At 59.7% G+C, this 57,239-nt stretch carries 51 protein-coding genes (2 of these 51 running past the window's edge); 22 read left to right on the plus strand and 29 right to left on the minus strand.

Features of this window, described 5'->3' with window-relative positions; translation table 11 throughout:
- The 3 genes from ACOYXH_RS08155 to ACOYXH_RS08165 form a co-directional block, all read right to left on the minus strand.
- Positions 1–338 carry the 5' portion of a nuclear transport factor 2 family protein gene (locus ACOYXH_RS08155; RefSeq protein ID WP_095047485.1) on the minus strand. 94 nt of this gene lie to the left of the window's left edge, so the window shows 338 of its 432 coding nt (coding positions 1–338); its start codon is at positions 336–338; its stop codon lies beyond the left edge, outside the window.
- A gap of 363 nt (positions 339–701) precedes the next feature.
- Positions 702–1,280, minus strand: a complete 579-nt coding sequence (locus ACOYXH_RS08160; RefSeq protein ID WP_320414219.1) for a DUF4123 domain-containing protein — start codon at positions 1,278–1,280, stop codon at positions 702–704.
- Positions 1,277–3,394: a type VI secretion system Vgr family protein gene (locus ACOYXH_RS08165; protein ID WP_460410493.1), complete on the minus strand. Its 2,118-nt coding sequence runs from the start codon at positions 3,392–3,394 to the stop codon at positions 1,277–1,279. Before ACOYXH_RS08165 ends, ACOYXH_RS08160 begins: the two co-directional genes overlap by 4 nt.
- A gap of 142 nt (positions 3,395–3,536) precedes the next feature.
- Between ACOYXH_RS08165 and ACOYXH_RS08170 the strand changes: the two genes are divergently transcribed.
- Both ACOYXH_RS08170 and ACOYXH_RS08175 read left to right on the plus strand, forming a co-directional pair.
- On the plus strand, positions 3,537–4,748 hold the full coding sequence (locus tag ACOYXH_RS08170) for a helix-turn-helix domain-containing protein (RefSeq protein WP_095047483.1): 1,212 nt from the start codon (positions 3,537–3,539) through the stop codon (positions 4,746–4,748).
- A 31-nt stretch (positions 4,749–4,779) separates the two neighbouring features.
- Positions 4,780–5,412, plus strand: a complete 633-nt coding sequence (locus ACOYXH_RS08175; protein ID WP_460410494.1) for a Vgb family protein — start codon at positions 4,780–4,782, stop codon at positions 5,410–5,412.
- 122 nt (positions 5,413–5,534) lie between these two features.
- Here the strand turns inward: ACOYXH_RS08175 and ACOYXH_RS08180 are convergent, their stop codons facing one another.
- From ACOYXH_RS08180 to ACOYXH_RS08220, 9 genes are all read right to left on the minus strand, one after another.
- Complete coding sequence (locus tag ACOYXH_RS08180) at positions 5,535–5,726, minus strand: hypothetical protein (RefSeq protein ID WP_095047481.1); 192 nt, start codon at positions 5,724–5,726, stop codon at positions 5,535–5,537.
- A gap of 202 nt (positions 5,727–5,928) precedes the next feature.
- Positions 5,929–7,317: an amidohydrolase family protein gene (locus tag ACOYXH_RS08185; protein WP_095047480.1), complete on the minus strand. Its 1,389-nt coding sequence runs from the start codon at positions 7,315–7,317 to the stop codon at positions 5,929–5,931.
- A 13-nt stretch (positions 7,318–7,330) separates the two neighbouring features.
- A complete protein-coding gene (locus tag ACOYXH_RS08190; protein WP_320414222.1) occupies positions 7,331–8,698 on the minus strand; it encodes a nucleobase:cation symporter-2 family protein in 1,368 nt (455 codons plus the stop codon).
- Between the two features lie 256 nt (positions 8,699–8,954).
- On the minus strand, positions 8,955–9,998 hold the full coding sequence (locus ACOYXH_RS08195; RefSeq protein WP_095047478.1) for a CobW family GTP-binding protein: 1,044 nt from the start codon (positions 9,996–9,998) through the stop codon (positions 8,955–8,957).
- Between the two features lie 88 nt (positions 9,999–10,086).
- The gene (locus ACOYXH_RS08200) at positions 10,087–10,716 is read right to left on the minus strand and encodes a UbiX family flavin prenyltransferase (protein WP_095047477.1); all 630 of its coding nucleotides are present in this window, start codon (positions 10,714–10,716) and stop codon (positions 10,087–10,089) included.
- A complete protein-coding gene (locus ACOYXH_RS08205) occupies positions 10,713–12,098 on the minus strand; it encodes a UbiD family decarboxylase (RefSeq protein ID WP_460410495.1) in 1,386 nt (461 codons plus the stop codon). The genes ACOYXH_RS08200 and ACOYXH_RS08205 overlap by 4 nt, the downstream gene beginning before the upstream one ends.
- Positions 12,099–12,344: 246 nt before the next feature.
- Complete coding sequence (locus tag ACOYXH_RS08210; protein ID WP_003224037.1) at positions 12,345–13,250, minus strand: amidohydrolase family protein; 906 nt, start codon at positions 13,248–13,250, stop codon at positions 12,345–12,347.
- Between the two features lie 4 nt (positions 13,251–13,254).
- Entirely contained in the window at positions 13,255–14,184 is a 930-nt protein-coding gene (locus tag ACOYXH_RS08215; protein ID WP_095047475.1) for an amidohydrolase family protein, read from the minus strand.
- 421 nt (positions 14,185–14,605) lie between these two features.
- Positions 14,606–15,511 carry a LysR substrate-binding domain-containing protein gene (locus ACOYXH_RS08220; protein WP_095126646.1) on the minus strand — a complete coding sequence of 302 codons (906 nt, stop codon included), beginning with the start codon at positions 15,509–15,511 and terminating at the stop codon, positions 14,606–14,608.
- A 118-nt stretch (positions 15,512–15,629) separates the two neighbouring features.
- Between ACOYXH_RS08220 and ACOYXH_RS08225 the strand changes: the two genes are divergently transcribed.
- The 6 genes from ACOYXH_RS08225 to ACOYXH_RS08250 all read left to right on the plus strand — a co-directional run bounded on the left by ACOYXH_RS08225 (position 15,630) and on the right by ACOYXH_RS08250 (position 23,841).
- Positions 15,630–16,094: a (2Fe-2S)-binding protein gene (locus tag ACOYXH_RS08225; protein WP_258709616.1), complete on the plus strand. Its 465-nt coding sequence runs from the start codon at positions 15,630–15,632 to the stop codon at positions 16,092–16,094.
- Positions 16,094–18,307, plus strand: coding sequence for a xanthine dehydrogenase family protein molybdopterin-binding subunit (locus ACOYXH_RS08230; protein WP_095126647.1), 2,214 nt, complete (start codon positions 16,094–16,096; stop codon positions 18,305–18,307). The genes ACOYXH_RS08225 and ACOYXH_RS08230 overlap by 1 nt, the downstream gene beginning before the upstream one ends.
- 6 nt (positions 18,308–18,313) lie before the next feature.
- On the plus strand, positions 18,314–19,204 hold the full coding sequence (locus tag ACOYXH_RS08235; RefSeq protein WP_095047471.1) for a LysR substrate-binding domain-containing protein: 891 nt from the start codon (positions 18,314–18,316) through the stop codon (positions 19,202–19,204).
- Between the two features lie 197 nt (positions 19,205–19,401).
- The gene (locus ACOYXH_RS08240; RefSeq protein WP_095047470.1) at positions 19,402–20,898 is read left to right on the plus strand and encodes a helix-turn-helix transcriptional regulator; all 1,497 of its coding nucleotides are present in this window, start codon (positions 19,402–19,404) and stop codon (positions 20,896–20,898) included.
- A gap of 136 nt (positions 20,899–21,034) precedes the next feature.
- The gene (locus ACOYXH_RS08245) at positions 21,035–21,292 is read left to right on the plus strand and encodes a DUF1652 domain-containing protein (RefSeq protein ID WP_093438847.1); all 258 of its coding nucleotides are present in this window, start codon (positions 21,035–21,037) and stop codon (positions 21,290–21,292) included.
- A gap of 1,898 nt (positions 21,293–23,190) precedes the next feature.
- Positions 23,191–23,841: a trimeric intracellular cation channel family protein gene (locus tag ACOYXH_RS08250; RefSeq protein ID WP_460410496.1), complete on the plus strand. Its 651-nt coding sequence runs from the start codon at positions 23,191–23,193 to the stop codon at positions 23,839–23,841.
- 130 nt (positions 23,842–23,971) lie between these two features.
- On the opposite strand, the gene ACOYXH_RS08255 is transcribed toward ACOYXH_RS08250, so the two are convergent.
- From ACOYXH_RS08255 to ACOYXH_RS08280, 6 genes are all read right to left on the minus strand, one after another.
- Positions 23,972–24,739 carry an SDR family oxidoreductase gene (locus tag ACOYXH_RS08255; protein WP_034152479.1) on the minus strand — a complete coding sequence of 256 codons (768 nt, stop codon included), beginning with the start codon at positions 24,737–24,739 and terminating at the stop codon, positions 23,972–23,974.
- Positions 24,740–24,761: 22 nt separating this feature from the next.
- Complete coding sequence (locus ACOYXH_RS08260) at positions 24,762–25,829, minus strand: phosphotransferase family protein (RefSeq protein ID WP_095047468.1); 1,068 nt, start codon at positions 25,827–25,829, stop codon at positions 24,762–24,764.
- A gap of 220 nt (positions 25,830–26,049) precedes the next feature.
- Positions 26,050–27,018, minus strand: a complete 969-nt coding sequence (locus tag ACOYXH_RS08265; RefSeq protein WP_095047467.1) for a 2-hydroxyacid dehydrogenase — start codon at positions 27,016–27,018, stop codon at positions 26,050–26,052.
- Positions 27,019–27,189: 171 nt separating this feature from the next.
- The gene (locus ACOYXH_RS08270; protein WP_095047466.1) at positions 27,190–27,618 is read right to left on the minus strand and encodes a hypothetical protein; all 429 of its coding nucleotides are present in this window, start codon (positions 27,616–27,618) and stop codon (positions 27,190–27,192) included.
- 15 nt (positions 27,619–27,633) lie between these two features.
- Positions 27,634–28,113, minus strand: coding sequence for a DUF4822 domain-containing protein (locus ACOYXH_RS08275; protein WP_095047465.1), 480 nt, complete (start codon positions 28,111–28,113; stop codon positions 27,634–27,636).
- Positions 28,114–28,580: 467 nt separating this feature from the next.
- A complete protein-coding gene (locus tag ACOYXH_RS08280) occupies positions 28,581–28,964 on the minus strand; it encodes a tautomerase family protein (protein WP_460410497.1) in 384 nt (127 codons plus the stop codon).
- 241 nt (positions 28,965–29,205) lie between these two features.
- Here ACOYXH_RS08280 and ACOYXH_RS08285 point away from each other — a divergent pair, with 241 nt between their 5' ends.
- From ACOYXH_RS08285 to ACOYXH_RS08295, 3 genes are all read left to right on the plus strand, one after another.
- Entirely contained in the window at positions 29,206–29,400 is a 195-nt protein-coding gene (locus ACOYXH_RS08285; RefSeq protein ID WP_095047463.1) for a hypothetical protein, read from the plus strand.
- Between the two features lie 529 nt (positions 29,401–29,929).
- The gene (locus tag ACOYXH_RS08290; RefSeq protein ID WP_220558581.1) at positions 29,930–31,210 is read left to right on the plus strand and encodes an HAAAP family serine/threonine permease; all 1,281 of its coding nucleotides are present in this window, start codon (positions 29,930–29,932) and stop codon (positions 31,208–31,210) included.
- Between the two features lie 80 nt (positions 31,211–31,290).
- On the plus strand, positions 31,291–32,937 hold the full coding sequence (locus ACOYXH_RS08295) for a SulP family inorganic anion transporter (protein WP_460410498.1): 1,647 nt from the start codon (positions 31,291–31,293) through the stop codon (positions 32,935–32,937).
- Positions 32,938–33,142: 205 nt separating this feature from the next.
- Here ACOYXH_RS08295 and acnB read toward each other — a convergent pair whose 3' ends face one another.
- Positions 33,143–35,752 (minus strand): bifunctional aconitate hydratase 2/2-methylisocitrate dehydratase, encoded by a 2,610-nt coding sequence (gene acnB / locus ACOYXH_RS08300; protein WP_095047459.1) that lies wholly within the window; start codon positions 35,750–35,752, stop codon positions 33,143–33,145.
- Between the two features lie 468 nt (positions 35,753–36,220).
- Here acnB and ACOYXH_RS08305 point away from each other — a divergent pair, with 468 nt between their 5' ends.
- Complete coding sequence (locus ACOYXH_RS08305; protein ID WP_064117650.1) at positions 36,221–36,691, plus strand: DUF1289 domain-containing protein; 471 nt, start codon at positions 36,221–36,223, stop codon at positions 36,689–36,691.
- Between the two features lie 87 nt (positions 36,692–36,778).
- Here ACOYXH_RS08305 and ACOYXH_RS08310 read toward each other — a convergent pair whose 3' ends face one another.
- Positions 36,779–37,642, minus strand: coding sequence for a universal stress protein (locus tag ACOYXH_RS08310; protein ID WP_095047458.1), 864 nt, complete (start codon positions 37,640–37,642; stop codon positions 36,779–36,781).
- Positions 37,643–37,801: 159 nt separating this feature from the next.
- Here ACOYXH_RS08310 and ACOYXH_RS08315 point away from each other — a divergent pair, with 159 nt between their 5' ends.
- The 3 genes from ACOYXH_RS08315 to ACOYXH_RS08325 all read left to right on the plus strand — a co-directional run bounded on the left by ACOYXH_RS08315 (position 37,802) and on the right by ACOYXH_RS08325 (position 40,617).
- On the plus strand, positions 37,802–38,410 hold the full coding sequence (locus ACOYXH_RS08315; protein ID WP_095047457.1) for a MiaE family protein: 609 nt from the start codon (positions 37,802–37,804) through the stop codon (positions 38,408–38,410).
- 212 nt (positions 38,411–38,622) lie between these two features.
- Complete coding sequence (locus ACOYXH_RS08320; RefSeq protein WP_095125763.1) at positions 38,623–39,330, plus strand: winged helix-turn-helix domain-containing protein; 708 nt, start codon at positions 38,623–38,625, stop codon at positions 39,328–39,330.
- A complete protein-coding gene (locus tag ACOYXH_RS08325; RefSeq protein WP_095047455.1) occupies positions 39,331–40,617 on the plus strand; it encodes an ATP-binding protein in 1,287 nt (428 codons plus the stop codon).
- Between the two features lie 162 nt (positions 40,618–40,779).
- On the opposite strand, the gene ACOYXH_RS08330 is transcribed toward ACOYXH_RS08325, so the two are convergent.
- Positions 40,780–41,268 (minus strand): GFA family protein, encoded by a 489-nt coding sequence (locus ACOYXH_RS08330; RefSeq protein ID WP_460410499.1) that lies wholly within the window; start codon positions 41,266–41,268, stop codon positions 40,780–40,782.
- A gap of 138 nt (positions 41,269–41,406) precedes the next feature.
- Between ACOYXH_RS08330 and glsB the strand changes: the two genes are divergently transcribed.
- The gene (gene glsB / locus ACOYXH_RS08335) at positions 41,407–42,315 is read left to right on the plus strand and encodes a glutaminase B (RefSeq protein WP_007911001.1); all 909 of its coding nucleotides are present in this window, start codon (positions 41,407–41,409) and stop codon (positions 42,313–42,315) included.
- A gap of 199 nt (positions 42,316–42,514) precedes the next feature.
- The gene (locus tag ACOYXH_RS08340) at positions 42,515–44,017 is read left to right on the plus strand and encodes an aldehyde dehydrogenase family protein (RefSeq protein WP_258709621.1); all 1,503 of its coding nucleotides are present in this window, start codon (positions 42,515–42,517) and stop codon (positions 44,015–44,017) included.
- 122 nt (positions 44,018–44,139) lie between these two features.
- Here the strand turns inward: ACOYXH_RS08340 and ACOYXH_RS08345 are convergent, their stop codons facing one another.
- From ACOYXH_RS08345 to cynS, 3 genes are all read right to left on the minus strand, one after another.
- On the minus strand, positions 44,140–44,799 hold the full coding sequence (locus ACOYXH_RS08345) for a carbonic anhydrase (protein WP_077573391.1): 660 nt from the start codon (positions 44,797–44,799) through the stop codon (positions 44,140–44,142).
- A gap of 12 nt (positions 44,800–44,811) precedes the next feature.
- Positions 44,812–45,048: a DUF2790 domain-containing protein gene (locus ACOYXH_RS08350; RefSeq protein ID WP_258709622.1), complete on the minus strand. Its 237-nt coding sequence runs from the start codon at positions 45,046–45,048 to the stop codon at positions 44,812–44,814.
- An 80-nt stretch (positions 45,049–45,128) separates the two neighbouring features.
- A complete protein-coding gene (cynS, locus tag ACOYXH_RS08355; protein ID WP_093437115.1) occupies positions 45,129–45,596 on the minus strand; it encodes a cyanase in 468 nt (155 codons plus the stop codon).
- A gap of 120 nt (positions 45,597–45,716) precedes the next feature.
- Between cynS and cynR the strand changes: the two genes are divergently transcribed.
- Entirely contained in the window at positions 45,717–46,604 is an 888-nt protein-coding gene (gene cynR / locus ACOYXH_RS08360) for a transcriptional regulator CynR (RefSeq protein ID WP_460410500.1), read from the plus strand.
- 257 nt (positions 46,605–46,861) lie between these two features.
- Here the strand turns inward: cynR and ACOYXH_RS08365 are convergent, their stop codons facing one another.
- From ACOYXH_RS08365 to ACOYXH_RS08375, 3 genes are all read right to left on the minus strand, one after another.
- Positions 46,862–47,191, minus strand: a complete 330-nt coding sequence (locus ACOYXH_RS08365; RefSeq protein WP_093437124.1) for a hypothetical protein — start codon at positions 47,189–47,191, stop codon at positions 46,862–46,864.
- A gap of 510 nt (positions 47,192–47,701) precedes the next feature.
- The gene (locus ACOYXH_RS08370) at positions 47,702–48,205 is read right to left on the minus strand and encodes a GNAT family N-acetyltransferase (protein ID WP_460410501.1); all 504 of its coding nucleotides are present in this window, start codon (positions 48,203–48,205) and stop codon (positions 47,702–47,704) included.
- Between the two features lie 48 nt (positions 48,206–48,253).
- Complete coding sequence (locus ACOYXH_RS08375; RefSeq protein WP_460410502.1) at positions 48,254–50,197, minus strand: DNA topoisomerase III; 1,944 nt, start codon at positions 50,195–50,197, stop codon at positions 48,254–48,256.
- Between the two features lie 277 nt (positions 50,198–50,474).
- On the opposite strand from ACOYXH_RS08375, the gene ACOYXH_RS08380 reads away from it, so the two are divergent.
- On the plus strand, positions 50,475–51,881 hold the full coding sequence (locus tag ACOYXH_RS08380) for a serralysin family metalloprotease (protein WP_460410503.1): 1,407 nt from the start codon (positions 50,475–50,477) through the stop codon (positions 51,879–51,881).
- A gap of 294 nt (positions 51,882–52,175) precedes the next feature.
- The gene (locus ACOYXH_RS08385; protein WP_093437143.1) at positions 52,176–52,544 is read left to right on the plus strand and encodes a DUF427 domain-containing protein; all 369 of its coding nucleotides are present in this window, start codon (positions 52,176–52,178) and stop codon (positions 52,542–52,544) included.
- 55 nt (positions 52,545–52,599) lie between these two features.
- Here the strand turns inward: ACOYXH_RS08385 and ACOYXH_RS08390 are convergent, their stop codons facing one another.
- Both ACOYXH_RS08390 and ACOYXH_RS08395 read right to left on the minus strand, forming a co-directional pair.
- Positions 52,600–54,222 carry an MFS transporter gene (locus ACOYXH_RS08390; RefSeq protein ID WP_095047447.1) on the minus strand — a complete coding sequence of 541 codons (1,623 nt, stop codon included), beginning with the start codon at positions 54,220–54,222 and terminating at the stop codon, positions 52,600–52,602.
- 130 nt (positions 54,223–54,352) lie between these two features.
- Positions 54,353–56,005: a GMC family oxidoreductase gene (locus ACOYXH_RS08395; RefSeq protein ID WP_460410504.1), complete on the minus strand. Its 1,653-nt coding sequence runs from the start codon at positions 56,003–56,005 to the stop codon at positions 54,353–54,355.
- A gap of 133 nt (positions 56,006–56,138) precedes the next feature.
- On the opposite strand from ACOYXH_RS08395, the gene ACOYXH_RS08400 reads away from it, so the two are divergent.
- Both ACOYXH_RS08400 and ACOYXH_RS08405 read left to right on the plus strand, forming a co-directional pair.
- Positions 56,139–57,044 (plus strand): LysR family transcriptional regulator, encoded by a 906-nt coding sequence (locus ACOYXH_RS08400; RefSeq protein ID WP_095047445.1) that lies wholly within the window; start codon positions 56,139–56,141, stop codon positions 57,042–57,044.
- A gap of 74 nt (positions 57,045–57,118) precedes the next feature.
- Positions 57,119–57,239, plus strand: the 5' portion of a protein-coding gene (locus tag ACOYXH_RS08405) for a GNAT family N-acetyltransferase (RefSeq protein ID WP_095047444.1). It continues 332 nt past the right edge of the window; the window shows 121 of its 453 coding nt (coding positions 1–121); the start codon lies at positions 57,119–57,121; its stop codon lies beyond the right edge, outside the window.

The raw sequence follows: 57,239 nt of genomic DNA on the forward strand, positions 1-57,239 counted from the left end.
TCAAACTCGACAATCTTCCCTCTTTCATCAAAGCGAATCATGTCGATACCTTTCAGCTCCTTCGAACCCACCTTGGCGCTGAACTCCAGAATCACATTCAGGCCATCGGCAGTCGCCAGTTCACGGTGATAGCGGAAATCCTCAAACACCTCGAATACGGTGTTGAGAATCATCGACACCACCGGTGCGCCCGGATAAGGCGTGTGGGCCATCGGCGAGCGGAACACGGCTTGCGGATCAAGCAGACCGGGCAGGGCGCTGAGGTTGCCGGTGCGGATCATTTCGTGCCACTGCTTCAGGGATTCGGCGACGCTGGGTTGCAGGTTCAGGTCAGTCATGTTCACTCCGGGATTTTTGTTGTTGTACTCGCGACGGCAATGACTCTAGATCAATCGCTCGGAAAGTGAACCCTTGTGCGGCGATCTGAATGTCGGCCAATGGCTCAAGCGGATCAGATGCGCATCTGATCCGTATTTTTTCGCTGGATCTGCCTCTGTTACCGGTTCAGTCATCCGCTCAAAATAGCCCCACAGTTCGGTCACTCGCGACAAGCCTTCATCCCGAAGCATCCGGTGCACCGCAAGCTGAGCATTGAGGAGAGCAACATGAACAAGATGGCGATTTTCCTGGGTGGTTTTCTGGCTCTCACTATTTTAATCGGCTTGCTGGCAACGATTTCTCCAGTTTGAAGAGCCGCAGACTCAGCCCAGCGCTTGTGCCGAGGGCCAGCCACTGACCCGCGCCGCCGGGCCGCCCGCAGGATCTGCCGGGTAAACAATCAATGACTGGCCAGTGCTGGTTTCGGCGATCAGCTTGCTCGCCGGGCCGAATATTGCAGCGCGCTCCGGGGGCGTGCAGGTCGGCAGGTAAACGCGCAGGACTCTGGGGTCGTAGAAGCGGAACACCAGCAGGTTGCCATCCGGGTCACTTACACGCAGCAACGTGCGAAAGTGGCCGCGTAATTCGTCCAGGGAAACCTGCGCAGGGGCGATGACGAAAATGCCCCAACTCTGTCCCCAACTGTCTTCCAATAATCGCCAGGTGTAGGCCTGCTGCGGATCCAGGTGCAGCAGATAAGGTGCGGCCGCCGACAGGTTAGGGGCGAGTTCGCCTGCGTACAGGCAGGAGAATTCAGCGCCGCTGGTCCGCACCAGCGGTTCGATGCGTGGGTCGCGGGCGCCGTCGAGCAAGGCGTAGACCTTGGCGGCGCCCGGGCGCGAACCCAGGGGCCAGAGTTCGGCGGTCAACCATTCGTTGAGGCTGGGACGAAACTGGCTCATTGGTTGCAGATCTGGCAGAAGGCCTTGCCGGTTTCTGAGGCGGTCACCAATGTTTGCGCCTGCATGTTTTGCTGTACGAGCCGGAAGTCTGCAGTGGTCGCCGATGTTGGTGCTGCAAGCGGTGGCGCTGTTGGTGGTGCATTGATGGGGGCTGCACTGAGGGTTTTGCCGGCCGTGTCGGCATCTGCGGGTGTCAATGCGATCGGCAGTTTGATTGCGATGCCGGTTCCTGATCCCGGAGATCCGCCGGAGTTGGTTTTCACTTGCGCACCGCTGATGGTCACGCCACCGACATCGACTTTGACAAAACTGCCGCCAGCCTTGGCGGTAAGTTCCATGCCTCCCTCGACTACCACTTTGTCACCGGCGTAATAGTGGATTTCGGACCCGGCTTCAACAAACATTGCAGTGCCGACCTTCAAGTGCCGGGTGGCACCGACGGTCAAATGGTCATCGGCCCGCGCTTCGGTCTTGCGATCGAGACTGGTGATCCGGTGTTCTTCAACTTTGAACTCGCTGAGGGCGTTGGTTTCAACGGTGTCGTGCCGTTCATTGCCGACGCGAATCTTCTGATCGTGCTCAATGTTCTCGTCCAAATCGCGTTGGGCGTGGATGTAGATCTGCTCTACACCTTTCTTGTCTTCAATCCGGAACTCGTTGTAGCCCTTGCCGCCCGGTGAACTCAGGGTTTTGAAGGTGCTGCGGGTTTTGTTCGCCGGCAGGTCGTAGGGGACGACGTTTTCCTTGTGGTACAGGCAACCGGTGACCAGCGGCTGGTCGGGATCGCCTTCAAGGAAGGTAACGAGGACTTCCATGCCGATGCGTGGGATGGCGATGCCGCCGTAGGCTGCGCCGGCCCAGCCGCTGGCGACGCGCATCCAGCAGGTGGTTTTGTCGTTGGACTGACCGTCGCGATCCCAGTGGAATTGCACTTTGATGCGGCCGTATTGGTCGCAGTGGATTTCTTCGCCTGCGGGGCCGGTGACGACGGCGGTCTGGCTGCCGAGGACTTTCGGTTTCGGGTGTTCAAGGGCAGGGCGGTAGTGCGCGTCCCACGGGGTGGCGAGGAAGCTGTTGCGGTAGCCCTGGTGGAAATCGCTTTTGTTGTCGGTGACGTCGCTGGTGACGTTTTCGCCGAGCACTTGCGGTTGTTTGCCTTCGTGGAAAACTTCCAGCAGCAGCCACAGTTCATTCCACTCGGCGCGCGGGTGTTCAGCGAGGGTGAGGAAATGGCCGCTGGTGAGGGTCGGTTCGTCACCTTTGCCTTCGGCGAGTTTGTAGTCGCTGCGATGGCGTTCGAGGGCGCGGGTGGAAAGGAACTTGCCGCGCTCGCGGGTGGTGAAGCGGCCGGGGTAGTCGTAGTCCTCGAGGTCCGGGGCGAACTCGGTTTTGACCGCGCCTTCGGGGAGGATCTTCGGTTTTTCGAAGTCGTAATCGCGGCGGCTGACGCGGGTGGTGCGGGTTTCCAGGCGCAGGTTGAAGCGTTTGATCACCGGTTTGTCGGCGGCCATGCCGGAGTCTTGCTGGTAGCTCACCGGTTTCAGCTTGCGGAACACGGTCTGGTCGTCGCCGAACACCAGTTTGTGGCCGCTGCTGCTGTGCTGGAAGTGAAAGTGGATACCTTCTTCCTCGCACAGGCGCTGGATGAAATGCAGGTCGGATTCGTCGTACTGCACGCAGTAGTCGCGTTGCGGGTACTCGGCGCCGAGCTGGAAGCTGTAGGCGTCGGCAAGTATGCCGCGATCTTCCAGCACCTGAGCGATGATCTTCGGTACGGTCAGTTGCTGGAAGATCTGCTGATCATGGTTGTGCCGCAGGTAGGCCAGTTGTGGTACCAGGCTGAGGCTGTAACGGGTCAGGGTCTTGCCGGAATCGCCTTGCTCGATGCGATAGACCAGGCCGTGGATCTTGCCTGCACCGGTGGGGCCGAAGGTCAGGACGCCGGGCTTGTGCAGCAGCTCTTCGAGTTTGAGGTCGGGGCGCGCGCTGATCATTTCGAGGTCGAAACGGAAGGGCTGGTTGATGGCTTCACGACCAACAAAGCTCAGCACCTGCAGGTCGCTGGAACTGCCTTCAAGGGAAAAGGTAATGTGGGTAGCGTTTGCGTCCAGCATGCCTGACTCCTTCCGTGGAAAAGCTTGGCTGATGGTGCAGCAATACCAAAGTGCTATCAAGGGATTTTAAACACGCTTGAACCCCTGCATTAAACTCGATCTCAAAGCACTGTACCGAGGTGTCTGCCGGGATGAATTCACCATGGACTCGTTGATTACTGCCGCTGGTCGGGCGCTGAGCGCTGGTGATCCGCTGGGTGCGTTGAACTACGTTGCTTTGCGTGAAGACCCGCCTGCGCTGGCGTTACGTGGCATTGCCATGGCCCAGCTCGGTGATCTGCCCCGCGCCAAAGCGTTGTTGCAGCGCGCGGTGAAAGCCTTTGGCAGCAACGAACCGCTGTCGCGGGCGCGTTGCGTGGTGGCCGAGGCGGAAGTGGCGCTGGCGACGCGGAACCTGGGCTGGCCGGTGAAGGCGCTGGAGACCGCCCGGCAATTACTGCTCAGCCACGGTGACCGGTTGAACGCAGCGCACGCGCGATACTTGCAGATTCGCCGCCTGCTGCTGATTGGTGAACTGGATGCGGCCGAAGCGCTGCTTGCCGAAGTGGACCGCGCACCATTGCCGCCGGCGCTGCATGCCGCCCATGAACTGACGGCCGCCGGGATTGCCCTGCGCCGGGTACAGGCGCACAAGGCCAGCGCCGCACTTGCCCGGGCGCAGCTAGCGGCACAACAAGCGGGCATCGCGAGCCTGATGGCAGAGGTCGATCATGCCATACGAGTCCTCAATGCGCCGGCCGCGCGGTTGACCAGCGCGGGGCACGCGCAAGCGGTGAATCTGGCGCAGGTTGAAGCGTTGTTCGCGTCGTCAAGCCTGGTGATCGATGCCACGCGCTACAGCGTGCGCGGAGCCGGGATGACCGTGGCACTGGCAACCCGGCCGGTGCTGTTCAACCTTGCCCGATTGCTTGCGCAAGCCTGGCCGGGCGATGTGTCTCGGGAGCAACTGATTGCGACGGCATTCCGCCTGCAGCTCAGTGATGAAAGCCACCGCGCGCGGTTGCGTGTCGAAATCGGTCGGCTGCGATCAGCGTTGCAACCGTTGGCGAATATCACCGCCACTTCGCGCGGCTTTGCACTGGTAGCGGCCGATGTGGCGTTGCTCACGCTGCCGATTGAAGACAGACAGGCACAGTTGTTGGCCTTGCTGGCTGACGGTGAGGCCTGGTCGAGTTCAGCCTTGGCGCTGGCGTTGGGGCGCAGCCAGCGACAGGTGCAGCGGGCACTGGAGGCCCTGGCAGTGGAGGACAAGGTGCAGGCTTTTGGCGTGGGCCGGGCGCGGCGCTGGATGACGCCACCGCTAACGGGTTTCGCGACGATCTTGTTACTCCCGGTGTCGTTGGGCAATGGTTAGGCTGGACCCACACATCCATGAGGAAGCCGACATGAAACAGGCAAACGCAGAAATCCTTCGCGAGTACGGTCCTTTTGACGACATCAAAGGCGTTCACGGCGTGACCTTCGATGGCCAGCAGGTCTGGTTCGCCAGCGACGGCCAGCTCAATGCACTCGACCCGGTCAGCGGCGAAACCGTGCGCACGATCAAGGTTGGCGCTGATGGTGGCACCGCGTTCGATGGCCAACATCTGTATCAGATCGCCGATCGCCACATCCACAAGATCGATCCAGCCACCGGCCGCGTGCTCCATACCATCCCGGCACCGGGCAATGGCGGTGATTCAGGCATGGCCTGGGCGGACGGCTCGTTATGGGTGGGGCAGTATCGCGAGCGCAAGATTCATCAGATCAATCCGCAGACCGGCAAGATCCTGCGCACGCTGGAGTCGAACCGTTTTGTCACCGGGGTGACCTGGTTGGATGGTGGGTTGTGGCATGGCACTTGGGAAGGGGATGAGAGTGAACTGCGGCATATCGATGCGCAGAACGGTGAAGTCATCGCGGCGTTGAAGATGCCCGAGGGCTCGGGTGTTTCGGGGCTGGAAGCCGACGGGGCCGATCGATTCTATTGCGGTGGTGGCGACAGTGGCCGGGTGAGGGCGGTGCGTCGGCCCAAATGATGGAGGCGTCTACACGGGCCTCTTCGCGAGCAGGCTCGCTCCCACAGTGATTGCGGGTGAACACAAGCTCTGTGAGTTACCCAAAACCCTGTAGGAGCGAGCCTGCTCGCGAAAGCGCAGTATCAGCCACCGCTGTTGCGACGACGTTCAATACCCTCCGGGCCGCCGATGTCCAGCAACCTTCTTTCCACCAGAACATTCTCAAGTGCCTGGCGCTCGACCGGCGCCATTTGGTGCTCACGCTTTTTCAGCTCCAGCAGAATCGGGCTGGACCAAGTACGGTAGGTCTGTTCGATGTTGCGACGCGACGTCATCAGTCTCTCCTTGAAAAAGAGCCCTGTATTGCGGGCAGGGGCTCTGTCCGATGAGGTAATAACGTTAGTCGAGAAAGCCAAGACGCGCGAATCCACACGCCGGATGTAGGAGCTGCCGCAGGCTGCGATCTTTTGACTTTGTTTTTTAAAAGACAAGATCAAAAGATCGCAGCCTGCGGCAGCTCCTACAGGGGGGGCGAGGTTAGTCGTCGACGTCCATCAGTTGCTGCACACCTTCCCACGCTTCGGCGCGCATGCGTTCAATGTCCAGGCCCGGAATCACGCCGTTCTCCACGACCACGCGGCCGCCGACCAGACTGTATTTGACGCTAATCGGCTCACCCGCCACCACGGGCGCGACGGCGCTGTCGTGGAAGCCATAGAACCGCGGGTGGTCGAGGCTGTAGATCACCAGATCTGCCGCCTGACCGACTTCAAGTGTGCCAACTGCGTCGAGTCCGAGGACTTGCGCGCCGCCTGCCGTGCCCCAGTGGATGACATCTTCCGCCGTGGTCGCCGAGGCGCCTTGTTCAGCGCGGTGGATCAGCCATGCGGTGTTGGCTTCGCCGACCATGCTTCCGGACTCGTTCGAGGCTACGCCATCCACCCCCAGGGAAACCGGCACGCCGGCCTCATACATCTGGGGCACAGGCGCCACGCCGCTGCCCAGCCGAGCGTTGCTCACCGGGCAGTGGGAGACGCCAGTGCCGGTCTGCGCGAGCATGCGGATTTCGCCGGGTTGCAGGTGTACGGCGTGGGCGAACCAGACGTCCGGGCCGAGCCACTCGTGTTCAGCGACGAATTCCACCGGCAGGCAGTTGTACTTGTCGCGGCAGAAATTCACGTAGTTCTGTGTCTCCGACAAGTGCGTGTGCAGGCGCAAGCCGAGGCCGCGCGCGGTGTGCGCCAGTTCGCGCAGCAGCGTCGGTGGCAGCGAGAACGTCGGTGTAGTCGGGGCGACCACCACGCGGCGCATCGCGTCCGGGGTGTCCTGGTGGTACAGCGATTTCAACCGCTCGATATCGCCGACCATTTGCTCAAGGCTTTCCGGTTGCAGCGCGGTTTTCGAGAAGCCCGGATGGGCGCTGGCCGATTCCAGTGCGCCGCCACGGCACAGGACAAAGCGCAGGCCGAATTCATCCGCCAGATCGAACAGCAGATCACCGGTCTCGGTGCTGCCGTGGGCGTGGTAGAGATAATGGTGATCAGCGCACGTCGTCACGCCAGACAGCAACAATTCGACCATGCCCAGCCGTGCAGCGATTCGCGCCAGTTGCGGGGTAAACCGGTTCAGACGCGGGTAGGGCACGCTGGCCAGCCAGCCTTGCAGATCCTGATTCAAGCCTGCGGGTACGGCTTTGAGCAGGTTCTGGAACAGATGGTGGTGAGTGTTGATCCAGCCCGGATAGACCACGCAGTTTCGCGCGTCGATCACCCGTTCACCGGGTTGTGCTTGCAGGTCGGCGGCCATCGCGGCGATGCGCCCGTTGACCACGCGGATGTCCACGGCGCCGGCCCGCGCGCGGGGGCCGCGCAGGCCGGTCATCACCGCAACCGGGTTCTTGATCAGGATGTTCTGAAGTTGAGTCATGGGCAGCTCCAAACTAAAGGATGTGCGAGGCGGATTTGTTGGCGGTGGTTTCCGGCACGCTGACGCCATTCAGCGCGGCGTTGAGCAGCACCGACACCAGGCAGGCGATGACCACGCTGCTGTGCAGGAACGGCTGCGACCACTCGGGAAGTTGTTTGAACAGGGTTGGCGCGAGCACCGGTACCAGCGCGGCGGCGATGGTGAAACCGACGATCAGCACGTTGTAGCGATTGCGCTCGTAGTCGACTTTGGCGAGGGTCTGAATGCCTGCCGCTGCGACCACGCCGAACATGGCGATGCCAGCGCCTCCGAGGGCAGCGGTCGGCATCGAGGCGATGATCGCGCCGGCCTTTGGCACCAAGGCAATCGAGCACATCAGCAAACCGCTGACCGCGACCACCCAACGGCTGCGCACGCCGGTGAGGATCACCAGGCCGACGTTTTCCATGAAGGCGATAAACGGAAACGCGGCGAACATCCCGGCGATGGTGCTGGCCAGGCCGTTGGCGCGCAGGCCATTGATGACCTGTTTGTCTTCCACCGGTTTTTCGACGATGTCGCCGATGGCCACGAACAGCCCCATCGACTCGACCATCTGCACGATCATCACCACCACCATGGTCGCGATGGGGATCAGGCTGAAAGTCGGCAGACCGAAATAGAACGGATAGGGAACGGTTAGCCACGGCGCCTCTTCGACGCTGTGAAAGCTGCCCATGCCGAGGCCATACGCGAGGCCTGCACCGATCAGCATGCCGATCAACACCGCCATGTTGCGCAGTAGCGGGCTGCCGTAGCGGTTGACCAGCAGAATCGTCAGCAACACCACCACCGCCACACCGAGAAACGCCGGGGCGCCGAAGTTGCTCGCGTTGCGCCCACCTCCGACCCATTCATAGGCAATCGGGAACAGCTGCAAGCCGATCACGGTGACGATGCAACCGGTCACCACCGGCGGAAAAAATCGCCGCAATCGACCCACGAACGGAGCTATCAGCATGGTGAATAACCCGGCTCCGATCACCGCCCCGCAGACCCCGGCAAAGCCCACCTCCGGGTTGCTGCCGATGGCGATCACGGGGCCGACGCTACTGAACGCCACGCCTTGCAGAATTGGCAGGCGCACGCCGAATTTCCAGAAACCGACGGTTTGCAACAGGGTGGCGATGCCTGAACAGAACAGCGTGGTGCTGATCAGCACCACCGTGTCGGCATGGGACATTTTCAAGGCACTGGCGACAATCAACGGCACGGCAATGGCGCCGATGTACGACACGGCCATGTGTTGCAGGCCGAGGGTGAGCATCTGTCGCACCGGTAAAATGCGGTCCACGGGATGCACGGTGGCGGCGGATTGCGTTGGAGATGGGGCTGACGACATGGGGAAACACCTCTGGCTGTTTTTATGCGGTAGAGAGGGGTATTCGTCTGATGCCGATCAGCTCAAGAACACAGTGGAACCCTGTGGGAGCTGGCTTGCCAGCGATGGCGATTTAGCAGTCATCATTTTTATAAACTGACAGTCCGCTATCGCTGGCAAGCCAGCTCCCACAAGTTTTGTGTTGTGTAAAAAACTGGCATCAGTCATTCGTACACATGTGCCCGAAGCCGCCATCCACCGGCTCCGATGCCTTGTTTCAGCCTGCTAGGCAGGCGGCGAAGCCCTGGTTCAGCGCCGCGCGGTCGAGGTCGCGGCCGATGAATACGATCTTGCTCGAGCGGGGCTCCGTGCCCCACGCGGTCGAGGCGCGGAATTCCACCAGGCTGTGCACGCCTTGCAGCACGTAGCGCTGATCTTCGTTGGCGACGGCGAGCACGCCTTTCATGCGGTACAGGTTGTCGGCCTGGGAAGAGCGCAGTCCGCTGATCCAGCGGTGGAACGCCATCAGATTGACCTCGCCGTCCACGGCGATGCCCACCGATGACACGCTTGGATCGTGTTCGTGATCGGGCGCTTCGTGATGATGATCGTGGTGGTCGTGGTGCTCAGGTTCAGCACCGATCTCCATGAGCTTCTGCGTGCATTCGAATGCGCCGATGCCGAGGATTTTCGTCAGGTCGATTTGCGCATGGGTCGAGGTCACCAGATCCGCTGTGGCGTTCAAGCCACGGATCTTGCCGCGCAGAACGTCCACCTCGTCGCTGCTGACCAGATCGACCTTGTTGATGACGATCCGGTCGGCGCAGACAATCTGATCCACCGCCTGATTGTCGACGCCATCGAGTTGCAGATCCTCCAGATGCTGAGCGATGTGTTTGGCGTCGACCATGGTTACGATCGCGTCGAGTTCGACTTCTTCGGCGATCGGGTCATTGATGAAGAAGCTCTGTGCCACCGGATACGGATCGGCCAGGCCACTGGTTTCGATGAGGATGTGATCGAGGCGCACCGGCCGCGCCACCAATTCGCGGACGATGCGCACCAGGTCCTCACGAACCTCGGCAGTGCAGCACACGCAGCCGTTGACCATCTCGTAGATTTCTTCGGTCTCGGAGCTGAGGACGAGGTCGCCGTCGATACCGACTTCGCCGAACTCGTTTTCGATCACGGCGATCTTGCGGCCGTGGTTTTCCTTGAGGATGTAATTGAGCAGGGTGGTTTTACCCGCGCCGAGGAAGCCGGTGAGGATGGTCACGGGGATTTTCGTGTTGCGGGTTGGGGCGTTGAATGGGGTGTTCATGGTGAGGCTCCTTTGATTGACCGGTGCACACTGAATTCGGGTGATGCTGCTTCATTGTGGGAGCGAGCCTGCTCGCGAAGGCGGTGTGTCATTTAGCCGTGATGGCGACTGATCCATCGCATTCGCGAGCAAGCTCGCTCCCACAGGGTTTTTGGTGTTCTTGCCAGCGGGTGGCAACGCCCGCATCGAGACCAAACAGGTCGAGCACGCGGCCGAGGCTGTGGTCGACCATTTGCGCCAGGTTCTCCGGGCGGGCGTAGAAGGCGGGCACCGGCGGGGCGATGATCCCGCCCATCTCGGTGACGGCGGTCATGTTGCGCAAATGGGCGAGGGTCAGCGGCGTTTCCCGGGCCATCAACACCAGCGTGCGGCGCTCCTTCAGCGTGACGTCAGCGGCACGACCGATCAGCCCCGAGGACGTGCCGGTGGCAATCTCCGCCAACGTCCTCATCGAGCACGGCGCAACCACCATCCCGAGGCAGCGAAACGATCCGCTGGCGATCCCGGCGGCGACGTCATCGGCGCGGTGGTAATGACTGGCCAGCGCAGTCACGTCGGCGAGTTTGTAGTCGGTTTCGTGGGCCATGGTCAGCAGCGCGGCGCGGCTGACGATCAGGTGGCTTTCGATGTTCAACTCGGCGAGCAATTGCAGGAGTCGCACGCCATAGATAAACCCGGACGCACCGCTGATGCCGACCACCAGCCGTTGCCGGTTCACGATTGCAGACCTTTGAGCAAAACCCGCGCGCGCTCCAGAACTTCCTGATCGAGCTGCGCCTTGATCCCGTCAAAACCCGAACCGCGTGTGGCATCCAGGCCCATCCGCGACGTGGTGCCATTGACCGACGATGAAGGATCGAGCGGACTGCCCGGCAAACCATCAATAGTGAAAATATCCAGGTGCGGCTGGAAGTGCGTGGCCAGTGCCCACAGCACCTGGCTGTCATCGCTGATGTCGATATCGCTGTCCACTGCGATCACTGTTTTCAGGTACGGATCCCAGCCGAGCAGCGCCAGCATGATCTGCCGCGCCTCGCCGTCACGGCTTTGGTCCAGCGCGACGTAGCAGTGAAAATGCGTGCCGGAATTGGGGTAGTGCACAGAGGTGACGGCGGGGAAACGCGCCTTGAGTTTCTCGCTCATTTCCGCTTCGCGCGGCAGGCGGGCAAGGGTCAGGTGTTCGGCGTAGCGGCCGCCCATGACGTCGACCAGCCAAGCGTCTTTGCGCTTTAACAGCGTATCCACGCGCAGCACGTTGTTGGTCGAACGATCCGAGGAGTAACCGCTGAATTCACCGAACGGACCTTCCTCGGCATACGCCGCCGGGTCAATCGCGCCTTCCAGAACAAACTCGGCATACGCCGGCACACCGATGCCGTAGCGTGGGGTTTTCACCAGTTCCAGCGGCGCGCCGAACAGCCCGCCAGCGACGGCACGCTCATCGGCGCCATAAGGCAAGCGCGCAGCAGCGGCGAGCATGAACAACGGATGCGCACCGACGACCATTGCCACGCGCAACTCTTCGCCACGCTCGCGAGCGGTCTGCAACATTCGCCACAGGTGCCCGCGTGAATGCAGACTGGTCGCTAGCGCTTGGCGGGCGTGGCGCATCGAGCGGTGATAGCTCATGTTGGCGATGCCGGTCAGCGGGTCTTCGGCGATGATGATTGCGTTAGTGATGTATGGGCCGCGATCGCTGGCGAAATGCTTGAGCATCGGCAGCAGCGCCAGGTCCAGCGCTTCGCCTTCGAAGACCTCATCGAGGATCGGACCGCTCTCCACATAGCGTGGTGCGATGGGCTGGTTGGCGCGGGTCTGGAAGGTTTCGTGCAGTTGCGCCGCAGTGACGCCGAACAGCCGGGCAATGCGGGTACGGGATGCAAACAGATTGGTCGCCACCGGCACACCGAGGTTGCCGACGTGTTCGCAGATCAGCAGTGGATCGCGGCCTTGGGCGGCGAGGGCATCGACCAGGGCGGTGACGTCCTGATCGGCGGAAATCGCTGGGGTGACAGTCAGCACATCGTCCGGGTACTCACGGCGATAGGCGTCGATGAACACGTGAAAGTCCTGAGAATCGCCGAGCGTCGAACGGGTCATGGTGTCACCTCGTAAAAAGCAGGCACGCAGGGGTGAGAGGGCGATCGCGCGGCCAGCCGTTGGCCTGCCGGTCGAACGAACGCCGGGTCATCTTCGTGCCTGTAAAGTCGCTGTGTGCCTGGGTTGAACACTGATCCCCTGTAGGAGTGAGCCTGCTCGCGATAGCGGTATATCAGTCACTATCACCGCTAAATGACACTCCGCTATCGCGAGCAGGCTCACTCCTACAGTGGGATATGTGTGTGGCTACAAGTACGTGGTGGTCAGGCGTATGTCGGCCTCGACCAGATCCTTGGGCGGTGGCGTCGGTTCGATCCCGCACAACCGGGCGATGTTGTTGCCCAAGTAGTCCTCGAGATGATCCTCATCGATGCCCAAACCCTGCGGCGCCGGTGAGCACAACACCTCAAGTTCGCGCAGCCACATACCCGGTTCGTTCGGCGGCGAATCCGTGCCGAACACGATCTTGTTGCGCGGCAGTTCCTTGGCGAATTCGACGATCCGCGACTGGAAGCACCAGCCCGATTCGCAGTACACGTTCGGCGTGTCCATGGCCATCCAGAACGCCTCGAACGAGTAGTTGCCGCCGGTCTGGATGCCGAAGTGGCCGATGATGAAATTGACCATCGGGAACTCGCGGATGATCGGGTAGAACATCGTCGGAATCGTGTACGGGCCGTCGCCAGTGTGGATCAGCACAACGATGTTGTACTTGGCGCAAACCTTCATCGCCGGGCGCAACCAGTCGAGTGCGCGATCCGGGCGATAGCCGTGCATGTTGGCGTGCAGCTTGAGCATCTTGAAGCCGTATTCCTTGATGTGGAATTCCAGCTCCGCCGCACCGTTTTCCGGTCCCCAGCGCGGGTTGAAGTTGAAGTTGCCGATGAAGCGATCCGGGTACTTCACACAGAGTTCGGCGACGTAGGACATGTAATCACGCACGCCCTCGCGACCCCGGCGGTTGCCGTCGCGATAACCGGTGTTGCCCGGTGGCGGCTGGATGAAACCCATGTCGATGCGGCGTGGTTTGCCGTTGATCATGTACGGGCCGTCCATCAACTTGAGCATGCGCTCGCCGGTGAACGGTTCGCCGGTGTGGCGCCAGGCCTCGTCGACCAGATTGGTGGGGTGCAGATGGGTGTCGATGATCATCGGTTCAGCTCCTGGCCAGTTGAGTGGTGACGGGACGCTTGAGTTGCGCCTCTGCTTCGGAAACGGAACGCGGTGGCGGGGTTGGCTCAAGGCCGATCATCCGCGCGGTGTTGTTGCCCAGATACTCTTCGAGGGTGTCCTCGTCGAGGTTCAGGCCTTGCGGCGGCTCGTGGCAAAGCACTTCGAGCAGGCGCAGCCACATGCCCGGTTCGTTCGGCGGGGTGTCGGTGCCGAAGAGGATCTTGTGCGTCGGCAAGACCTTGGCGAATTCGACGATCCGCGATTGCAGGCACCAGCCGGATTCGCAGTAGACGTTGGGCAACTCCATCGCCCATTGCATCGGTTCGAACACATAGACGCCGCCGGTCTGCACGCCGAAGTGGGCCATGATGAAATCGACGTTGGGAAATTCCTTGATCATTGGCACCCATTCCGACGGGATGCTGTACGGCCCGTCGCCCGTGTGCAGCTTGACCGGAATGCCCAGCTCGGCGCATTTCTCGAAGCATGGGCGCACCCAGTCAAGTGCACGGTCAGGCCGGTAGGCATGCATGTTGGCCTGCATCTGGACCATCTTGAAGCCGTGTTCCTTGACGTAGCGCTCGATCGCCTCGACGCCGTTTTCCACGCCGCAGCGCGGGTTGTAGACGAAGCAGCCGATGAAGCGGTCCGGGTAGGTCTGGACCATTTTCAGGGTGTAGGCCATGTAGGCGTCGATGGATTCGCGGCCCGAGAGTTCGCCGTCGGTCCAGGTGTAAATCGTGTTGCCCTGCGGTGGCTGGATGAAGGCTTTGTCGATACGGCGCGGCTTGCCGTTGACCATGTACGGGCCATCCATCATCTCCAGCAGACGCTCGCCGGTGAACGGGTCACCGTCATGCCTCCAGGCGAGGTCCACGAGATCCGTGGGATAGCAGCTGATATCGATGATCATTGCAGTCGATCTCCTGATAGCGGGGAAGGGAGCCTTGCGGCTCTCGGCATCCACGTCCCGGGCAATCGGCCGTTGCTATGCGCAAGACACGCGCATTCCCTCGCCTGTTCGCATCCGGCCCGGGTGGGTGGTTGCTGAGGGCGAGTATTGGAAGGCGGGGTTGGGTTCGTACAATATTAATTGGGCGCGGTGGTGATACTTGGGCGATATGGGCAGATCAAGAGCTACCCTCACCCCAGCCCTCCCGAAACGTCGGACCGCCCGTAGGGAGAGGGGGCCGACCGAGGTGTTTTTCGCGATGCATCGACCTGAAAGATCGAGTCGATTATGGATTCAAGGCTGATCTTTCAAGTCGGCGTAATTCGTCAATATCCCCCAATCAGTCCCCTCTACCTCTGGGCGGTCCGACGTTTCGGGAGGGCTAGGGTGAGGGCTGGATTTCAAGCGTACGCAAAGCCAACTGTTTGATCACCTCAACCACCGGCGCCACACGTTCGGCCTGCCCATGCGGCCACACCGCATAAAGGTTGTAATGCGCCGCAATCTGCGCCTCGTTCAACGCCACCAATCGCCCACTGCGCAACGCATCAGCCGCCAGTAATCCACGCACCAACCCCGCGCCAACGCCGGCCTCAGCCGCCGCAATCAAATTCGCCGCATTATCAAAAATCACCCGCGCCGACGGTTCGGTCGGTGTCATCCCAGCGGCATCCAGCCATGGAATCCACGAGCGCCGCGTATACCCCAACAAAGGCAATTGAAGAATCTGCGCGGGACTCAACGGCGCCTGCAAACCATAGCGTTCCAGCAATTCGGGCGAAGCCACCGCCAACACCCGATCGCCACAAATCTGCGTCATCTCGCAGTCGTCCCAATCGCCATAGCCATAACGCAACGCCAGATCCACTCGCTCAAACGTACTGCGATCACTGCGCGGCATCGACAGCAGCGTCACCTCGTAATCCGGCAGCTCATCGAGCAGCTGCGGCAGGCGCGGATTGAGCCAGCTCTGTGCCAGTTCACTGTCGACATCCAGGGTCAAACGTTGCGCCATGCTGCGGTTTTTCACCGACGAAATCGCCCGATCAATCTGCGCCAGACCGTCCGACAGCACACTGGCAAACAACTGCCCGGCGTCGGTCAGATTGCTGCCGCCACCTTCACGCACGAACAGCGGCTGGCCGATGAAATCTTCCAGCGCGCGGATCTGCTGACTGATCGCACTGTGCGTGAGGTCGAGCTTGCGCGCAGCACTGGAGAAACTGCCGCTGCGCGCCGCGTGGATAAACGCGCTCATGGACTGCACCGACGGGTATCGCTTGTACATGTTGTTAGTCCTGCTTACAGCGGTTGGCAGAAATCGTCGCTGGCCGCGTTTTGCCCGGGGTTCCAATAATCGGTCACCAGGCCCGCACAAAGACGGGCCGCTCTTTTGGAGCCTGACAATGATTGCATTCACGGTTAACGGCGAACGACGCGAGCTGGATGAAGCGTCCTCCTCCATGCCCTTGTTATGGGTACTGCGTGATCAACTGAAACTCACCGGCACCAAGTTCGGTTGCGGCATGGGCCTGTGCGGTGCCTGCACCGTGCACCTGGACGGCGTCGCGGTGCGTTCCTGCCAATTGCCGGCGGCCGCCGTCGCGGGCCACCGCATCACCACCATCGAAGGCTTGTCACCGACGCAAAACCACCCGTTGCAATTGGCCTGGATCGCCGAAGATGTGCCGCAATGCGGTTACTGTCAATCCGGGCAGATCATGTCCGCCGCCGCGTTGCTCAACACCGGTGCGGCGGTGACCGATGACTCGATCCGCAATGCGATGTCCGGGAATATCTGCCGCTGCGGCACTTACGGGCGCATCAGCAAAGCGATCAAACGCGCGGCGAATGCGCCGAAGGAGGCGTGATGAGCCTTATCGACGACAGTCGCACAGAATTGCCGCGCCGAGTGTTTCTCAAGCAAGCGGCGACGGTTGCTTCGGGCCTGGCGATTGCCCTTTATCTGCCGAGTGGCATGGCGGCTACTGACCCAAAAGCGCCAGCACCGGCGAGTGAATTCGAGCCGAATGCCTGGGTGCGCATCTTTCCCGACGGCACGGTGAAACTGGTGGTGCACAAGCACGATTCCGGCACCGGCACGCAAACAGCGCTGGCCGCGTGCGTGGCGGAAGAACTGGACGTCAATCCGATGACCGTGCAGGTCATCACCCCGGAAGATCCGTTCTTCGAGACCTACATTCATCCGGTCTGGAAGGTCTTTTCCACTGGCGGCAGCACCAGTGTTTCCCTGGAATACGAGCGCCTGCGCATGGCCGGTGCCATGGCGCGGGCGCTACTGATCACGGCAGCCGCCAAGCAGTGGAAAGTCAGCCCTGACAGTTGCACCACGGAAGAAGGTCGGGTCGTTCACATTGCGAACAAACGAAGCCTCGGTTACGGCGAACTGGTCGGAGTTGCGGCGAATCTGCCAGCCCCGACAAACGTCAAGCTGAAGGATCCGGCGCAGTTCAAATACATTGGCAAACTGCGCCACAAACGTGATGCGGCGGCCAAGGTCTGCGGGCAATTCAAGTACAGCATCGACGTGCAACTGCCAGACATGCTGGTCGCCGTGATTCAGCGCGCGCCGGTGGTTGGATCGACAGTGCTCAGCGTCGACTCAGCGGCCGCATTGCAGGTGCCGGGCGTGCGCAAAGTGCTGGCGATTGCGGGGCGCCCTGATGTGCTCGGCGGCAATCAGGAAGGCGTCGCTGTGTTGGCGGATACGTTCTGGGCCGCGCAGCAGGGGCGCAATCTGCTGGCGATCAAGTGGAGCGATTCGCCGTTGGCCGGGTTCTACAGCGAGCAACTGTCCAGCGCGCAAGCCAAGGCCATCGGCGACCCGCAAGCACAAACCGTCAAAGCCATGGCCCAGGGTGATGTCACCGGGCAATGGTCAGGCGCGGCGAAGCTGATCGAAGCCGATTACACCATGCCCTACAAGGTGCAAAACCCGCTGGAACCGATCTGCATCACCGCACACGTCAAGGACAAAGCGATCACTTACTGGGGCGGTGTGCAGGTGCCGTCCTCGGCACTGGAAGCGGCGCAAACCGTGTGCGGCATCGACAAGGCCAACGTGACCATTCATGAATTGGTCTCCGGCGGCAGTTTCGGCGCGCGGGAGGCTAAGTACTGGTTGTTCGAAGTCGCGTATCTGGCGCAGAAAACCGGCGTGCCGGTGAAACTGCTCAACAGTCGCGAGGACGAAATGCACGCGCTGTTCAATCACCCAGCGACCTTGCATCGAGTCAAAGGCGCGCTCGACGCCCAGGGCAAACTCACCGCGCTGCAACTGCACGCGGTGTCGCCGGCCTCGCCGGAGCAGTGGGAACCGGGTTACTTCGAACGGCCGGACCATATGGATTACAGCACCACCGAGGCGATCACCGCGTGGGACTTCGCTTACCGTCCGCCGCACCTGGAGCTGAACTGGGTCAAGCACGAAAGCAACGTGCCCAGCGGCTGGTATCGCTCGGTGAGCTTCATCCCCAACGTGTTCGCCGTGGAAAGCTTCATGGATGAACTGGCCCACGCCGCAGGCGAAGATCCATTGGCATTCCGGTTGGCCAATATGCAGGAGCGGCCACGGCATGTGGCCGTGCTCAAGCAGGCTGCCGAGCGCGCCGGTTGGGGCAAACCGTTGCCGCCGGACACGGCGCTGGGGATCGCGACCAATCAGGGTTACACCAGTTTTATTGCGGTGGTTGCGCGACTGGCAACGGTTGATGGCAAGGCCCAGGTCGAGAAGCTCACCTGTGTGGTCGATTGCGGTCTGGCGGTTTCGCCGGGCGGTGTCGAGGAGCAGATCTACGGCGGTCTGATGTGGGGACTTGGCCATGCGTTGTTCGATCGGCTCGACATCAAACAGGGCCGGGTGGTGCAGAGCAATTTCCACGATTACCGGGTGATGCGCATGTCCGACATGCCGGCCACCGACATCGTCGTGTTGAATGGCGAGCCGAGTAAACCCGGTGGCGTCGGCGAGTTGGGCAGCCCTTCGGTAGTGCCGGCCATCGCCAATGCCTTGTTCGCGCTGACCGGCGTACGCCAGCGTTCGACGCCGCTGAGTCTGGGGTAAGCCGCCATGGACTTGCGCCTGTTGCGTTACTTCATGGCGTTGGCCGATGAGCTGCATTTCGGTCGCGCCGCCGAACGCCTGCACATCTGCCAGCCGCCGCTGAGCCAGCAGATTCGTTTGCTGGAAGAGGAACTCGGTACGCCGCTGTTCGAGCGCAGCCATCATCGGGTCGAACTCACGGCGGCGGGGCAGATGCTCAAGGAGCAGGCGCCGCTGGTGTTCGAACAGCTTGAGCGGGCGCTGGACCTGACGCGGCAGACCGGGCGCGGACAACTTGGTGAGCTGGAAATCGGCATGATCAGTTCGGTGATGGTTGGCGTGCTGCCCAAGGCCTTGCACCTGTTTCGCGAGCGTTATCCGCAGGTCAACTGGCGTTTGCATGAAATGACCCCGGCGGCGCAGGTCAAGGCGTTGAAGGAGAAACGCATCGACGCTTGTGTGTTTCGCGTCGGCTATGACGATCCGCAGTTGCGCAATGAACTGCTGATCTACGAGCCGATCAACGTGGTAATGCCGGCGGATCATCCGCTGGCTGGCCGCGAGGTGCTGGCGCCGGCGGATCTGGCGCAGGAGCCGTTTGTGGCACTGGAATTGAAACAGTCGCGGTTCGCTCATTTTCTGTTTCAGTGCTGCATTCAGGCCGGGTTCACGCCGCAGATTCGTCAACAAGTGATCGAGGTGCAGACCTTGCTGAGTCTGGTGCGCGCCGGGTTTGGCGTGGCGCTGTTGCCGGCGTCCATCGAGCAACTGGCCCCGGCGGGGTTGGTGTTCCGGCGCCTGACCCCGGCGTTGCCGGAGGTGCCGCTGTATGCCACTTATCGGGCGGATGATGCTTCGCCGGTGCTCAAGCTGTTTCTCGACACCCTCCGGGAACTCAAGACGCAAAATTCGAACTGAAATCCAATCCCCTGTAGGCCTTCGCCTGCTCGCGATAGTGATGTGTCATTCAACGGATCTGCTGGCTGACACACCGCTATCGCGAGCAGGCGAAGGCCTACAAAGGGATTTGTGCCGTTGCGAACATTTATGCTCGGCACGATCAGAGGTGGCTGCGGTCGTACTCTTCACATGGGCGTATCACTTGTGGAGATCCAATGAGCCAGGAAGTCCTGACCACCGAAACCAACCGCCGCCAGTTGCAGCAGATCATCGCCGGGCTGTCCGACGGGGTGATCCTGTTGGAGCTGGATCAGAGCATTCTCTGGGCCAACGAAGCCGCGCTGGCCATGCACGGTGTCAAGCGGATCACCGATCTGGGCCACAATGCCGACGAATACGCCAAGAAATTCAACCTGCGCTATCGCAATAATCACTCGATCACCGCCGAAAACTACCCGATCAGCCGAGTAGCGCGCTGTGAGAGTTTCAATGACGTACTGATCGAAGTGTCGCCGAGCGACGACCCGGAACGCATCTGGGTGCACAGCGTACGCAGCATGATTCTCACGGACCGCGAAGGGCAGCCCGAGTCGCTGGTGCTGATCATGAGCGATGTCACCGATTGGGCCAACGCCGAGCAGCGCTTCGAAAGGACGTTTAATGCCAACCCGGCACCGGCGGTGATCTGCCGGCTCAGTGATCTGCGTTACATCAAGGTCAATCCGGGGTTTCTGGAAATGACCGGGTACACCCGTGAGCAGGTGATTGGCACGACCTCTTATGAAATCGACATTTTCGAGCAGGCCGAACACCGCGACCTGGCTATTCAGCGCCTGCGCGACGTTGCGACCATCCCGCAGATGCAAGCCGAGCTGCGCCTGCCCGATGGCAGCAGCAAGCAGGTGATCGTGGCCGGCCAGCCGCTTACGCTCAACGATGAGGATTGCATGCTGTTCTCCTTTGTCGACATGGAGCTGCGGCACAAGGCCGAGGTGGCGCTGCGTCAGAGTGAGGAGCGTTTTGCCAAGGCGTTTCGCCTGACGCCGGTGCCGATCCTGATTTGCAGTGCCGACGAACAGCAGGTGATCGACGTCAATCAGGCGTTCCTCGAAACCCTGGCTTATGACAGCGACGACGTGCTCGGCAAAACCGTGCCGCAGCTGGACTTTATCGATGACAGCGGCGCGCGCACGCGGTTGCTGGCGGCGCTGGCGAAAAACGGGCGGGTGGATCGGGTGGATGTGCGGGTGCGCAAGAAAGATGCGGATCTGCTCGAGTGCGCGCTGTCCGCTGACACCGTGAATATTCAGGACACACCGTGTTATTTGCTGGTGTTGATGGACATCACCGAGCGCAAGCGTACCGAGCTTGAGTTGGTGGCGGCGATTGAGGAGGTGATGAAAGATGCTTCCTGGTTCAGTCGTACGTTGATCGAGAAACTGGCCAATGTGAAAAAGGTCAACTCGCCGCAACTGCCTAGCGTTTCGTTCACCGATCTGACGGCGCGTGAGCGCGATGTGCTGGGGTTGATCTGCGAAGGGCTGGCGGACAAGGAGATCGCGGCGCGGCTGAAACTGGCGCCGAACACGGTGCGTAATCATGTCGCCACGGTGTATTCCAAGCTCGATGTGCACAGTCGCAGCGAGGCGATTGTCTGGGCGCGCGAGCGTGGATTGTTTTCCGGGGAGTGGGGCGCCAAGGGCCAGCGCTGAGGTGCAAATGCACTAGTTCATCAGGTGCATATTGAGGTGTTGGCGGTCGACGGCTGTTCTTAGTCTGGCGGGGTGCGATACGAGTTTTTTCTGGCTCGGGATCGTGGCCCTTCGCAGTCGTTATAGGAACAGTCTGATGATGAATCTTGCGCAGTTGCGCACGCAGCTTGAACGCAGTTTTTCGCCGCTGGCGTGTGAGTGTCTGGTGGATGGCGATCATTCGCTGACGGTGAAGCTTTATCACCCGGTGTCGGGGCAGGTGGATCTGGTGATCAGTGGGTTGAAGCTTGATGCGCTACGGACGCCGGAGTCGGTTGAGGCTTTGATTGAAGAATTGCGGTATGAGTTGGAGAGCAACACTTTGCGTTCTTTTCGGGATCCTGATTTGGCTTAGGGCTTTTAGGCTTGGCGGCCTTTGGGCCGACCATGCTCTTGGGGGGTGGGTGTATATCCGTTTCTTTGGGTGCTGCGGCTGGCGGTTCCGCTCTTACAGCGGGTCACTTTTGCAGACGCCCAAAAGTAACCAAAACGCTGGGCCCCGGCGTTCGGCCCACTCGCTAAAGCTCGGGGTTCCTTCGCTCCGGGATCGATCCGGGGGCAGCGCCTACGGTTTGCTTCGCTGCACCTCCTCTCGCTGTGTTTGGCTTCGCCAAACGGTCGCTGCGCTCCCACCCCCGGATCAATCCCTCCACTCAGCCTGCCGAAGGGGCCAGCACGGCAAGATCAAGAGCTGCAGCCGAGCTAACGCTCATCCTGTTGAGTGGTGAGAAGCACAAGCGATGCGCGATTTGTGCTGTTTTGCTTTGGCTGTTCTGTGGGAGCGAGCTTGCTCGCGAAGGCGGCCTGACAGCCGACCAATCTCTGCCAGATGTACTCTGTTCAATTGTAGGAGCGAGCCTGCTTGCGAAGGCGGCCTGACAGCCGACCAATCTCTGCCAGATGTACTCTGTTCAATTGTAGGAGCGAGCCTGCTCGCGAAGGCGGCCTGACAGCCGACCAATCTCTGCCAGATGTACTCTGTTCAATTGTAGGAGCGAGCCTGCTTGCGAAGGCGGCCTGAAGCCGACCAATCTCTGCCAGATGTACTCTGTTCAATTGTAGGAGCGAGCTTGCTCGCGAAGGCGGCCTGACAGCCGACCAATCTCTGCCAGATGTACTCTGTTCAATTGTAGGAGTGAGCTTGCTCGCGAAGGCGGCCTGACAGCCGACCAATCTCTGCCAGATGTACTCTGTTCAATTGTAGGAGCGAGCCTGCTTGCGAAGGCGGCCTGACAGCCGACCAATATCTGCCAGATGTACTCTGTTCAATTGTAGGAGCGAGCCTGCTTGCGAAGGCGGCCTGACAGCCGACCAATCTCTGCCAGATGTACTCTGTTCAATTGTAGGAGCGAGCCTGCTCGCGAAGGCGGCCTGACAGCCGACCAATCTCTGCCAGATGTACTCTGTTCAATTGTAGGAGCGAGCCTGCTCGCGAAGGCGGTCTGACAGCCGACCAATCTCTGCCAGATGTACTCTGTTCAATTGTAGGAGTGAGCCTGCTCGCGAAGGCGGCCTGACAGCCGACCAATCTCTGCCAGATGTACTCTGTTCAATTGTAGGAGTGAGCCTGCTTGCGAAGGCGGCCTGAAGCCGACCAATCTCTGCCAGATGTACTCTGTTCAATTGTAGGAGCGAGCCTGCTCGCGAAGGCGGCCTGACAGCCGACCAATCTCTGCCAGATGTACTCTGTTCAATTGTAGGAGTGAGCCTGCTCGCGAAGGCGGCCTGACAGCCGACCAATCTCTGCCAGATGTACTCTGTTCAATTGTAGGAGCGAGCCTGCTCGCGAAGGCGGCCTGACAGCCGACCAATCTCTGCCAGATGTACTCTGTTCAATTGTAGGAGTGAGCCTGCTCGCGATGAGGCTCTATCAGGCAAAGCACATTTCAATTTGGCAATCCTCTCGAATCCGAACGCAAAATCGACAGCCACTTCCTCCCGATCCGGCCGATTCACTGGCGCTTGCGGGGGGCTCGGCTATAAAGAATGAGTGGTCAGGTCTTCCGTGGTCGGTTCGGTCGCGGGAGTTGCTCTTCCATTTGTCGCGGGTCGTCCTATGAACAATCTTGGGAAACGCGTGTTGCCGTTGGCTTTCTTTACAGTGTTGTTGGCGGGTTGCGCCAGTCCTCCACCCCCTCCACCGGCAGCGCCGCCGCCACCGCCGGAGCGTACGTGTCAGGTGCTCGAAAACACTGAGGTCGCCGGTGACGTGTACGCCGACGGGCAGGTTACTCGACACATCACGACCACCCGTTGCGTCACGCAATAGCGCCGGCGGGGCGGCAGTCCCGGGTTGAGCGGATTGTGCTGGTAGCCGACCTGGCCGGCACTGCGGTGTTTGCCGTGGAAGGCGCTATTGCGGCGATGCGCAGTCAGCTCGACTTGCTCGGTGTGATGGTGATTGCGTTTATCGTCGCCCTCGGTGGCGGGGTGACTCGTGACTTGTTGATCGGTGCGACGCCACCCAATGCTGTGGCCGATTGGCGCTACCCGGCACTGGCGTTTTTCATGGGCGGGCTGGCGTTTGCCTTTCATGAGCAGGTGCTGGGCTGGTCCGGTTCAACCTTGATTGTGCTGGATGCTGCAGGCTTGGCGCTGTTTGCCGTGGCCGGTGCGCAGAAAGCGTTGAATTTCGGGATTACGCCGTTTGTGGCGATGCTGATGGGCACCATTACCGGCGTCGGTGGCGGGGTGATACGCGACATTGTGCTGGCGCGGATACCGGTGGTGTTGCAGGCGGATTTGTATGCGAGTTCGGCGTTTGTCGGTGCGGCGGTGTTGATCATCGGCCGCAGGCTGGGCGTTTCACCGGTAGCGGCGGCGTTGCTGGCGGGGGCGGGGTGTTTGCTGTTGCGTTTGCTGTCGGTGCATTTCGGTTGGCAGTTACCGAAAGTCATTGCCTGATACACAAAACCCTGTAGGAGCTGCCGAAGGCTGCGATCTTTTGATTTTGATTTTTTTACAAATAAGATCAAAAGATCGCAGCCTTCGGCAGCTCCTACAGGGACAAGATCAGTTCAAGTCCCGAGTGGAATCAGGACAGAAACCCACCGTCCACATTCAGCGCAACCCCGGTGGTGTAGCTCGACGCATCGCTCGCCAGGTACAGCACCGCACCGGCCATTTCGCTTGGATCAGCCACACGCTTGAGCGGGATCTGCGTCAGCGCTTGCTTGAGAATCGCATCATTCTTCACCAGCGCCGAGGCAAATTTGGTGTCGGTCAAACCCGGCAGCAGCGCGTTGCAGCGGATGCCGAACTGCGCGCACTCCTTGGCGAAGACCTTGGTCATGTTGATCACCGCCGCTTTGGTCACCGAGTAGATGCCCTGGAAGATCCCCGGCGAAATGCCGTTGATCGACGCGACGTTGATGATGCTGCCGCCACCGTTTTCGCGCATCAGCTTGCCGGCTTCGACCGACATGAAGAAGTAGCCACGGATGTTCACGTCAACGGTTTTCTGGAACGCACTCAGATCGGTGTCCAGCACATTGCAGAATTGCGGGTTGGTCGCGGCGTTGTTGACCAGAATATCGAGGCGGCCGAACTGTTCCTTGATCCCGGCGAACACCTGGCTGATCTGTTCCATTTCACCGATGTGGCAGGCCACGGCCGTGGCTTTGCCGCCGGCGGCGATGATCGCGTCGGCGACGTGCTGGCAGCCGTCGAGCTTGCGGCTCGACACGATCACATGGGCGCCTTGCTGGGCCAGCAGTTTAGCGATGGCTTCACCGATGCCACGGCTGGCGCCGGAAACGAAAGCAATTTTACCGTCGAGGTCGAACAACTGAGTCTTGGACATAAGGGTTCCTGGGTGTGGGCCGTCAGAGGCTCGATTTCGCAATGACCTGCAAGCTCATCTGCTCCAGCAGTTTGTTCATGTGAATGAACTGCGCGAAGCGTTTGTCCTGGGTCTGGCCGTGGTAGAAGCGGTAGTAGATCTGCTGCACGATGCCGGCCAGACGGAACAGGCCGTAGGTGTAGTAAAAGTCGAAATTGTCGATCTGGATGCCCGAACGTTCGGCGTAGTAATCGACGAACTCGCGGCGGGTGAGCATGCCCGGCGCGTGGCTTGGCTGGCGGCGCATCAGTTGCACCGGCGCCGGATCGTCCGCCTGAATCCAATAGGCAAGGGTGTTGCCCAGATCCATTAACGGATCGCCGAGGGTGGTCAGTTCCCAGTCGAGCACGCCAATGATCTGCATCGGGTTGTGCGGGTCGAGGATGACGTTGTCGAAGCGGTAGTCGTTGTGGACGATACTTGAGGTCGGGTGGTCGGCCGGCATCTTGTCGTTGAGCCAGGCTTTCACTGCTTCCCAATGCGGCGCATCCGGGGTCAGGGCTTTTTCGTAGCGCTCGCTCCAGCCTTTGATCTGACGGGCGACGTAGCCTTCCGGTTTGCCCAGATCGCCCAGGCCGCAGGCGTTGTAGTCGACGCGGTGCAGTTCGACGAAGCGCTCGATAAAGCTTTTGCACAGGGCTTCGGTCTTTGCCGAATCAAGGCCCAGCTCCGGCGGCAGCTCCGAGCGCAGGATGATCCCTTTGACTCGTTCCATGACGTAGAACTCGGCGCCGATCACCGATTCGTCGGTGCAGTGCACGTAGGCTTTCGGGCAATACGGAAAACCGTCGCGCAATTGATTGAGGATGCGGAATTCACGGCCCATGTCGTGGGCGGACTTGGCCTTGTGGCCGAACGGCGGACGGCGCAGGACGAATTCCTGTTCCGGGTATTCCAGCAGGTAGGTCAGGTTCGACGCACCGCCAGGAAACTGGCTGATCGCAGGTGTGCCGCTCAGGCCGGGAATGTGCGCCTTGAGGTACGGATCGATCAGGCTGGCATCGAGTTCTTCGCCAGAGCGGATACGGGTGGACTGGTCAGTAAGCGCCATGCTTATCCCTTCTGCTTATTTTGGAGGCCAGACATCATTGGCTAATCTAATAGCGCGCTCGGGTCGCCACAAGCGCGAGTCGGTCTTATAGGCTAGCGTGTTGCCCGATAATCACCTTTGGGAATGTGCGCGAAAGGTCGCGGTGAACCAAGGTTTAGCGGATATGCCGTGGCCGAAAAGGAGGGCTGGGACGAGCGCTCGCCACGTCGTCCGGTGTGCTTCAGTGCACGCGCTGGTTGTTGAGTTTCGGAGGCAAGGCAATGGGCGTCAGTACCGGTTCGCCCGAAAAAAACGCCACGAGATTTTTGCCCACCAACTCCACCGTGCCTTGAGTGGCTTCCGGTGACAGACCGGCGACGTGTGGCGTCAGAAGCACGTTGCTCAGGGTTTTCAGCGCATCCGGCACTTGCGGCTCGTGGTCGAACACATCCAGTGCGGCGCCGGCAATTTTGCGTTGCTCAAGCGCCGTGATCAGATCCGCCGTGGCGATCACACTGGCGCGGGCGATGTTGACGATAAAGCCTTTCGGCCCAAGCGCATCGAGCACCGGGCGAGTCACCAGATGCTGTGTACCGATGCCGCCGGGCGTGGCGATGATCAGGAAATCCGAGGCCCGTGCCAGTTCGGTTGGCGTCGAGCAGAATGTGTAAGGCACATCGCTGCGCATCTGGCGGCTGTGATAGCTGATCTCCATGTCGAAGCCAAGGTGGGCGCGTTTGGCTATCGCCATGCCCACGGCGCCCAGTCCGAGAATCCCCAGGCGTTTGCCGGCCAGCGACGGGCGCATGATCTTCGGCCATTCACCGCGGCGTACCGCCGCGTCACAACGGGGGATATCCCGGACCAGCGCCAGCAGCATCGCCATCGCATGGTCGGCCACCGACGAGGCATTGACCCCGGCGCCGTTGGTGACGGTAATGCCACGGTTACTGGCGGCTTGCAGGTCGACCTGCTCGTAACCGGCGCCGATTACCGTGATGATTTTCAGCGCCGGCAGGGCGGTGATTTCATCGGAGGTCAGGCCCAGCGGGCCGCGGGTCAGCACCGCGTCGATGCGGCTGCCGTGAGTGGCGATGGCTTGCGCACGCTCGGCCGGCGTGGGGGCGAGGATCAGGTGAAAACCCTGATGTTCGAGGATCGGCAAATAGTCATTGATGGTTTCAACCAGTACCAGAACGGTTGCGGGCATTGCGCGGCTCCTGTGAACGTCGGCGGGTCGGTCGCGAAAGTCGTTTCAGAGTGCTGAATCCGCAGCGGCTTGGCAATCGTTGTCATTCGCGCAGTGGTGCTTTGATTCTGGACGGCTTCGGGCAAGAAGCAAGGGTAGGCAGCACACCGGTGATCCGGTGTGCTGTCGGCATCATTGGGCTGCTTGGGCTTTGGTTTGTTCTGCGAGGGCAATCGGCTTGAAATCATAGGTTGGATAAAACTCGGTTCGGTAACTGCCCCATGCGGTGTTTTCCAGGGCAAGGTTCACTTCTGCCAGCCGTGAGGCGGGGAAGCGTACGGTCACCACTTGGCCAATGCCCATCATGATGTTCCAGCTCACCACTTCGACCCCGGCAGGGGGGAAGGTCTTGTAGAAGCCTTGTTGTGTGAGCTGGGCCTTGAGTTCGCTCAGCGGGCGGGTCTGATCATGTTTCAGAAATACGGTCAGCATCATTGCATTGTCGGCGGTGGCAACAGTAGTTGTGGCGGGTTGGGTGGCGGCTTGCGCACTGACTCCGGCGCAATACACCGTGGAGGCCAGCAACGTCGACATCAGCAGGGTTTTGACTGTCTTTTGCATGTTGAACTCCAGCTTTTATTGTTTGATGGCGGATTTGGTTTCTACGGTGCCGGTATACGGCGCGTGAACGACATGAATACGTACAAGTGGATTGTTGTCGATCATGTCGCGGGGGACTTCCCGAGAGTAAGTGAATTCACTGTTGTTCAGTGTTTCCAGGCGCCTGACAATTGTTTTGGTCGGACCGACATCGGGTACCAGAATGTGCTGTTTCTGGTTGCCGGTGACAAAGAAATAACCGCCTCCGCCTTTGTTGTACTTTGACTCGCCCGTGTCGGTGTAAAAGAACTCGTATCGATTACTCTCGGGATCCCAGGTCGATATACCTACGACGCCGGGATACTTCGCCTTGACGTCTGTTTCAGGAGCGCCATCGATGTAGACCTTGGTAGTCAGCCATCGCGGCGAAGAAGCCAGCTCGCGGACATCAGCGCTGGCAAGCGGGGTGAAAAGCAGTCCGGTCAACAGCAGGCCGGTGATCGTGCGCTTTTGCATGCTTTTTCCTCTTTATCAAACTTCGAAGGTCGTTTGCGATTGGTCTTTCGTCATTCAGGGCGTGAAAAATATAGGCCTGAAAAAGAGGAATGTTCAATGGCTGCGTAGTTGCTTGTAACAAATGACTGTTATTCGGATTTCGGTAATATTTCGTCGTGGTTTTATTAGGTGTTTTTGGTTGTAGGAGTATTCTGAAGTATCGATAAGCGAAGGGCTTTTTATTGGTGTTTTCTGTAATTCATAGCGCAGATGACATTAGAGAAGTACACGCAGTTGTAGGACTGAGGATAAGGTTACAAATTCGTGATTGACGCAACCGCAGACAGCGAAGTTGCGTCAATTTGAAGGACCGTTTCTTTTAAAACCTGAAATGAGCACTGTCGATTACTCGTGCGAAGGCAGCGCCGAGGGTTGCGTTGTGATGTTTGATGATCGCTTCGGCCGGTAGCTGGCTGTCAATTGCGGGGTCAGGTGACGTACTGGGCAATGCCATTGCCGAATGACCAGTTCTCTTTTTTCACCTCGACCAGATTAATGAACACGTCTTCCAGGCGCACCGCCAACTGCGCGTGCAGGCGCTCGGCGATGGTTTTGAACAGCAATTGCTTTTTCTCCACTGTGCGCCCTTCGCTGATGGTGATCTGAATGAATACCACGCCGTCGCTGCGCTGGATCCCCAGGTATTGCGGATCGTAGACCAGGTGCTGGCCATCGTGCTCGGTCAGGATCTGAAAGTTGTCGTGCTCGGGCACATCGATACAACTGCGCAGGGCGGAGTAGATATGCTCGCCGATGCGTTTGGCGAAGTTGGGGTCGGGGTTTTGTCTGATGTCGACGCGAACCAATGGCATGGGAAGGCTCCGCAGGGCAGGGGGACTCATTTCACGCTAGATCATGTGGGCCAAATTGAAAGGCACGGGTACTTGATCGCAAGGTGTTTTCTGAAAGGTCTCTGTATGAGGCTGCCTACCTGACTCGCGGATTTTGCCTACGAATTCGACAGATCCGTCCGCTATCGGGCAGTTGATGAATGCGAAATCATGAGGGCACAAAGCAGCCCGGGCACTCAGTGCTAAACGCCAAGGAAGGCACATGCTTCAGAATGATCGAGAAAACCTGGAACTCGAAAGACTACAAAACGAATCCCGCAAGCTCATTGTCGAGAGGCGCAAGCTCATGGCTGAGGAAAACAAACTCAAGCGAGAAAGGTTCTGGTACCCGGTGGCCGTAGGCACGGGACTGCTAACTGCGATTACGGCTGTATTCGGGATATTGACCAAGCTTTGAATGAAACGCTGCAAGCATCATGGTTTGCGATCAGGCGTATCGGATGCTCAACAACGATTTGCATAGCAGATTGATCTCGTGACTTCGCAAAGGACAATAAACATGTACACAGAAGATCCCAAGGCCAGAGTCGAACGACTTCGACGAGAGGACGCCGAGTTCGCTGAAGAGGCGAAAGGACTGTCCCCCGCGGAGATTCGCTCTGAATTATTCAGGTTCGCCATGGGGGCAATATTTGCGCTGGTCGTCATCACAATCGGAACCCTGGTTCTTCGTTCGGTCTGAAATGTGTTCTTGAACTCGCACGGTCATACTAAAAACGACATTCGGCGTGTCTTTGTGCGACAGCCATTTTTCCGAAAACGACACTCGACTGATCTGCTCCGCACAACCATTCCTCAGCTAAGTCTTTGCTTCTGCTCATTTATCGCGGAGAATCGCGCCCCTGTTTCGGCCGGAGCATGTCTGTCGGTTTTTTCCGACGCGTCTGACCGAGTGGCAAGTGACCGGAATGCGGAGATCCGACCGGATGAATGATCAGGCCAATAGCGTCGAAGAGCGCTTTGATGCAGCAGCACCCGCTGAACTTTCGAGCTGGAATCGCCAGGACACCACCTGGATGTTGGGACTGTTTGGGACGGCCATCGGCGCCGGTACCCTGTTTTTGCCGATCAACGCAGGACTGGGTGGCTTCTGGCCGCTGGTGGTCCTTGCGCTGCTGGCCTTCCCGATGACGTTCTACGCGCACCGTGGCCTGACCCGCTTTGTGCTTTCCGGTCGTGAAGGCGCCGACATCACTGAAGTGGTCGAGCAGCATTTCGGCATCAAGGCCGGCGCGCTGATCACCTTGCTGTACTTTTTCGCGATCTTCCCGATCCTGCTGATCTATAGCGTCGGTCTGACCAACACAGTCGCCAGTTTTCTCGAACATCAACTGCACATCACGCCGCCACCGCGCGCTCTGCTGTCGTTCGTGCTGATCCTCGGTCTGCTGGCCGTGGTGCGTTGCGGTGAGCAGGCGATCGTCAAGGCGATGAGCCTGATGGTGTATCCGTTTATCGTTGCGCTGCTGTTCCTCGCCGTTTACCTGATTCCACACTGGAACGGCGGCATTCTCGCCACGGCTTCGCAGGTGCCGGCACCGTCTGCGTTGCTGCACACGCTGTGGCTGGCGATTCCGGTGATGGTGTTCTCCTTCAACCACTCGCCGATCATCTCGGCGTTTGCGGTCGATCAGAAGCGTCGTTACGGCGTCCACGCTGAACAGCGCAGCTCGCAGATCCTGTCCCGCGCACACCTGTTGATGGTGGCGATGGTGCTGTTCTTCGTCTTCAGCTGTGTGCTGACCCTGTCGCCGGCACAACTGGCCGAGGCCAAAGCGCAGAATCTGTCGATCCTGTCGTACCTGGCCAATCATTTCAGCAATCCGACCATCGCTTTCGCAGCACCGTTGATTGCGTTTGTGGCGATCTCCAAGTCGTTCCTCGGTCACTACATCGGTGCCAGCGAAGGTCTCAAAGGCCTGATTATCAAGAGCGGCAAACGCCCGGGCGCCAAGGCGCTGGATCGCATCGTGGCGGCCTTCATGTTGGTGGTTTGCTGGATCGTGGCAACCCTGAACCCGAGCATTCTGGGCATGATCGAAACCATCGGCGGCCCGGTGATCGCGGCGATTCTGTTCCTGATGCCGATGTACGCAATCCGTAAAGTGCCAGCGATGGCCCGCTATCGCGGCCAGGCGTCGAACGTGTTTGTAACGGCTGTCGGCCTGGTAGCGATTTCGGCGTTGATTTATTCGCTGACCGCGTAAGCTACAACTCCAGATACTCAGCTACAGTGGCCGCTGCATACGACGTATGCAGCGGCTTTTTTTCGTCTGGAGACAGTGGATTGTCGAGCGCCCCGCAACCTGTAGAGCAACGCAATCGCTGGCGGGATGTACTCGCCGGTCTATCGATAGCCGGTCTCTTGCTGCCCGAAGCGGTGGCGTATTCGACCATTGCCGCGCTGGCGCCACAGGCCGGGGTAATCGCGCTGTTTGCTGGGCTGTTCTGCTACGGGGTGTTCGGTACGAGTCGCTTTGCGATTGTCTCGGCGACGTCTTCTTCGGCGGCTGTGCTGGCGGCGGCGACGGCGACACTGGCCAATGGTGATCCGCAATTGCGCTCCGCTTTGGCGGCCGGTCTGGTGCTCATCACCGGTGCGCTGTTTTTGCTGGCCGGGGTGTTTCGTCTGGGCAGTGTCACGTCCTTCATCGCCAAACCGGTTTTGCGCGGATTCGCCTTCGGCCTGGCGCTGACCATCATTCTCAAGCAGGTCGCCACTGTGGTGGGCGTGCATCTGACCGAGGCCAATCTGGTGCGCTTCGCCCCGCAACTGCTAGAACAACTGCCGCATTGGAACTGGATGGCCGCGGCTGTTGCGGCCGTCGCGCTGGTGTTGCTCGCGGTGTTTTCACGATTCCCGCGGGTGCCCGGTGGCTTGCTGGTTGTAGTGATCGGCATCGCCGCCGGGCAATGGTTGAATCTGTCGGCGTACGGCGTGCAGATGATCGGCATTATCGACCTGAGCCTGGAAGTTCCTAACCTGCCGGTGCTGCCATTCGCCGACTGGCTACGGCTGGGGGAGGTGGGTTTTGCGCTGGTGATGATTCTGTATGCGGAGTCTTACGGGTCGATCAGTGCGTATGCGCTCAAGCATGGCGATCGCGTCACCTCAAACCGTGATCTGTTGGCGTTAGGCGCATCGAATCTGCTCTCCGGATTGTTTCATGGCATGCCGGCCGGGGCAGGGTACTCGGCGACCTCGGCGAATGAAGCAGCAGGTGCGACGTCACGCTGGGCCGGCGGTGTGGCGGCGTTGGTGGTATTAATCATCGTGCTGACGGTGTTGCCGTGGATCGCCCTGACCCCGGAGCCGATCCTCGCCGCGATTGTCATGCATGCGCTAGGTCGCGGTTTGAGTCTGCAGCCGCTGGGCCGCTACTTCATCTGGCGCCGGGATCGTGTGCTGGTGATCTGCGCGGTTACGGCCGTGTTGGTATTGGGCGTGCTGGACGGTCTGCTGGTTTCGGTGGCGATCAGTGTGCTGCTGATGCTCAAGCAGATGTCAGCCGCGGACATTCAAGTGCTCGGGCGGATTGATGGCGGGCACGATTTTGTCGATGTGCAGCGTCATCCCGTTGCGCGAACGGAGCCTGGCGTACTGATCATTCGGCCCAGTGAGGCGTTGTTCTTTGCCAACGTTGAGCGGATTCTGGGCGCGGCGTTACGGCTGATCCGCCATGCAGAAATGCCGGTGCATACGGTGATTCTGAGTCTCGAGGAGACGCCGGATCTGGATGGCACCAGCATTGAGGCGATGCAGGAGTTCTTTGTGCGGGTGCATCAGGAAGGCAAGCGTTTGATTCTGGCGCGGCTCAAGCATGAGGCGCTGGCGGTGCTGGAGGCGTTGCCCGAAGTGCAAGCCAACGCTGTGATCCTCAGCGGTTTGAGCGTCGATGGCGCCGTGCAGAAAGCCCTCAAGCTCAACCCGTAACCCTATCGGGAAATGCAGGTCTCTTGTCTGGTAAGAATCAAACGTGGGAGCGAGCCTGCTCGCGAAAGCGATTCATCATCCAATAGTTACATCGACTGACACACCGCTTTCGCGAGCAGGCTCGCTCCCACAGGGTCTATGTGTGAGGCATAAAAAAACGCCGCTCATCTCACGATGGGCGGCGCTTTTTCATTGCGTTGCAGCGTTAGGCTTGAACGACCGGGATGTTGGCGTTCGCAGCAGCTTCACGGAACTCGGCAATCTGGTCGAAGGACAGGTAGCGGTAGATATCGGCCGCCATGCTGTCGATCTTGCCAGCGTATTCCATGTACTCCTCGACGGTCGGCAGGCGACCCAGGATCGAAGCCACGGACGCCAGCTCGGCCGAAGCCAGGTAGACGTTCGCGCCGTCGCCCAGACGGTTCGGGAAGTTACGGGTCGACGTCGACACCACGGTGCTGTTCGGCTCAACGCGTGCCTGGTTACCCATGCACAGCGAGCAGCCTGGCATTTCCATGCGCGCGCCAGCCTTGCCGTAGATGCCGTAGTAGCCTTCTTCGGTCAGTTGGTGAGCGTCCATTTTGGTCGGCGGCGACAGCCACAGACGGGTTGGCAGCTGACCCTTGACCTGATCCAGCAGTTTACCGGCAGCGCGGAAGTGACCGATGTTGGTCATGCACGAACCGATGAACACTTCGTCGATCTTCTCGCCAGCAACGCTGGACAGCAGACGGGCGTCGTCCGGATCATTCGGCGCGCACAGTACCGGCTCGTTGATGTCGGCCAGATCGATTTCGATGACTTCGGCGTATTCGGCGTCGGCATCGGCTTCCATCAGTTCCGGGTTGGCAACCCAGGCTTCCATCGCTTGAGCGCGACGTTCCAGGGTACGCGCATCGCCGTAACCTTCACCGATCATCCAGCGCAGCAGGGTGATGTTGGAGTTCAGGTACTCGGTGATCGACTCTTTCGACAGCTTGATGGTGCAACCGGCAGCCGAACGTTCGGCCGAGGCGTCGGACAGTTCGAACGCCTGCTCCAGGGTCAGACCTTCCAGACCTTCGATTTCCAGGATGCGGCCGGAGAAGGCGTTTTTCTTGCCTTTCTTCTCGACGGTCAGCAGACCGTTCTGGATAGCGAAGTAAGGAATGGCATGAACCAGGTCACGCAGGGTGATGCCAGGTTTCATTTTGCCTTTGAAGCGCACCAGGATCGATTCCGGCATGTCCAGCGGCATAACGCCGGTGGCTGCGGCAAACGCAACCAGACCGGAACCGGCCGGGAACGAGATGCCCATCGGGAAACGGGTGTGGGAGTCACCACCGGTACCCACGGTGTCTGGCAGCAGCATGCGGTTCAGCCACGAGTGGATGATGCCGTCGCCCGGACGCAGGGAAACGCCGCCGCGGGTCATGATGAAGTCAGGCAGGGTGTGGTGGGTGGTCACGTCGATCGGCTTTGGATACGCCGCGGTGTGGCAGAAGGACTGCATCACCAGGTCAGCCGAGAAGCCCAGGCACGCCAGGTCTTTCAGTTCGTCACGGGTCATTGGACCGGTGGTGTCCTGAGAACCCACGGTGGTCATCTTCGGTTCGCAGTAGGTGCCAGGACGAACGCCTTGGCCTTCTGCCAGACCGCAAGCCTTGCCGACCATTTTCTGCGCCAGGGTGAAACCCTTGGTGCTTTCAGCTGGTGCTTCTGGCTTCTTGAACAGGTCGAACGGTGGCAGACCCAGTTCGGCGCGAGCCTTCTCGGTCAGGCCACGGCCGATGATCAGCGGGATACGGCCGCCAGCACGGACTTCGTCCAACAGCACCGGAGTCTTCATTTCGAAGGTGGTCAGGACTTCGTCGGTGCCGTGTTTGCAGACTTTGCCAGCATGCGGGTACAGGTCGATCACGTCGCCCATGTTCATGTTGGAAACGTCGAACTCGATTGGCAGTGCGCCGGCATCTTCCATGGTGTTGTAGAAGATCGGAGCGATTTTGCTGCCGAAGCAGAAACCGCCAGCACGCTTGTTCGGCACGTAAGGAACGTCGTCGCCGAAGAACCACAGCACCGAGTTGGTGGCCGATTTACGCGACGAACCGGTACCGACCACGTCACCGACGTAGGCGATCGGGAAGCCTTGACCGCGCATTTCTTCGATCTGCTTCATCGGGCCGATGGCGCCCTGCTGATCAGGAACGATGCCGTCGCGGGCCATTTTCAGCATGGCCAGGGCGTGCAGCGGGATGTCTGGACGCGACCAGGCATCAGGAGCAGGGGAGAGGTCGTCGGTGTTGGTTTCGCCGGTTACCTTGAACACGCGCAGGCTGATCTTGTCAGCCAGGGTCGGACGGTTTTTGAACCACTCGCCGTCAGCCCAGGATTGCAGCACGGCTTTAGCGTGAGCGTTACCGTTCTTGGCTTTTTCCGCGACGTCGTGGAACGCATCGAACATCAGCAGGGTGTGCTTGAGTTGCGCGGCAGCGACCGGCGCCAGCTCGGCGTCGTCCAGCAGGTCAACCAGAGTGACGATGTTGTAGCCGCCCTGCATGGTGCCGAGCAGTTCTACAGCGCGCTTTTTGTCCAGCAGAGGGGAGGAAACTTCGCCCTTGGCCAGTGCAGACAGGAAGCCGGCTTTGACATAGGCCGCTTCGTCCACGCCTGGTGGAATGCGATTGGTGATCAGGTCAACGAGAAATTCTTCTTCGCCAGCCGGAGGGTTTTTCAGCAGCTCGACCAGGCCTGCTGTTTGTTCGGCGTTAAGCGGCTGGGGAACGATACCCAGGGCTGCACGCTCTTCGATATGTTTGCGGTAGGCTTCAAGCACAGTTATTACCCTCATCAGTGGTCCCAAATGGGTGTCCGGGACGCTCATCCCGAAACTGCCGTACTCATGCTCCTCACGACGTTGTGGGTCGTTCGGCCAGAATTACCGGCAATTCCTTACAGAAGCTGCTTTCAAAGTTTTACGCCTGCAGAACGGGGAGCTGATGAGGGTTGGCGCTGGATTTTTCCCCGCTGGAAAAATCCCTCGCCAACACCGCTCTGAAGGAACGACTGTGCTCGTGACGCTTTGAAAACAGCTTCTAACGGACATTGGCGCCTTAAAAGGCTGGCTGATTCTACGGCAAAAAAAATTTAAAGGTAAGTCGGGCTCTATTGGACTTTCGTGGCAATGCGCGTGGCCAGGGCAAACGCCGCGCGTGGCTGTGACCCTGAAGTTTGAGGGGTGATCAATGCCCGACAAAGGGCTAACATGCCGACCTGTTCCGCGTTTCAGTGTTTTACCTATCTTATGCCCAATCAGACCATCAAGACCCCCTGCGTCGGCCTCTGCTCCACTGTTTACGGTGATCTGGTGTGCCGTGGCTGTAAGCGTTTCCACCACGAAGTGATCCACTGGAATGGCTACAACGAGGAAGAAAAACGTGCGGTATGGTTGCGTCTGGAGCAATTGCTGTCACAAGTGATGGCGGCCAAGGTCGAGATTTTCGATTCGGCGCGCCTGCGCGAGCAACTCGAGCAGCGCAAGATCCGCTTCGTGCCGCATCAGTCGGAATATTGCTGGGCGTATCAGCTGATTGCCCGTGGGGCGCGGGTGATCATTAATCTGGAAGCGTACGGGATGGTGTTGCTGCCGGAGTTTCGCGACTGGAACCTGCCGGAATTGCGCGATGCCATTGATCGGGAATTCTTCCTGCTGTCGGAAGCGCACTATCAGCGTTACATCGCCCCCGGATTTCTCAAAGACGCCTTTGGCGCCTGAAGGTCAAAAGATCGCAGCGTGCCGCAGCTCCTACATGGGAATGCGTTCTACCTGTAGGAGCTGCCGAAGGCTGCGATCTTTTGATCTTTAATGTTTCACCGCCAACTCCACCAGATGATCCTCAACCTCCTGCGGTTTGAGCACCAACACATCACTTTCCAGCGCATCCAGCACCACTTCCGCGGTATTGCCGATCAGCGCCCCTGATAACCCGGTGCGCGCCACCGTGCCAATCACGGTCACCGCCGCTTGCAGCTTGTGCGCCATGAACGGAATCAAAACGTCCGCCGGGCCTTCCTCGATGTGCAGATGCTCATCATCGACATCGAATTCCGCCTGAAACGCTCGACATTGCTCGCGATAACGCGCCTCGATGGTTTCGCTCAGTTGCAGCGTCGGGTCTGCAGCCGACAGCATCGGTGATGGATGCGCAGCGATCACATGCAGATGCGCCTTGGCCAGGCTGGCGATGTCGTAGCCATGATCAATGATCGTCGTGTGCAAATGCCGATGTTCACCATCGGCATTGCCCACGTCCACGGCTGCCAGAATCACCTTGTCCTTCCACGAACCGGCGGTTTTCACCAGCAGCACCGGGGTAGGGCAGTGGCGCAGGAGCTTCCAGTCCGCCGGGGTCAGCAGGGCTTTTTTCAGTGAGCTGTCGGGGAAATGCTGCTTGATCACCAAACCGCAGCCCTCGGCCTGCTGCACCTCGATGATGGTTTCATGCAGGCTCTCGTTCCACGCCTGTTCGGTGGTCACGCTGTAGCCGTCGGCCACTAGTGCGGCTTTGAGCACACCGAGCATGCCGGCGTGGTCGTGCTTCTTGTCGCACACCAGCAGGTGCAGATGGGCCTGGGTTACGCCGGCGATCAATTTGGCGCGCTTGAGCGCCAGGCTTTCCGAATGTTCGGGTTCGATGACCACCAGAATGCTGCGAATGGCTTGCATGAGCGGAGTCTCCAGCAAAGAAAAGGCACGGCGTTGCACAACTATAGTTGCTGTCCGATCGTGCGCGACTTGATGCATATCAACGCCAGCCGCTGGTGGTCTGCGGACAGGCCGGTATAATCGGCGCCCTTCGCTCGAACACCTCTTACCGTGAGCCCCATGATCCTTCCCGAAATCCACGAATTCCTTGGCTGCCGCACCCCCGACGCCTGGGTTCAGGCTGCACTGGCCGATCAGGAAACCCTGCTGATCGACCACAAGAACTGTGAGTTCAAGGCTGCCAGCACCGCCCTGAGCCTGATTGCCAAGTACCATTCCCACGTCGACCTGATCAACATGATGTCGCGTCTGGCCCGGGAAGAACTGGTGCACCACGAGCAGGTCATGCGCATCATGAAGCGGCGCAAGATCGAACTGCGCCAGCTCCACGCCGGTCGTTACGCTTCGGGCTTGCGCAAGGTAGTGCGCAGCCACGAGCCGGTGAAACTGGTGGATACGCTGGTGGTCGGCGCGTTTATCGAAGCACGCAGTTGCGAGCGTTTCGAAGCACTGGTGCCGCATCTGGACGAAGAACTCGGCAAGTTCTACTTTGGCCTGCTGAAAAGCGAGGCGCGGCATTTTCAGGGTTATCTGAAACTGGCCTATCAATACGGCGATGCGAAGGATATTGCTCAGGTCATCGAGAAAGTCCGCGCCGCCGAGCAGGAACTGATCGAGTCGCCGGATGAAGAATTCCGCTTCCACAGCGGTGTGCCTGTCGCGGCATAACCCTGTTCGAAAAAACAACGTCAAAATATCGCAGCCTTCGGCAGCTCCTACATTTGGAATGCGTTTCCCTGTAGGAGCTGCCGAAGGCTGCGATCTTTTGCGTTTGAATGTTAAAAACTCTTAAGAGTATGAAACATTACCGATAACGGACCTCCGCCTGCGATTGCCGCCATAATGCCGACCACTTCACACATGGGCGGCAGACGGTCGTTATGGAAAACCTGGGTTTTGGCAAACTCCTGCTGGTGGAAGACGATGAGCGCCTCGCCGCGCTGATCGCCCACTTTCTCGAACAACACGGCTACGAGGTGCGCACGGTGCATCGCGGTGATCTGGCCGTGGCTGCCTTTCTCGAGTTCAAACCGAAAGTCGTGGTGCTCGACCTGATGTTGCCGGGGCAGAGCGGTTTGCACGTGTGCCGGGAGATTCGCAGTGTGTCGGACACGCCGATCGTGATTCTGACGGCCAAGGAAGATGACCTCGACCATATCCTCGGTCTGGAGTCCGGCGCCGATGACTACGTGATCAAACCGATCAAGCCACCGGTATTGCTGGCCCGGCTGCGAGCGCTGCAGCGGCGGCAGGTGCCGGATAGCAATGTCGTCAGTTTTCTGGAGTTCGGCCAGTTGAGCGTCGACCGCAGTTGCCGTGAAGTGCGGCTGGCGGGCGAGGTCATTGAAATGACCACCATGGAATTCGAGCTGCTGTGGTTGCTGGCCAGCGCGGCGGGCAAGGTGCTGTCGCGGGATGACATTCTCAATCGCATGCGCGGGATTGCCTTCGACGGGCTCAATCGCAGCGTCGACGTGTACATCAGCAAATTGCGCAACAAGCTCAAAGACAATCCCCGCGAGCCGATGTGCATCAAAACCGTGTGGGGCAAGGGGTATCTGTTCAATCCGTTCGCGTGGGAGCTGTAGATGCTGCGGTTATTTCTCGGGCTGTTTCTGGTCATGACGATAGGTCTGGTGCTGGCGCTGCAAACGGTCGAGCGTACTTTTGATGCCTTGCTCGATTATCAGATGCAGGACTACAACCGTGAGGCCGTGCGCGGCCAGGCCTGGACGTTGGGCCAGCAGCTGCGCGACCTCGACAGACCGGCCCGGGAGCAACAGCTGGAAACGATCCGCCCGCATTACGGTTTGGGGCTGACGCTGGTCGACGCCTCTGAACTGGCCCTGAGCAACGAGGAAAAAGCCGAGCTGGCCAAAGGGCTGCTGGTGATCCGCGACAAGTACAACCAGTACATTTCTGCGATTGACGAGGGGCCGCAGTTGCTCAGCATTCGCTTGCCGGCCGAGCCGAGCCTGATGCCGTTCTACATCGCCAGTGCCTACCTGATGATTGCCGTGTTGATCGGCATCGTCCTGTTTTTCTGGGTGCGCCCGCACTGGCGCGATCTGGAAAAACTGCGCCTGGCCGCCGAGCGTTTCGGCGATAACGACCTGTCGGTGCGCATTCAATTGTCGAAACGCTCGAACATTCGCGATCTGGCCGAACACTTCAATCTGATGGCGGCGCGCATCGAAGGGCTGATCGCCAATCAGCGTGAGCTGACCAATGCCGTGTCTCACGAACTGCGCACGCCGATTGCGCGGCTGTCGTTTGAACTCGACCAGCTTAAGCAACAGCCGGACGCCAGCCAGAACCGCGAGCTGATTGCCGACATGTACGCCGACCTTGGTGAACTGGAGGAGATGGTGTCCGAGCTGCTGACCTACGCCAGCCTTGAGCGCGGCGCGACGGTGATCAAGCGCGAAAACATCCAGGCTGCCAATTGGCTTGATAGCGTGGTTGGCAGCGTGGCGCTGGAGGCCGAAGCGGCGGGGGTGCAGTTGCTGATCGCGGATTGCCGGATCGACACAGTGCGCATCGAACCGCGATTCATGGCGCGGGCGGTGATCAATCTGCTGCGCAACGCGATTCGTTATGCCGAACAGCGGGTGGAAGTGACGCTGGAACGCACGGGCGATTATTACCAGGTGCGGGTTAACGACGATGGGCCGGGGGTGCCGGTGGACGGGCGCGAGAAAATCTTTGAACCGTTTTCGCGGCTGGATGCCAGTCGCGATCGCCGCACCGGCGGGTTTGGTTTGGGCCTGGCGTTGGTGCGACGGGTCTCGCAGTCCCATGGCGGGCAGGTTGAGGTGGGCGATTCGCCTTGGGGTGGGGCGTCGTTCCGGATGACCTGGGCGCATCTGGATTAAATGCGCTGCCCTGTGCCGCCCCCTTCGCGAGCAGGCTCGCTCCCACAAATGGAATGCGTTCTCCTGTGGGAGCGAGCCTGCTCGCGAAAGCGTCGGGTCAGTCAGCATGGGTGTGCCTATCCACCGCTATCGCGAGCAGACTCACTCCTATAGGGGCACTGTTCAGCGGGTCAAGCCGAGGCGCTCATGCCACTGGGCAATCGATTCTTCGGGATATTCGTCAAATTGCTGGTCCTTGGGTTTCACCTCGGCTTCCACCCAGGTTGCTTTCGAACCGAGCATCAGATGCGTATGTTCCGGCGGCACCGGCAACGGCGTGTCGATGGCCGAGGCAAACGGGTGGATCAGTTCCGGCCATTCCGGGCTGAACAGCCACAAGCCGCTGCCGCACAGTGAACAGAAATGTCGTTCGGCGCTGCTGCGATGGGCGCGCTGGTCGCCTTCGTCTTTCATCTTCGCGTGGTAAATGCTGATGTGTTTGCGCCCGCGCACCTTGAGGCTGGTCGCGTCGCCGCCAAGGTTGATCGCATAACCGCCGCCGCCCTGAGTCTTGCGACAGATCGAGCAATAGCAGCGTTGATAAGGGTAGGGATGGGCGCTGGTGAGACTGAACGTGACCTCGCCACAATGGCAGGAGCCTTCGAGTTGCATGGTTGCTCTCCCGTTTTTGAATGTGCGGTTGAGCCTAGAACATTCAGTGCGATGGCGGCCGGTGTGATTCGACGGGCGGGCGCAGCGTCTAGCCCCAGTGTCCCCGCAATCCCATGGGGCGAGACTTCGGAACCCGGCATGCAAGCGCTGTTGAACGAGATTCTTGACGCTGTCCGCCCGTTGATCGGGCAGGGCAAGGTGGCTGACTACATTCCTGCCCTCGGCACCGTGCCGGCCAATCAGCTGGGCATCGCCGTGTACGGCAACGACGGCGAGATGTATTGCGCCGGTGACGCCGAGACGCCGTTCTCGGTGCAGAGCATTTCCAAGGTGTTCAGCCTGGTGCAGGCGATCGATCATTCCGGCGAAGCGATCTGGGAACGCCTCGGTCACGAGCCGTCCGGGCAACCGTTCAACTCGCTGGTGCAGCTGGAATTCGAGCGCGGTCGGCCACGCAACCCGTTCATCAATGCCGGCGCGCTGGTGATCTGCGACATCAACCAGTCGCGCTTTGCTGCACCAACCCTGTCGATGCGCGATTTCGTCCGCCGACTGTCAGGCAATCCGCAGATCATGATCGACGGCAAAGTCGCCGACTCCGAATATCAACACCGTGCGCGCAATGCAGCGATGGCGTATCTGATGCAGTCGTTCGGCAACTTCCACAACGACGTCGAAGCGGTGTTGCGCAGCTATTTCAGCCACTGCGCGTTGCGCATGAACTGCATTGATCTGGCCCGGGCTTTCTGCTTTCTGGCCAACGACGGTTTCTGCAAACACAGCGGCGAACAGATTCTCACGCGTCGGCAAACCCAACAGGTCAACTCGATCATGGCTACCAGCGGCTTGTATGACGAAGCGGGCAACTTCGCTTATCGCGTTGGCTTGCCGGGCAAGAGCGGTGTCGGCGGCGGGATTGTCGCGGTGGTGCCGGGGCAGTTCACGGTGTGCGTGTGGTCGCCAGAATTGAATGCGGCGGGGAATTCGTTGGCGGGCATGGCGGCGCTGGAGATGCTTAGCGCGCGGATTGGCTGGTCAGTCTTCTGACCTGATCACACAGACACCACAAAACCCTGTGGGAGCTGGCTTGCCAGCGATGAGGGTCTGTCAGTCACTATAAATTGACTGAACCACCGCTATCGCTGGCAAGCCAGCTCCCACAGGTTTCTTAAGTGTTTGAAGAGGTGTATTTCATCGAGTAATCCGCTACATTTTCCGGCCGCTCCCTGCATGGTGAATCCGCTTCATGTCTCTCGCGCTCGAACGTCTAGTCGCTGGCACGCCGATCCCTTTCGCTGGTAACCGCGTCACCGTGGTCAGCCCCGAACTGGCCGCGCGCTTTCAGCCCGGAGACCATCTGCTGGTGGAGCAGGTCAGTGGCGAGTTGCTGTTGATTCCCGTGGCGGATCAGCAAGCGGCGTCCGTGGCGATCGAGCGTGCGGCAGCGGCATTCACTGCGTTGTCGGCGGTGTCCGATGAGGCCATCAGCCAGTTTTTCGACCTGTTTGCGCAACGTCTGGAAACCCCTGCGTGCTGGGCACACATCGAAACCGCCAACCGCGCGGACATCGAACGGGCCAAGGCGCGCGGTCGTTCCACCACCCGATTGCTCGCCGATGAGCGCATGCGTGGCGACATGATCGCCGGTCTGCGCGCCTGGCGGGATGCCGCAGCCACGCGCGGCAAAGTCATCAGCAGCGTTGAGCATGATGGCTGGAAGGTCGAGCAAGTGGTTTCGCCGTTGGGCATCGTCGCGTTTGTCTTTGAAGGCCGGCCGAACGTGTTCGCCGACGCAGCCGGTGTCTTGCGCACTGGCAACACCGCCGTTTTGCGCATTGGCAGCGATGCGTTGGGCACCGCGCAGGCCATCGTCACTCATGCGTTGAACCCGGCACTGTCCGATGCCGGTCTGCCGGCTGGTGCGGTGTCGTTGGTGGAAAGTGTCAATCATGCCGCCGGTTGGGCGATGTTCGCTGACCGGCGTTTGTCGCTGGCCGTCGCGCGTGGTTCGGGTCGTGCGGTCAGTCAACTGGGCAGCATTGCCCAGCAGGCCGGCACCGCCGTCAGCCTGCACGGCACGGGAGGTGCGTGGTTGATCGCTGATCGTGATGCGGATGCCCAACGTTTCGCCGCCGTGGTGCGCAACTCGCTGGATCGCAAAGTCTGCAATACGTTGAACGTCTGCCTGATCCAGCGTGATCGCGCGGCGGAACTGGTGCCGTTGTTTCTTGAGGCATTGCAACAGGCCGGCACCGCGCGTGGTCAGGGTTGCAAACTGCACATCGTCGAAGGCAGCGAAAGTTGCTTGCCGAGCGAGTGGCAGAACGCGACGGTCGAGGTCTATCGCGCCGAGGGCTATCAGACCGAAGCACTGGCCGAACCCTTGGCAGAGTCCGAGTTGGGCCGCGAGTGGGAGTGGGAAGAAACCCCGGAAGTCAGCCTGATGATCGTTGACGATCTGGATCATGCGATTGCGCTGTTCAACCGCTACAGTCCGCAATTTACCGTGTCGTTGATCAGCGAGGATGCGCAGGTTCAGGAGCGCTTTTACAACGCGGTCAACGCGCCGTTCGTGGGCAACGGCATTACTCGTTGGGTCGATGGGCAGTACGCGCTCAACAAACCAGAGTTGGGGCTTTCGAACTGGGAGAGTGGGCGCTTGTTTGCGCGCAGTGCGATTCTTTCGGGGGATGGCGTGTTCACTGTTCGTAGCCGCATGACCCAAGTAGACCTCACGGTAAAACGCTGATCTGGCGGACAATGATCGTTCCCACGCTCCAGCGTGGGAACGCAGCCCGTGACGCTCCGCGTCACTGGACGCAGAGCGTCCCCTGAGGCATTCCCACGCAGAGCGTGGGCACGAACAGATGCTCAGGCGGCGTGGGTGGTTTGTGCGTGGATCGCGCAAGTCGCCGGCTGTTCAGCCAGCGGCACAAACGTGCGGCGGTCGGCGGACAGCGCATCGATCGAGCCGGTCTCGATGTCATACACCCAGCCATGCAGATTCAGCAGGCCTTTCTCCTGAGCCAGACGTACGCTCGGGTGGGTCTGAATGTTCGCCAGTTGCGCGATCACGTTTTCGCGCACCATCGAACTCAATTTCGCCGCGTCATTGGCATGCGGCCGCGCTTCATTCACCACTTTTGCCGACTCGGCATGCTGCAGCCAGCCACTGACGGCGGGCAGGTGATCCATGCATTTGCACTGGGCAATCGCGGTCATCGCGCCGCAGTCCGAATGGCCGCAGATCACAATGTCGGTCACGCCGAGCACCGCCACCGCATATTCCACCGTCGCCGAAACCCCGCCCGGATGCGGGCTGTAGGACGGCACGATATTGCCGGCATTACGGATCACGAACAGCTCGCCGGGTTCTTGTTGAGTCAATAATTCTGGCACTACACGGCTGTCGGAACAGGTGATGAACAACGTGCCGGGCTGTTGCGTGGTCGCCAGGTGTTTGAACAGTTCGGTGCGTTGCGGAAACGCTTCGTTCTGGAATTTCAGGAAGCCATCAATCAGGTTTTTCATGGTGTTGTCCTCTTAGTTCGAGCAACCGCTGCCGAATTCGCTGTATTGAAGAACGTGTTTGCCACCGTGGCTGTCCAGATACGTCATCTCCACCGGCACCACGCCACACACATCGGCAACCGGGGTAATGCTCAGCACTTGGGCGATATCCAGCTGCATGCCGTAGCGGTAGGCAACGGCCTCGTCAGCGGCAAATGCCTGGACGGAAAAGCCGCCGAGCAGGGCCAGGATCAGTAGAATTTTTTGCATGGGGCAGCCTCCAGACGCAGTGGTGACGGGTAACCATTTGGGGTGGGTTGGCCCGCACGCAGGGTGCGGGCCGGTGCGGATCAGAACGGACGCAGGGGCAGGAACTTGCCGTCGAGGGTGACCACAGCGCGGGAGCCGCCTTCCGGGTCTTCAACTTTCTTGATGTCGAGCTTGAAGTTGATCGCGCTGATGATGCCGTCGCCGAACTGTTCGTGAACCAGGGCCTTGAGGGTGGTGCCGTAGATCTGGATCATCTCGTGGAAGCGGTAGATGGTCGGGTCGGTCGGCACGCCGCTGAGGCTGCCACGCAGCGGGATGATCTGCATCGCCGCGACGTCTTCAGCGCTCAGTTCCAGCTTGTCACCGACCACTTGGGCGGCGTTTTCCGGCAGCGGGTGCTGACCGAGCAGGGCAGCGGTGACGTACGCCAGGCTCAGGCCGGTGTCGTCGGCGAGATCCTGCCACGACAGATCTTTGCGTGCCTTGGCGTCGAGAATGCGGGTGGTCAGGGCCAGGCTGGTGTCGTTGTAGGCGTGGGACTGTTGCATGGTGTCACTCCTTTCAGGGGTTGGCTTGCTGTGTGGGATTGATCTTCTGCCGATTCATCCATAGCGTCCAAGACCGATATACAATGCTTGGCATAAGTCCTGCCTATAGATGGTGTTCCCATGCTGCTGCGACATTTGCGTTACCTGCTGGCCGTTGCCGATCACGGCGGCTTTACCCGTGCCGCCGAGGCATTGCATGTTTCACAGCCGACCCTGTCGCAGCAGATTCGCCAACTGGAAGAGACACTGGGGGTCAATCTGTTTGATCGCACCTCGCGGACGGTCAAACCCACCGATGCTGGCGAGGCCTACATCGAATGCGCGCGACGGGTGCTGGTGGAGCTGGAGGCGGGCAAGCGCGCGTTGCATGACGTGAAGGATTTGTCTCGCGGGACGTTGCGTCTGGCGATGACACCGACGTTCATGGCGTACCTGGTCGGGCCGTTGGTGCGCGACTTTGCCGCGCGCTATCCGGGAATTCATTTGCAGATTTTCGAGCTGTCGATGGACGACATCGAGGCGGGGTTAGCGGATGATTCGCTGGATATTGCGATTGCGTTTACGCCGGTGCGCAATGCTGATATCGAATGCATTCCGGCGTTTACCGAAACGTTGGGGATCATGGTCGGGCGTGAGCATCCGCTGTATGACAGCCACTCGTTACTGACGCCGGATGATATTGCTTCACTGGATTTCGCCTTGTTGGCGCCGGATTTCATCACGCGGTTATCGGTGGATGAATATTTCCGTCAGCACGCAATTACGCCGCAGGTGCGGATTGAGGTGAATTCGGTGAGTACGTTGCTGGAAGTGGTGCGGCACTCACCGCTGGCGACGATGCTGCCGCAGGCGATTGCGACGGAGGATCGGGCATTGCGCCGGTTGCGCGTGGAGAGCGAGGCGCCGCAGCGTGGAGCGGCGTTGTTGCGGCGGCGCAATAATTATCACAGTGCGGCGGCGGTGGCGTTTGCTGAAATGGTGTTGGGCTGGGGGATGCCCTCACCCTAACCCTCTCCCAAGGGGAGAGGGGACTGACCGAGAGATGTTGGAGTAATACGCCGACCTGAAAGTGTTTTGCTGAATCCATAATCAACTCGGTGTTCCGGGTTGACGGATGACTTGAGATCACTCGATCGGCTCCCTCTCCCTCGGGAGAGGGCTGGGGTGAGGGGCTACAATTCCAGTCACGCCAAATCAATGCAAGCGAACAAAAAAAGGCCTGCTTCCTTTAAGGAAGCAGGCCTTTCAATTATTTAATTACTAGCTCAGCAGAACCGATCAATCACCCGAACTTCATTCTTATTCTGCATCGAATCCCACGCCTGTTTCAGCGTTTGCAGAACATTCCCGATGAAGTCCTTGTCGGCCGCGGCTTTCTTGCCAACATAACCGTGGCCGCGGCGGTACATCTTCAAGCGGGCCAGCAGGTTCTGATGATTGCGGTCGAACTCGTCTTCGTCAGCATGGGTCGCCAGGCAGTCGATATGCACCTGACCCGACTTGCTGATCCAGAGAATATGGCTGTCATGGCTGTCTTTCTGCGCAGCGAACATACGAGCCAGTTCTTCGATAGTAGGTTGATTGTTCAGATTCATGATATTGCCCCTTGACCAGTCTGGTGATCTTTCAAAGTTGATTCGCTAATACAGGTAGCCCATCGGTTAGTTGATCCCTGGCACCGAAACCAGGACGTCAGCGCTCGCCCGTGTGAAGTACGGGGTCGTGCATCTGTTGCATGTAGTCGTGTTGAATAACTGCTACGCAATAGCGTCACAACGAGGAGAAGCAGCGAAAACCGGGAGGCTCCTTGACGACATTTACCGTGTCGACCACAAGCGTCTTGAGAATTTTCGCCAGCGCTTCTCGTCCTTGTACTGGACGTTCAGGCCAGGTCAGCTTCTTCAATCTGCCTTGTGGGCAGCGTGTATCCGGAAAAAACAACTCGGCGGTCAGACGAGTTTGCTCAAGCGTGTTACCGATGTTCCCGATCGGGGAACGTCTTCATCATGCAAAAGCAAAACGACGCCGTCAACGGTTTTGTAGTGATTATTTTTGCTCACTACATATTGTCGGACAAAGCTGTTTTGGAATGAGAAAGAATCCGTTCAGGCAACGGAAAAAGGCGTTCGCAGCACGTAGAAGGTGCACGGATAGCCGTCCACTTCACGCTGCTGCAGGGTGAAGTGGCCGTCGCTCAATAAAGGAATCAGCCTGGCCCAGAAGCGCTGTGCCGGCAGGTTGGCGTCGATATGGAAAATCTGCCATTGACCGGGGATGCGGCTCAAGAGGGCAGAGACGACAAACTGCGCGACGCCTTGGCCACGAAAGCGTCGGGCGATGAAGAAGTAGCCGATGTTGTGTTCGGCCCCGGCGATGTGGATTTCGTTATCGACGGTCACGAAACCGGCGAGTTCGCCATTGACGCGAATCAGGAACGGTTGGGTGGTCGGGTGACGCCAATAGCCGATTTTCGGCTGGATCGAGAAAAAGCCATGCTTGGCGAGCTTCAGCGGCAGCCATTCGCTGAAGTCGTACATGTAGAACTGCATGAGGTTTTCGATGATATCCAGCTCATCGCGCTGAGCGGGGTGCAGTTCGATATTGGCCATGCGCAGGGTTCCTGAAAGTGCTGAGCCTTGCAGAAACACTAGCGGGTTTTATTTGCCTGACGGTTTCGCTGTGCGTTTTGTCGTACCCGTGGTTTTGCTGCGGGTCGATTTGCGTTTTTTCTTCCACGGGGCCGCCGCTTTACCGGCTGGTGGCGGGCCGCTGATGGTCAGGCTGAGACTGGAACAGCGCGTCACCTGTTTGCTCATCCACGCTGCCTGTTTGGTGACGAACTCTTCCAGACTCATTTCGCCACTTTGCACCATGTCCAGCGCCTGCTCCCAGATGGCCGTGGTGCCGGGGTCGGCAATTGCGCGGGGCACCGCGTCGATCAGGCTGAACGCCGCCGGGGTAGCGGCGAGGGCCTTGCCGTTTTTCACCAGATAGCCACGGTCAAGCAAGCCCTGAATGATCGAGGCGCGGGTCGCTTCTGTGCCGATCCCGGTGGTGTCCTTGAGCTTCTGTTTGAGCAGCGGATCTTCCACCAGTTTGGCGACGTTTTTCATCGCCTTGATCAGATCGCCTTCGGTGTAGGGTTTGGGCGGTTGCGTCCACAGATCCTTGAACTTGACGTCAGCCACCGCGCACTCAACGCCTTGCGTAAGTGCCGGCAAGGTTTGCGGTACCGGTGCCTCGCGGCCCTTGGCCGCTGCCAGCGCCTCGGGCAGTGCGCGTTTCCAGCCCGGTTCGATGATCTGCTTGCCGACCGCACGCAACGCTTCACCAGCGCAATCGAAATCGGCCTGGGTGCGATCGTATTCGTGATTGGGCAGGAACTGCGCCAGATAGCGCGCACGTATCAGTGTGTAGACCGCGCGGTGTTTGCCGGTCAGGCGCTCTAGATTCTTCGCTGCAGCGGTGGGAATGATGCCGTGGTGCGCGCTGACCTTGGCGTCGTTCCACGCGCGGGATTTGCGTTGCGGCTCCAGAAACCCGTTGAGCGCCTCAAGGCCCGGATCGGCCTGACGCAGCGCGGCGAGAATCCCCGGTGCCTCGCTGTGTTGGCTCAAGGGCAGGTAACCGCAATCACTGCGCGGGTAAGTGATGACCTTGTAGGTTTCGTAGAGCGCCTGGGCAATGTCGAGGGTTTCCTGCGCGCCGAGGCCGAGTTTCTTCGAGCAGACTTCCTGCAAAGTGCCGAGATCGAAGGGCAGGGGCGCCACCTCGCGCAGGCGCTCGGTTTTCAGCTTGACCACCCGGGCACTGGCAGCGCTGCTGATCGCAGCCGCCGCTTGCTGGGCCAACGCCTGATTCAGGCAGCGATCCTGATCGTCACAGGTATCCGACGGCGCACGCCACTGCGCAGTAAACGGTATGCCGTTGTGCAGCAGATCGACATCAATCGCCCAGAACGGCACTGGCACGAAATCGGCGATGCTGCGGTCACGATCCACCACCAGGCGCAAGGTCGGCGTCTGCACCCGGCCCACCGGCAACACGCCCTGATAACCCGATTGCCGACCCAGCAGCGTGAATAGCCGGCTCATGTTCATGCCGATCAGCCAGTCCGCCCGCGAGCGGCCCAGCGCCGAGTGATACAGGCTGAAGGTTTCGGCCCCCGGCTTCAATGCCGCCTGGGCTTTGCGGATCGAAGCTTCGTCCAGCGCCGACAGCCACAAACGCCGGATCGGCCCGCGATAGCGACAGTGCTCGACCAGTTCCCGGGCGATCATCTCGCCCTCACGGTCGGCGTCGGTGGCGATGATCAGCTCGCTGGCTTCACCGAGCAGGCGTTTGACCGCTTTGTACTGGCTGGCGGTGCGCGGTTTGACGGTCATTTTCCACTTGTCCGGGATGATCGGCAGATCGGCCAGGACCCAGCGCTTGTAGCGGGGGTCGTAGGCGTCCGGCGGGGCGGTTTCGAGCAAGTGGCCGATGCACCATGTCACCGTGACGTCTGTTCCCAGCCAGCAGCCGTCACCCCGACGCCTGGCGCCGAGCACGGCCGCAATGTCTTTGGCCTGAGAAGGTTTTTCACAGAGGTACAACCGCATAACCACCCACGTCGATCAAGGTCCGCACAGGTGCACAGAATGGCCGGACTTGGCGTCAGCGGCAACTTTTATCTGTATGGATATACAGATAAAAAGCATTGCAGCAGGTGACGGGTAATACAGGGACGCAGCCCGGGCTATCGAGAAATTGATTAGCCTGCGGTTTACACCTGTGTCAGGTTTTTCAGCGATTCAAACACGCGAGTGACAGGACGATCTCGCCAGAAGATCGCCGTGGTCTGTCGACACTGACTACTCAAAAACAAGGAAGTCCACCATGGCTCAAGCCAAATCCAAAACCACCAGCGCCTTCGACGAAATCGATACGTTCAGCCACCTGTATGACCGTGGTGTCGGGCAGGTCAATGGCAAACCCTCATTTACCGCTGACCAGGCCGCTGACGAAATCCTGCGCAAAGGCCTGTCGTGGGGCGACAAGAACGCTGACGGCAAGATCGACCTCAGTTACAGCTTCCTGACCGAGAAACCGGCGAACTACAACGTCAAACTGGGCAACTTCAGCGAGTTCAGCGCCCAGCAAAAAGCTCAGGCCGTGCTGGCCATGCAATCCTGGGCCGACGTCGCCAACGTCACCTTCACTGAAGGCAAGGGCGGTGATGGCCACATGACCTTCGGTAACTATGATGTCAGCACCGGTGGCGCTGCGTTCGCTTACCTGCCGAGCGGCGGCAGCTATGACGGCCAGTCGTGGTATTTGATCAACGATCAGTATCAGGTCAACAAAACCCCGGACACCAACAACTACGGGCGTCAGACCCTGACCCACGAAATCGGCCACACCCTCGGCCTGTCGCACCCGGGCGCGTACAACGCCGGCAACGGCAACCCGACTTACAACGATGCCAAGTACGCTGAAGACACCCGTGGCTACAGCCTGATGAGCTATTGGAACGAAGCCAATACCGATCAGAATTTCAGCAAGGACGGCAGCGGCGCATACGCCTCGGCGCCGTTGCTGGACGATATCGTTGCGGTGCAAAAACTCTACGGCGCCAACTACGCGACCCGCGCCGATGACACCACGTACGGTTTCAATTCCAATGCCGAGCGCGATTTTTACAGTGCCACTTCGACATCTTCCAAAGTGGTGTTTTCGGTGTGGGACGGCGGCGGCAACGATACGCTGGACTTCTCCGGCTTCAATCAGAACCAGAAGATCAACCTCAATGAAGGTTCGTTCTCCGATGTTGGTGGCTTGGTGGGCAACGTCTCCATCGCTCACGGCGTGACCGTGGAAAATGCCATCAGTGGCTCAGGCAATGACCTGCTGATCGGCAACGCCGTTGCCAACGAGCTGGTCGGCGGTGCCGGTAATGACATCATTTACGGTGGTGGCGGTGGCGACACCTTGTGGGGTGGTGAAGGTGCGGATACTTTCGTGTTCGGTGCTGCCAGCGATTCAACTATGACTGCGCCGGACTGGATCATGGATTTCACCAGCGGCCTGGACAAGATCGACCTGTCGGGGATCGCCGGTTTCGCCACGGGCGCGGCGTCGCTGAATTTTGTCAGCGGTTTCACCGGGCATGCCGGCGATGCGATCCTGACTTACTTCGCGCAGACCAATCAGACCAGCCTGATGGTTGATCTGACGGGGCAGGGTTCGGTGGACTTTGCTGTGGGTGTGGTGGGGCAAGCGGTGGCGACTGATATTGTTGCGTGATGCCTGAAAGCGGCCCTCACCCTAACCCTCTCCCAGTGGGAGAGGGGACTGATTGGGGGATGCTACAGAAATACATCGACCTGATAGCGCGATGCCGAATCCATAATCGACACTGCAATATCAGGTCGATGTAGAACGAAAGACACCCCCGTAGGCTCCCTCTCCCTCGGGGAGAGGGCTGGGGTGAGGGGCTTTTGGGGTTAAAGAGCCGGGCCGTTCGGCTGCAAACCCACCCCAACCAGAACCAATGAGCTATACCTGAACCGGTCTCTTCGCCGTATCCAGGAGAACCCCATGAAAAGCTCCGGCCCTAGTCCCGTCATTGCCCTCGAACAACTTCCCGGCTGCCTGATAGTGAAATTCCACGGCATCCAGGTCGCGGCCTCGTCCCACGTACTGATCCTCAACGAAGCCAACTACCCGCCGGTCTATTACGTCCCCCGCGAAGACATCGACGAAAAGTATTTCGCCCGCACCGATCACACCAGTTATTGCCCGTACAAGGGCGACGCCAATTACTTCAGTCTGCAAGTGCCGGGGCATGAAGGGGCGAATGCGGTGTGGACTTATGAGAAACCGAAAATCTCGGTTGGTCCGATCAAGGACTACGTGGCGTTTTATCCGGATCAGGTGAAGTTCGAAGTGATCAAGGCTGATGCCTGAGCAAAAAAAACGGCGAGGGTCAAAGCCCTCGCCTATTGAGTTGTCAGGTTGAGTTTCAGTTCTTGTCGAGATCTATATTCTTCGTCTCACGCAAACAGATCATCCCCACCACCAGGCTCACCCCGGTAATCAGCACTGGATACCACAGCCCATAAAAGATGTCCCCGGTGTACACCACCAGCGCAAACGACACCGTCGGCAGAAACCCGCCAAACCAGCCGTTGCCGATGTGGTACGGCAGCGACATTGAGGTATAGCGAATGCGCGTCGGGAACAGTTCGACCATCAGCGCCGCGAGCGGGCCGTAGCACATCGCCGAGATGATGATCAGCGCCACGATCAGGGCAACGATCATTGGCTTGTTGATCTGCTGCAAATCGGCCTGTTGCGGGTAGCCGGCCAGGGTGATCGCGCCGCGCAGTGCGGCCTCGTCGAAGCCATCGAGTTTGACGTCGCCGACGCTCACTTGCACGGCGCTGCCGGCCGGGGCGGCGGCGCTGGAGTAGGGCAGGCCCTGTTTGACCAGGAAGGTTTTGACCTTGTCGCACGGGCTGTCGAATTTGGCTTTGCCCACCGGGTCGAACTGAAAGGTGCAGGTCGCCGGATCCGCCAGTACGGTGATCGGTGCCTGACGGCTGGCCTGATCAATCGCCGGGTTGGCGTAGTGCGCGAGGGATTTGAAGATCGGGAAGTACAGCGCCGTGGCCAGCAGCAAGCCGAGCATCAGCACTGGTTTACGGCCGACCTTGTCCGACAGCCAGCCGAAGAAGATAAAGAACGGTGCTCCGATGACCACGCTGATGATCAGCAAGGTGTTGGCCACCGCCGGATCCATTTTCAGGAACTGGGTCAGGAAGAACAGCACGTAAAACTGCGCGGCGTAAAAGGTCACCGCTTGCCCGGCGTTGATGCTGAACAGGGCGATCAACACGACTTTGAGGTTTTCCCATTTGCCGAAGGATTCGCGGATCGGCGCTTTCGAGGTTTTGCCTTCCTCTTTCATTTTCAGGTACGCCGGGGACTCATGCAGGCTCAGGCGGATCCAGGTGGAAATGCCCAGCAGCACGATCGACAGCAGGAACGGAATACGCCAGCCCCACACCTCAAACTGATCGCCGGTGAAGTAGCGGCAACCGAGCACCACCAGCAGCGACAGCAACAGGCCGAGAGTGGCGGTGGACTGAATCCAGCTGGTGTGGAAACCGCGTTTGCCGATTGGCGCGTGTTCTGCCACATAAGTCGCAGCACCGCCGTATTCACCGCCGAGGGCCAGGCCCTGAAGCATGCGCAGCACCACCAGAATGATCGGTGCGGCGATGCCAATGCTGGCGTAGGTCGGCAGCAGGCCGACGCAGAAGGTCGCCACGCCCATCAGAATGATCGTCGCCAGAAAGGTGTATTTGCGCCCGATCATGTCCCCCAACCGACCGAACACCAGCGCCCCGAATGGCCGCACGATAAAGCCGGCGGCGAAGGCCATCAGCGCAAAGATGAACGCCGTGGTGTCGTTGACCCCGGCGAAAAACTGCTTGCTGATCACCGCCGCGAGGGCGCCATAGAGGAAGAAGTCATACCACTCGAACACCGTACCGAGTGATGAAGCGAAGATGACTTTGCGTGTATCCGGGCTGGTCTCCGCGCTGCGCACGGCGTCCAGCGGCTGAACGTGTTCTGACATATCGGTATCCCTCACAGTGATTGTTTTTGTTGTTCCACTGGTGCTCGATGTCCATGAATCAAACGCATATCCCCTGTAGGAGTGAGCCTGCTCGCGATGGCGGTGTATCAGCCAACACAGATGTCGAATGTTATTCCGTCATCGCGAGCAGGCTCACTCCTACAGGTACGGTGTTTACAGCTTTGGAATTGAGGATGAGTTGTGCCGCTTTCTCGGCAATCATCAGCGTAGGCGAACAGGTGTTGCCCGAGGTGATGCGCGGCATGATCGACGCATCGGCAATGCGCAAACCGGGCACGCCGTGGACGCGCAGTTGCGCATCGACCACCGCATCGCCGTCATTGCCCATGCGACAGGTACCGACCGGATGGAAAATCGTCGTGCCGATTTTCGCTGCTGCTTGCTGCAATTCTTCTTCACTTTGCAGGCTGGCGCCGGGCAGGTATTCCACCGGTTTGAACGCTTGCAGGGCAGGGGCGCTGACGATGCGTCGGGTCAGACGAATCGCATCCGCTGCCACGCGCAGATCTTCAGGATGACTGAGGTAGTTGGGTTGAATCAGCGGCGCTTCCTGTGGATCTGCCGAACGAATGTCGATGCGTCCCCGACTCTGCGGACGCAAATCGCAAACTGAGGCGGTGAAGGCGGGAAAGCTGTGCAGCGGCTCGCCAAAACGCTCGAGCGACAGAGGCTGCACGTGATATTCCAGATTCGCCGAAGTCTGCTCCGGCCCCGACCGCGCGAACGCGCCCAACTGACTCGGCGCCATCGACAGCGGCCCGCTACGGTCATACAGATAACGCAGGCCCATGCCCATCTTGCCCCACACGCTGCCAGCGATCTGGTTGAGGGTTCGGGCGTTTTCCAGTTTGTAGATCAGGCGCAGTTGCAGGTGATCCTGCAGATTGCCGCCGACGCCCGGCAGCTCATGAATCACGCCGATGCCCAAGCGTTCGAGCAACGGCCGAGGACCAATCCCGGAGCGTTGCAGAATGCTCGGCGAGCCAACGGCACCGGCGCACAGGACGATCTCCTTCCGCGCCTTGAATTGCTTGGTCTGACCTTCATGACGCGCACTGACTTTTGTTGCGCGACCGTCCTCCAGCAACACCCGGTCAACCTCAACCCCGGTCAGCACCGTCAGATTCGTCCGATCACGCACAGGCTTGAGAAAGGCCTTCGCCGCGTTCCAGCGCACGCCGGATTTCTGATTGACCTGAAAGTAGCCGCAACCCTCGTTGTCGCCCTGATTGAAGTCATCGATGCTGGCGATACCGCTTTGCTCGGCGGCACTGCGAAAGGCATCCAGAATCGGCCACGACAGACGCTGCTGCTCGACCCGCCATTCACCCTTGGCACCGTGAAATTCAGCCGCGCCGGCAAAGTGGTTTTCGCTCTGTTTGAACAGCGGCAGCACGTCGTTCCAGGCCCAACCCGGGTTGCCCTCGGCCGCCCAGCCATCGTAGTCGTTGGCCTGGCCGCGCATGTAGATCATGCCGTTGATGGACGAACAACCGCCCAGCACTTTACCGCGCGGATAGCTCAGCGCGCGGCCGTTGAGGCCCGGTTGTTCTTCGGTCTTGAAGCACCAGTCGGTGCGCGGGTTACCGATGCAGAACAGGTAACCGACAGGAATGTGAATCCACGCATAGTTGTCGCGCCCGCCGGCTTCAAGCAGCAGCACACGCTGCTGCGGATCTGCCGACAGCCGATTGGCCAGCAAACACCCGGCAGGGCCGGCGCCGACCACGATGTAGTCGTATTCATCGAGGGAAGTCTGCATTCCCTGACCTCGCTTTTTGTTTTTATTGTCGGACACTCTAGTTGTTAGCTTTCGTTAAAAGAATGTTAGTTTTTGCGCAGCCGCTGTGCGTTTTCAAACAGCGTGCATTGACCATAGCCGACAAGGACACGCCATGTTCGACTGGAACGACCTGCGGTTTTTTCTCGAGCTGCAACGCAGCGGCCGCCTGCTCACCGCCGCCCGCCGCCTCAACACCACCCACGCCACCGTCGCCCGCCATATCGAAGCCATCGAAAAAAGCCTCGGCACCGCGCTGTTCGTCCAGCACGCCCAAGGCTACGAAATGACCCCGGCGGGGGAGGCGCTGCTTAAACATGCTGAAGCGATGGAAAACGTTGCGTTGCTGGCGCAGGAGGAAATCACCCAATCCACTGCGCCGTTGGGCAAGATTCGTGTTGGCGTCACCGAAGGGCTAGGCATCAAGTTTCTCGCCAGCCGGATGATCGGCTTGTTCGAGCGCTATCCGGGATTGGAAGTGGAACTGGTCGCGGTGCCGCGCTTTGTCAGCATCCTCAACCGTGAGGCGGAAATCAGCATTCACCTGGAGCGCCCGGCGGCGGACATGCTGGTCACGCGCAAGCTCACGGACTATCGCTTGGCGCTGTACGCCAGCCAGCGCTATCTCGATAAAGCCCCGCCCCTGCACAGCCGCGAGGACCTTGGGCGGCATGCGTGGATCGGTTATGTCGACGATTTGCTGTTCAGCCAGGAATTGATGTTTCTCAACAGTTTCTGCCGCAGCCCTCGGGTTGTGTTTCACAGCACCAGCGTCATCGCGCAGCAGGAGGCGGCGCGGTCGGGATTGGGCATTGCGGTGTTGCCTTGCTACATGGCCGAGTCGGATCCCGATCTGGTGCCGTTGCTGCCGGATGAAAGCATCGAGCGTAGTTACTGGATCAGTACGCGGCGCGAGTTGCACAAGTCGGTGCGGCTGCGGGTGGTCTGGGATTATGTGGTGGGGTTATGTGAAGCGGAGCAGGGGTTGTTGCTGGGCAGATCGCAGGCCGGCATCCGTTAATCCTTTTGGCTGTGCTGCTGTTGGCGCCGCTTTTGCTTGAATAGCTTCAAAGCCTTTGGCAATGGAGAGCAGCAATGAGGGAATGGCTTAGCGTTCGCGACATCAATGCGGACACCTTGAAGGCCATCAGTGACGGCGTCTTACGGCATGGCCGAGCCTTGTCTGAGGCTCGCGGCGGGCACGCTGAAGCCATCG

Source organism: Pseudomonas sp. Mb7 (assembly GCF_054790525.1).

Coding starts and splice junctions, on each gene's coding strand:
- ACOYXH_RS08290 (WP_220558581.1), top strand. CDS start 29,930: ATGAATGATCAGGCCAATAGCGTCGAAGAGCGCTTTGATGCAGCAGCA.
- ACOYXH_RS08325 (WP_095047455.1), top strand. CDS start 39,331: ATGCTGCGGTTATTTCTCGGGCTGTTTCTGGTCATGACGATAGGTCTG.
- ACOYXH_RS08265 (WP_095047467.1), bottom strand. CDS start 27,018: ATGCCCGCAACCGTTCTGGTACTGGTTGAAACCATCAATGACTATTTG.
- cynS (WP_093437115.1), bottom strand. CDS start 45,596: ATGCAACAGTCCCACGCCTACAACGACACCAGCCTGGCCCTGACCACC.
- ACOYXH_RS08210 (WP_003224037.1), bottom strand. CDS start 13,250: ATGATCATCGACACCCATCTGCACCCCACCAATCTGGTCGACGAGGCC.
- ACOYXH_RS08220 (WP_095126646.1), bottom strand. CDS start 15,511: ATGTACAAGCGATACCCGTCGGTGCAGTCCATGAGCGCGTTTATCCAC.
- ACOYXH_RS08240 (WP_095047470.1), top strand. CDS start 19,402: ATGAGCCAGGAAGTCCTGACCACCGAAACCAACCGCCGCCAGTTGCAG.
- ACOYXH_RS08310 (WP_095047458.1), bottom strand. CDS start 37,642: ATGCAAGCCATTCGCAGCATTCTGGTGGTCATCGAACCCGAACATTCG.
- ACOYXH_RS08225 (WP_258709616.1), top strand. CDS start 15,630: ATGATTGCATTCACGGTTAACGGCGAACGACGCGAGCTGGATGAAGCG.
- ACOYXH_RS08385 (WP_093437143.1), top strand. CDS start 52,176: ATGAAAAGCTCCGGCCCTAGTCCCGTCATTGCCCTCGAACAACTTCCC.
- ACOYXH_RS08195 (WP_095047478.1), bottom strand. CDS start 9,998: ATGAACACCCCATTCAACGCCCCAACCCGCAACACGAAAATCCCCGTG.
- ACOYXH_RS08365 (WP_093437124.1), bottom strand. CDS start 47,191: ATGAATCTGAACAATCAACCTACTATCGAAGAACTGGCTCGTATGTTC.
- ACOYXH_RS08320 (WP_095125763.1), top strand. CDS start 38,623: ATGGAAAACCTGGGTTTTGGCAAACTCCTGCTGGTGGAAGACGATGAG.
- ACOYXH_RS08270 (WP_095047466.1), bottom strand. CDS start 27,618: ATGCAAAAGACAGTCAAAACCCTGCTGATGTCGACGTTGCTGGCCTCC.
- glsB (WP_007911001.1), top strand. CDS start 41,407: ATGCAAGCGCTGTTGAACGAGATTCTTGACGCTGTCCGCCCGTTGATC.
- ACOYXH_RS08170 (WP_095047483.1), top strand. CDS start 3,537: ATGGACTCGTTGATTACTGCCGCTGGTCGGGCGCTGAGCGCTGGTGAT.
- ACOYXH_RS08185 (WP_095047480.1), bottom strand. CDS start 7,317: ATGACTCAACTTCAGAACATCCTGATCAAGAACCCGGTTGCGGTGATG.
- ACOYXH_RS08255 (WP_034152479.1), bottom strand. CDS start 24,739: ATGTCCAAGACTCAGTTGTTCGACCTCGACGGTAAAATTGCTTTCGTT.
- ACOYXH_RS08180 (WP_095047481.1), bottom strand. CDS start 5,726: ATGACGTCGCGTCGCAACATCGAACAGACCTACCGTACTTGGTCCAGC.
- ACOYXH_RS08235 (WP_095047471.1), top strand. CDS start 18,314: ATGGACTTGCGCCTGTTGCGTTACTTCATGGCGTTGGCCGATGAGCTG.
- ACOYXH_RS08340 (WP_258709621.1), top strand. CDS start 42,515: ATGTCTCTCGCGCTCGAACGTCTAGTCGCTGGCACGCCGATCCCTTTC.
- ACOYXH_RS08160 (WP_320414219.1), bottom strand. CDS start 1,280: ATGAGCCAGTTTCGTCCCAGCCTCAACGAATGGTTGACCGCCGAACTC.
- ACOYXH_RS08215 (WP_095047475.1), bottom strand. CDS start 14,184: ATGATCATCGATATCAGCTGCTATCCCACGGATCTCGTGGACCTCGCC.
- ACOYXH_RS08175 (WP_460410494.1), top strand. CDS start 4,780: ATGAAACAGGCAAACGCAGAAATCCTTCGCGAGTACGGTCCTTTTGAC.
- ACOYXH_RS08375 (WP_460410502.1), bottom strand. CDS start 50,197: ATGCGGTTGTACCTCTGTGAAAAACCTTCTCAGGCCAAAGACATTGCG.
- ACOYXH_RS08380 (WP_460410503.1), top strand. CDS start 50,475: ATGGCTCAAGCCAAATCCAAAACCACCAGCGCCTTCGACGAAATCGAT.
- ACOYXH_RS08400 (WP_095047445.1), top strand. CDS start 56,139: ATGTTCGACTGGAACGACCTGCGGTTTTTTCTCGAGCTGCAACGCAGC.
- ACOYXH_RS08280 (WP_460410497.1), bottom strand. CDS start 28,964: ATGCCATTGGTTCGCGTCGACATCAGACAAAACCCCGACCCCAACTTC.
- ACOYXH_RS08390 (WP_095047447.1), bottom strand. CDS start 54,222: ATGTCAGAACACGTTCAGCCGCTGGACGCCGTGCGCAGCGCGGAGACC.
- ACOYXH_RS08395 (WP_460410504.1), bottom strand. CDS start 56,005: ATGCAGACTTCCCTCGATGAATACGACTACATCGTGGTCGGCGCCGGC.
- ACOYXH_RS08205 (WP_460410495.1), bottom strand. CDS start 12,098: ATGACCCGTTCGACGCTCGGCGATTCTCAGGACTTTCACGTGTTCATC.
- ACOYXH_RS08275 (WP_095047465.1), bottom strand. CDS start 28,113: ATGCAAAAGCGCACGATCACCGGCCTGCTGTTGACCGGACTGCTTTTC.
- ACOYXH_RS08350 (WP_258709622.1), bottom strand. CDS start 45,048: ATGCAAAAAATTCTACTGATCCTGGCCCTGCTCGGCGGCTTTTCCGTC.
- ACOYXH_RS08330 (WP_460410499.1), bottom strand. CDS start 41,268: ATGCAACTCGAAGGCTCCTGCCATTGTGGCGAGGTCACGTTCAGTCTC.
- ACOYXH_RS08165 (WP_460410493.1), bottom strand. CDS start 3,394: ATGCTGGACGCAAACGCTACCCACATTACCTTTTCCCTTGAAGGCAGT.
- ACOYXH_RS08315 (WP_095047457.1), top strand. CDS start 37,802: ATGATCCTTCCCGAAATCCACGAATTCCTTGGCTGCCGCACCCCCGAC.
- ACOYXH_RS08260 (WP_095047468.1), bottom strand. CDS start 25,829: ATGGCGCTTACTGACCAGTCCACCCGTATCCGCTCTGGCGAAGAACTC.
- ACOYXH_RS08230 (WP_095126647.1), top strand. CDS start 16,094: ATGAGCCTTATCGACGACAGTCGCACAGAATTGCCGCGCCGAGTGTTT.
- ACOYXH_RS08285 (WP_095047463.1), top strand. CDS start 29,206: ATGCTTCAGAATGATCGAGAAAACCTGGAACTCGAAAGACTACAAAAC.
- ACOYXH_RS08245 (WP_093438847.1), top strand. CDS start 21,035: ATGATGAATCTTGCGCAGTTGCGCACGCAGCTTGAACGCAGTTTTTCG.
- ACOYXH_RS08190 (WP_320414222.1), bottom strand. CDS start 8,698: ATGTCGTCAGCCCCATCTCCAACGCAATCCGCCGCCACCGTGCATCCC.
- ACOYXH_RS08370 (WP_460410501.1), bottom strand. CDS start 48,205: ATGGCCAATATCGAACTGCACCCCGCTCAGCGCGATGAGCTGGATATC.
- cynR (WP_460410500.1), top strand. CDS start 45,717: ATGCTGCTGCGACATTTGCGTTACCTGCTGGCCGTTGCCGATCACGGC.
- ACOYXH_RS08305 (WP_064117650.1), top strand. CDS start 36,221: ATGCCCAATCAGACCATCAAGACCCCCTGCGTCGGCCTCTGCTCCACT.
- ACOYXH_RS08345 (WP_077573391.1), bottom strand. CDS start 44,799: ATGAAAAACCTGATTGATGGCTTCCTGAAATTCCAGAACGAAGCGTTT.